Source organism: Acinetobacter sp. YH12205, from assembly GCF_013418125.1.
GTDB classification, from domain to species: Bacteria; Pseudomonadota; Gammaproteobacteria; order Pseudomonadales; family Moraxellaceae; genus Acinetobacter; species Acinetobacter towneri.
Map to the genome: position 1 here is coordinate 57,672 of NZ_VPCQ01000007.1, position 57,671 is coordinate 115,342.

The 57,671-nt window shown below is 41.0% G+C and carries 56 protein-coding genes and 1 pseudogene (2 of these 57 cut by a window edge); 12 read left to right on the forward strand and 45 right to left on the reverse strand.

Annotated elements, in window-relative coordinates:
* The 8 genes from bamA to rimO all read right to left on the reverse strand — a co-directional run.
* Positions 1–1,987 carry the 5' portion of an outer membrane protein assembly factor BamA gene (gene bamA, locus FTU92_RS10545; RefSeq protein ID WP_180096216.1) on the reverse strand. The gene continues 476 nt to the left of window position 1, outside the view, so 1,987 of the gene's 2,463 nt are visible here — the first part of the coding sequence; it begins with the start codon at positions 1,985–1,987; the stop codon falls past the left edge of the window.
* Between the two features lie 42 nt (positions 1,988–2,029).
* Positions 2,030–3,385: an RIP metalloprotease RseP gene (rseP, locus tag FTU92_RS10550; protein ID WP_180096218.1), complete on the reverse strand. Its 1,356-nt coding sequence runs from the start codon at positions 3,383–3,385 to the stop codon at positions 2,030–2,032.
* Positions 3,386–3,388: 3 nt separating this feature from the next.
* Positions 3,389–4,585 (reverse strand): 1-deoxy-D-xylulose-5-phosphate reductoisomerase, encoded by a 1,197-nt coding sequence (ispC, locus tag FTU92_RS10555; RefSeq protein WP_180096220.1) that lies wholly within the window; start codon positions 4,583–4,585, stop codon positions 3,389–3,391.
* Complete coding sequence (locus FTU92_RS10560; RefSeq protein ID WP_136143951.1) at positions 4,586–5,410, reverse strand: CDP-archaeol synthase; 825 nt, start codon at positions 5,408–5,410, stop codon at positions 4,586–4,588.
* 3 nt (positions 5,411–5,413) lie between these two features.
* Positions 5,414–6,166 (reverse strand): polyprenyl diphosphate synthase, encoded by a 753-nt coding sequence (uppS, locus tag FTU92_RS10565; protein ID WP_004976709.1) that lies wholly within the window; start codon positions 6,164–6,166, stop codon positions 5,414–5,416.
* Between the two features lie 3 nt (positions 6,167–6,169).
* Positions 6,170–6,724 (reverse strand): ribosome recycling factor, encoded by a 555-nt coding sequence (frr, locus tag FTU92_RS10570; RefSeq protein ID WP_004976711.1) that lies wholly within the window; start codon positions 6,722–6,724, stop codon positions 6,170–6,172.
* Positions 6,725–6,812: 88 nt separating this feature from the next.
* A complete protein-coding gene (gene pyrH, locus FTU92_RS10575) occupies positions 6,813–7,541 on the reverse strand; it encodes a UMP kinase (RefSeq protein ID WP_004976712.1) in 729 nt (242 codons plus the stop codon).
* Between the two features lie 84 nt (positions 7,542–7,625).
* Positions 7,626–8,969 carry a 30S ribosomal protein S12 methylthiotransferase RimO gene (gene rimO / locus FTU92_RS10580; protein ID WP_180096222.1) on the reverse strand — a complete coding sequence of 448 codons (1,344 nt, stop codon included), beginning with the start codon at positions 8,967–8,969 and terminating at the stop codon, positions 7,626–7,628.
* A 350-nt stretch (positions 8,970–9,319) separates the two neighbouring features.
* Here rimO and glnL point away from each other — a divergent pair, with 350 nt between their 5' ends.
* Positions 9,320–10,429, forward strand: a complete 1,110-nt coding sequence (gene glnL / locus FTU92_RS10585; protein WP_004976718.1) for a nitrogen regulation protein NR(II) — start codon at positions 9,320–9,322, stop codon at positions 10,427–10,429.
* Positions 10,416–11,894 (forward strand): nitrogen regulation protein NR(I), encoded by a 1,479-nt coding sequence (gene glnG, locus FTU92_RS10590; protein ID WP_096901419.1) that lies wholly within the window; start codon positions 10,416–10,418, stop codon positions 11,892–11,894. The genes glnL and glnG overlap by 14 nt, the downstream gene beginning before the upstream one ends.
* A 94-nt stretch (positions 11,895–11,988) precedes the next feature.
* On the opposite strand, the gene FTU92_RS10595 is transcribed toward glnG, so the two are convergent.
* A complete protein-coding gene (locus FTU92_RS10595; protein WP_180096224.1) occupies positions 11,989–12,318 on the reverse strand; it encodes a hypothetical protein in 330 nt (109 codons plus the stop codon).
* 120 nt (positions 12,319–12,438) lie between these two features.
* On the opposite strand from FTU92_RS10595, the gene FTU92_RS10600 reads away from it, so the two are divergent.
* Together FTU92_RS10600 and FTU92_RS10605 are read left to right on the forward strand one after the other, a co-directional pair.
* The gene (locus tag FTU92_RS10600) at positions 12,439–12,867 is read left to right on the forward strand and encodes an HD domain-containing protein (RefSeq protein WP_004976725.1); all 429 of its coding nucleotides are present in this window, start codon (positions 12,439–12,441) and stop codon (positions 12,865–12,867) included.
* Positions 12,868–12,941: 74 nt separating this feature from the next.
* Positions 12,942–13,841, forward strand: coding sequence for a LysR substrate-binding domain-containing protein (locus tag FTU92_RS10605; RefSeq protein ID WP_180096226.1), 900 nt, complete (start codon positions 12,942–12,944; stop codon positions 13,839–13,841).
* A 223-nt stretch (positions 13,842–14,064) separates the two neighbouring features.
* On the opposite strand, the gene map is transcribed toward FTU92_RS10605, so the two are convergent.
* Positions 14,065–14,859, reverse strand: a complete 795-nt coding sequence (gene map, locus FTU92_RS10610; RefSeq protein ID WP_004976729.1) for a type I methionyl aminopeptidase — start codon at positions 14,857–14,859, stop codon at positions 14,065–14,067.
* Between the two features lie 352 nt (positions 14,860–15,211).
* On the opposite strand from map, the gene brnQ reads away from it, so the two are divergent.
* Together brnQ and FTU92_RS10620 are read left to right on the forward strand one after the other, a co-directional pair.
* Complete coding sequence (gene brnQ / locus FTU92_RS10615; protein ID WP_154320787.1) at positions 15,212–16,504, forward strand: branched-chain amino acid transport system II carrier protein; 1,293 nt, start codon at positions 15,212–15,214, stop codon at positions 16,502–16,504.
* 572 nt (positions 16,505–17,076) lie between these two features.
* Positions 17,077–17,313, forward strand: a complete 237-nt coding sequence (locus FTU92_RS10620) for a hypothetical protein (protein WP_004976747.1) — start codon at positions 17,077–17,079, stop codon at positions 17,311–17,313.
* Positions 17,314–17,486: 173 nt separating this feature from the next.
* Here FTU92_RS10620 and FTU92_RS10625 read toward each other — a convergent pair whose 3' ends face one another.
* On the reverse strand, positions 17,487–17,939 hold the full coding sequence (locus tag FTU92_RS10625; RefSeq protein ID WP_180096228.1) for a hypothetical protein: 453 nt from the start codon (positions 17,937–17,939) through the stop codon (positions 17,487–17,489).
* A 140-nt stretch (positions 17,940–18,079) separates the two neighbouring features.
* Here FTU92_RS10625 and FTU92_RS10630 point away from each other — a divergent pair, with 140 nt between their 5' ends.
* Complete coding sequence (locus FTU92_RS10630) at positions 18,080–18,940, forward strand: alpha/beta fold hydrolase (protein WP_104851904.1); 861 nt, start codon at positions 18,080–18,082, stop codon at positions 18,938–18,940.
* A 267-nt stretch (positions 18,941–19,207) separates the two neighbouring features.
* On the opposite strand, the gene FTU92_RS10635 is transcribed toward FTU92_RS10630, so the two are convergent.
* The gene (locus FTU92_RS10635; protein WP_004976753.1) at positions 19,208–20,731 is read right to left on the reverse strand and encodes a TerC family protein; all 1,524 of its coding nucleotides are present in this window, start codon (positions 20,729–20,731) and stop codon (positions 19,208–19,210) included.
* A 777-nt stretch (positions 20,732–21,508) separates the two neighbouring features.
* Here FTU92_RS10635 and FTU92_RS10640 point away from each other — a divergent pair.
* Positions 21,509–21,973 carry a MarR family winged helix-turn-helix transcriptional regulator gene (locus tag FTU92_RS10640; RefSeq protein ID WP_004976754.1) on the forward strand — a complete coding sequence of 155 codons (465 nt, stop codon included), beginning with the start codon at positions 21,509–21,511 and terminating at the stop codon, positions 21,971–21,973.
* A 54-nt stretch (positions 21,974–22,027) separates the two neighbouring features.
* Here the strand turns inward: FTU92_RS10640 and FTU92_RS10645 are convergent.
* From FTU92_RS10645 to FTU92_RS10665, 5 genes and pseudogenes are all read right to left on the reverse strand, one after another.
* Positions 22,028–22,705 (reverse strand): annotated as a pseudogene (locus FTU92_RS10645) (SOS response-associated peptidase family protein).
* 115 nt (positions 22,706–22,820) lie between these two features.
* Positions 22,821–24,263, reverse strand: a complete 1,443-nt coding sequence (locus tag FTU92_RS10650) for an aldehyde dehydrogenase family protein (RefSeq protein WP_131261472.1) — start codon at positions 24,261–24,263, stop codon at positions 22,821–22,823.
* Between the two features lie 199 nt (positions 24,264–24,462).
* The gene (locus FTU92_RS10655; protein ID WP_004976757.1) at positions 24,463–26,628 is read right to left on the reverse strand and encodes a malate synthase G; all 2,166 of its coding nucleotides are present in this window, start codon (positions 26,626–26,628) and stop codon (positions 24,463–24,465) included.
* Positions 26,629–26,986: 358 nt separating this feature from the next.
* Positions 26,987–28,141, reverse strand: coding sequence for a cell division protein ZapE (zapE, locus tag FTU92_RS10660; RefSeq protein ID WP_004976758.1), 1,155 nt, complete (start codon positions 28,139–28,141; stop codon positions 26,987–26,989).
* 89 nt (positions 28,142–28,230) lie between these two features.
* On the reverse strand, positions 28,231–29,238 hold the full coding sequence (locus tag FTU92_RS10665) for an AraC family transcriptional regulator (RefSeq protein ID WP_171501106.1): 1,008 nt from the start codon (positions 29,236–29,238) through the stop codon (positions 28,231–28,233).
* Between the two features lie 169 nt (positions 29,239–29,407).
* Here FTU92_RS10665 and FTU92_RS10670 point away from each other — a divergent pair, with 169 nt between their 5' ends.
* Together FTU92_RS10670 and FTU92_RS10675 are read left to right on the forward strand one after the other, a co-directional pair.
* Positions 29,408–30,886: an NAD(P)/FAD-dependent oxidoreductase gene (locus tag FTU92_RS10670; RefSeq protein ID WP_180096230.1), complete on the forward strand. Its 1,479-nt coding sequence runs from the start codon at positions 29,408–29,410 to the stop codon at positions 30,884–30,886.
* A gap of 67 nt (positions 30,887–30,953) precedes the next feature.
* Positions 30,954–31,859 (forward strand): lysine exporter LysO family protein, encoded by a 906-nt coding sequence (locus FTU92_RS10675; protein WP_004976767.1) that lies wholly within the window; start codon positions 30,954–30,956, stop codon positions 31,857–31,859.
* A gap of 121 nt (positions 31,860–31,980) precedes the next feature.
* Here FTU92_RS10675 and pyrF read toward each other — a convergent pair whose 3' ends face one another.
* From pyrF to FTU92_RS10815, 28 genes are all read right to left on the reverse strand, one after another.
* Complete coding sequence (pyrF, locus tag FTU92_RS10680; RefSeq protein ID WP_019836519.1) at positions 31,981–32,661, reverse strand: orotidine-5'-phosphate decarboxylase; 681 nt, start codon at positions 32,659–32,661, stop codon at positions 31,981–31,983.
* A 182-nt stretch (positions 32,662–32,843) separates the two neighbouring features.
* Positions 32,844–33,209, reverse strand: coding sequence for a lipopolysaccharide assembly protein LapA domain-containing protein (locus tag FTU92_RS10685; RefSeq protein ID WP_004976771.1), 366 nt, complete (start codon positions 33,207–33,209; stop codon positions 32,844–32,846).
* Between the two features lie 17 nt (positions 33,210–33,226).
* Complete coding sequence (locus FTU92_RS10690; protein WP_004976773.1) at positions 33,227–33,532, reverse strand: integration host factor subunit beta; 306 nt, start codon at positions 33,530–33,532, stop codon at positions 33,227–33,229.
* A 159-nt stretch (positions 33,533–33,691) separates the two neighbouring features.
* Positions 33,692–35,368: a 30S ribosomal protein S1 gene (gene rpsA / locus FTU92_RS10695; protein ID WP_004976774.1), complete on the reverse strand. Its 1,677-nt coding sequence runs from the start codon at positions 35,366–35,368 to the stop codon at positions 33,692–33,694.
* Positions 35,369–35,487: 119 nt separating this feature from the next.
* On the reverse strand, positions 35,488–36,180 hold the full coding sequence (cmk, locus tag FTU92_RS10700; protein WP_154320795.1) for a (d)CMP kinase: 693 nt from the start codon (positions 36,178–36,180) through the stop codon (positions 35,488–35,490).
* A 16-nt stretch (positions 36,181–36,196) separates the two neighbouring features.
* The gene (locus tag FTU92_RS10705) at positions 36,197–36,628 is read right to left on the reverse strand and encodes an SRPBCC family protein (protein WP_019836521.1); all 432 of its coding nucleotides are present in this window, start codon (positions 36,626–36,628) and stop codon (positions 36,197–36,199) included.
* A 101-nt stretch (positions 36,629–36,729) separates the two neighbouring features.
* On the reverse strand, positions 36,730–37,221 hold the full coding sequence (gene tadA / locus FTU92_RS10710; protein WP_004976782.1) for a tRNA adenosine(34) deaminase TadA: 492 nt from the start codon (positions 37,219–37,221) through the stop codon (positions 36,730–36,732).
* A gap of 27 nt (positions 37,222–37,248) precedes the next feature.
* Positions 37,249–38,370, reverse strand: coding sequence for an enoyl-CoA hydratase/isomerase family protein (locus tag FTU92_RS10715; RefSeq protein WP_004976784.1), 1,122 nt, complete (start codon positions 38,368–38,370; stop codon positions 37,249–37,251).
* Positions 38,367–39,080 (reverse strand): uracil-DNA glycosylase, encoded by a 714-nt coding sequence (gene ung / locus FTU92_RS10720; RefSeq protein WP_004976786.1) that lies wholly within the window; start codon positions 39,078–39,080, stop codon positions 38,367–38,369. The genes FTU92_RS10715 and ung overlap by 4 nt, the downstream gene beginning before the upstream one ends.
* 37 nt (positions 39,081–39,117) lie before the next feature.
* A complete protein-coding gene (locus tag FTU92_RS10725) occupies positions 39,118–39,714 on the reverse strand; it encodes a 6-carboxytetrahydropterin synthase (protein WP_104851897.1) in 597 nt (198 codons plus the stop codon).
* A 182-nt stretch (positions 39,715–39,896) separates the two neighbouring features.
* The gene (gspK, locus tag FTU92_RS10730; RefSeq protein WP_180096232.1) at positions 39,897–40,880 is read right to left on the reverse strand and encodes a type II secretion system minor pseudopilin GspK; all 984 of its coding nucleotides are present in this window, start codon (positions 40,878–40,880) and stop codon (positions 39,897–39,899) included.
* Positions 40,881–40,893: 13 nt separating this feature from the next.
* Positions 40,894–41,517, reverse strand: a complete 624-nt coding sequence (gene gspJ / locus FTU92_RS10735; RefSeq protein WP_178318415.1) for a type II secretion system minor pseudopilin GspJ — start codon at positions 41,515–41,517, stop codon at positions 40,894–40,896.
* On the reverse strand, positions 41,514–41,894 hold the full coding sequence (gene gspI / locus FTU92_RS10740) for a type II secretion system minor pseudopilin GspI (protein WP_004976793.1): 381 nt from the start codon (positions 41,892–41,894) through the stop codon (positions 41,514–41,516). The genes gspJ and gspI overlap by 4 nt, the downstream gene beginning before the upstream one ends.
* Positions 41,884–42,435, reverse strand: coding sequence for a prepilin-type N-terminal cleavage/methylation domain-containing protein (locus FTU92_RS10745; protein ID WP_131261481.1), 552 nt, complete (start codon positions 42,433–42,435; stop codon positions 41,884–41,886). The genes gspI and FTU92_RS10745 overlap by 11 nt, the downstream gene beginning before the upstream one ends.
* 6 nt (positions 42,436–42,441) lie before the next feature.
* Complete coding sequence (locus FTU92_RS10750) at positions 42,442–43,056, reverse strand: TetR/AcrR family transcriptional regulator (protein WP_004976797.1); 615 nt, start codon at positions 43,054–43,056, stop codon at positions 42,442–42,444.
* 93 nt (positions 43,057–43,149) lie between these two features.
* Entirely contained in the window at positions 43,150–43,923 is a 774-nt protein-coding gene (locus tag FTU92_RS10755; RefSeq protein WP_004976800.1) for a TatD family hydrolase, read from the reverse strand.
* Between the two features lie 24 nt (positions 43,924–43,947).
* On the reverse strand, positions 43,948–44,289 hold the full coding sequence (locus FTU92_RS10760; RefSeq protein WP_026438361.1) for a PilZ domain-containing protein: 342 nt from the start codon (positions 44,287–44,289) through the stop codon (positions 43,948–43,950).
* 10 nt (positions 44,290–44,299) lie between these two features.
* Complete coding sequence (locus FTU92_RS10765) at positions 44,300–45,289, reverse strand: DNA polymerase III subunit delta' C-terminal domain-containing protein (RefSeq protein ID WP_180096234.1); 990 nt, start codon at positions 45,287–45,289, stop codon at positions 44,300–44,302.
* 14 nt (positions 45,290–45,303) lie between these two features.
* Positions 45,304–46,065 carry a 3-deoxy-manno-octulosonate cytidylyltransferase gene (kdsB, locus tag FTU92_RS10770; protein WP_180096236.1) on the reverse strand — a complete coding sequence of 254 codons (762 nt, stop codon included), beginning with the start codon at positions 46,063–46,065 and terminating at the stop codon, positions 45,304–45,306.
* Positions 46,066–46,076: 11 nt separating this feature from the next.
* Positions 46,077–47,090, reverse strand: a complete 1,014-nt coding sequence (lpxK, locus tag FTU92_RS10775; protein ID WP_179990275.1) for a tetraacyldisaccharide 4'-kinase — start codon at positions 47,088–47,090, stop codon at positions 46,077–46,079.
* A 3-nt stretch (positions 47,091–47,093) separates the two neighbouring features.
* Positions 47,094–48,821 carry a lipid A export permease/ATP-binding protein MsbA gene (msbA, locus tag FTU92_RS10780; RefSeq protein WP_179990134.1) on the reverse strand — a complete coding sequence of 576 codons (1,728 nt, stop codon included), beginning with the start codon at positions 48,819–48,821 and terminating at the stop codon, positions 47,094–47,096.
* Complete coding sequence (locus FTU92_RS10785) at positions 48,821–49,243, reverse strand: biopolymer transporter ExbD (protein ID WP_004976812.1); 423 nt, start codon at positions 49,241–49,243, stop codon at positions 48,821–48,823. Before FTU92_RS10785 ends, msbA begins: the two co-directional genes overlap by 1 nt.
* Positions 49,244–49,252: 9 nt before the next feature.
* Entirely contained in the window at positions 49,253–49,900 is a 648-nt protein-coding gene (locus FTU92_RS10790; protein ID WP_004976814.1) for a MotA/TolQ/ExbB proton channel family protein, read from the reverse strand.
* 31 nt (positions 49,901–49,931) lie between these two features.
* Positions 49,932–50,819 carry a ParB/RepB/Spo0J family partition protein gene (locus FTU92_RS10795; protein ID WP_180096238.1) on the reverse strand — a complete coding sequence of 296 codons (888 nt, stop codon included), beginning with the start codon at positions 50,817–50,819 and terminating at the stop codon, positions 49,932–49,934.
* Positions 50,816–51,598, reverse strand: a complete 783-nt coding sequence (locus FTU92_RS10800) for a ParA family protein (RefSeq protein WP_004976821.1) — start codon at positions 51,596–51,598, stop codon at positions 50,816–50,818. Before FTU92_RS10800 ends, FTU92_RS10795 begins: the two co-directional genes overlap by 4 nt.
* Before the next feature lie 23 nt (positions 51,599–51,621).
* Complete coding sequence (rsmG, locus tag FTU92_RS10805) at positions 51,622–52,254, reverse strand: 16S rRNA (guanine(527)-N(7))-methyltransferase RsmG (protein WP_070154599.1); 633 nt, start codon at positions 52,252–52,254, stop codon at positions 51,622–51,624.
* An 84-nt stretch (positions 52,255–52,338) separates the two neighbouring features.
* Positions 52,339–53,028 (reverse strand): N-acetylmuramate alpha-1-phosphate uridylyltransferase MurU, encoded by a 690-nt coding sequence (gene murU, locus FTU92_RS10810; protein WP_180096240.1) that lies wholly within the window; start codon positions 53,026–53,028, stop codon positions 52,339–52,341.
* Entirely contained in the window at positions 53,029–54,042 is a 1,014-nt protein-coding gene (locus FTU92_RS10815) for an aminoglycoside phosphotransferase family protein (RefSeq protein ID WP_131261487.1), read from the reverse strand.
* A 120-nt stretch (positions 54,043–54,162) separates the two neighbouring features.
* Between FTU92_RS10815 and FTU92_RS10820 the strand changes: the two genes are divergently transcribed.
* Both FTU92_RS10820 and FTU92_RS10825 read left to right on the forward strand, forming a co-directional pair.
* Entirely contained in the window at positions 54,163–56,610 is a 2,448-nt protein-coding gene (locus tag FTU92_RS10820) for an LPS-assembly protein LptD (RefSeq protein ID WP_167845961.1), read from the forward strand.
* Positions 56,610–57,671 carry the 5' portion of a peptidylprolyl isomerase gene (locus tag FTU92_RS10825; RefSeq protein ID WP_179988723.1) on the forward strand. It continues 240 nt past the right edge of the window, so only the first 1,062 of its 1,302 coding nucleotides appear in the window; the start codon lies at positions 56,610–56,612; the stop codon falls past the right edge of the window. Before FTU92_RS10820 ends, FTU92_RS10825 begins: the two co-directional genes overlap by 1 nt.

Here is a 57,671-nt window from a genome sequence, read left to right on the forward strand (position 1 = left end):
AACCTAGCTTACCGTAGCCGCGCAAGACAAAATCATGACCTAAAGGGAAATAAGCCTGTGCATCATAAGTTACTTTTTGGAATTCTACATCGCTACCTGGTAAGGCAATTTCAGCATTCACACGATGCGACATACCATTGGTTGGGAAAATCGGACGGTTCAAGGTGTTATACGACCAACCTAAGTTCAAGTTATAGGTTAAAAAATCACCTTTAAACTCAATACCTTTAGGATCAGACCAATTTGAACAAGTCCCACCTACTGGTAAATTAGCATCTAGACAATACGGCTCACTTTTGGTTGTTTTACCGCCATTCGCCAATAAATAATCTCGAACATAAGTCGAAACATAAGGACCCGTGGTCACCTCTGTCTGATCAATGTTTAAACCTGCGCTAATGCTTTGGTTTTCATCAATTGGGTAACCGAAGTTAATGCCGCCACCTAAACTGTCTGTCACATAGTTGTTTACGTTATAGTCATCGTCCAGTTTGGTTTTACGATAGTACATGTTGTAACCACGACGCACACCATCAATCGTGAAGTACGGGTCGGTCACACTCAGGTTATAGTAATCCTGAGTTTCAGAACGTGATAAATCAATCGAAACTGCGTTACCTGTACCCAAGAAGTTGGTTTGGCTTAAACCAGCTTGGAACGTCACACCACCGCTTTGCGAGAAACCTACCGCTAAAGTACTTGTACCTGAGTGCTGTTCTTCTACATTTACATTTAAGTCAATTTGGTCTGGCACATTTGGAATACGCACAGGCTTGACATCAACGGTTTTAAAGAAACCTGTACGCTCTAAACGGACTTTAGACAAATCAATTTTTTCATTGCTTGCCAATGCGCCTTCCATTTGACGCATTTCACGACGCAGTACTTCATCGGCGGTTTTACTGTTACCAGCGAAGTTAATACGACGCACTGTAACTTGCTGACCTGGGTTGATGTAGTAGTTTAAATCTACCAGTTTAGTTTCTTTGTCAATTTGCGGAACAATATTGACTTCGGCATAGTAATAGCCTGCATTACCATATTTACGCAGCAACAATTGTTTCACCGCATTCACTTTTTCTTGTGAATAGGTTTCACCATCTTTATAAATTTTCAGTGCCGTAAGTTCTTCTGGTTTGTATAAAGCATCGCCCAAGAACTTGCTTTCGCCAAACTTGAATTGCTCGCCTTCATCTACAGACACTTCAACAAAGATATGTTTTTTATCTTCGCTCAAGTTCAAACTTGAATTGGTGATATTGAAGTTGATGTAACCTTTATTGAGATATAGAGCTCGCAATGCTTCAAGACTTGCCGCCATTTTTTCGCGTGCATAGCGGTCATTACGGGTAACAATTGAACTCCAGCTACTTTCTTTTACCGCAAAAGCCTGCTTAATTTCACTTTCTTTGAAAACCGTATTGCCAATGATGTTGATATCCACCACTTTGGCGGCTTTACCTTCGACAAACTCAACGGTTAAATCTACACGGTTATTTGGACGTGCCGTGGTGATGACGCGTACATCTGCATCATAACGACCTTGCTGCATATATTGCTGTTCAAGCTCAGACTCTAAAGTTTGCAGTGCAGATTTTTTCAACACTTCACCTTCAGCCACGCCCATTTTCTTTAAACCATCTTCCAATGCTTCTTTTGGAATCAGTTTATTGCCCTTAAATTCAACTTTAGAAATGATTGGACGTTCAACCACTTTAAAAACCAGCGTATCTGCTTCACGCGTAGCCTGAATATCATCAAACAAACCGGTGGCATATAGTGAGCGAATCGCATTGGCTAAAACGGCCTCATTGACCCGATCACCACTATTGACTGGAATCATTCCATAGACATTGGCTGGCGTTAAACGAACAAGACCATCTATTTTTATATCTCGTACAATGAATTCATCTGCTGCATATACTTGTTGTGTTGCCGCCATTGCACTGACGAGTGCCAAGGGCATAAATAAATGTGTGTGCTGCATGCCAGTCTTTTCCAATGTTAAATTTATTTCGTATCTACGTTGTTATAAACGCATAATGTCATTAAATAATGCCAGAAGCATCATACTTCCAAGCAGTACCATACCAATTTTCAAACCAACTAATTGTATTTGTTCAGAAACAGGTTTACCACGAATCAGCTCGATAAAATAATAAACTAAATGCCCGCCATCCAACATTGGAATTGGCAATAAATTTAGAATTCCTAAGCTTACGCTCATGAGTGCCATAAAGGAAATGAAGGTTTGCCACCCCATTTCTGCACTTTGTCCTGCTACTTTGGCAATGGTAATTGGGCCAGATAAGTTATCTAAACCAATTAGACCACGTACCATTTTGACAATAGAGTTCAGAATCATACTTGATAGCTGACCTGTTTTATCTACGGCCATCAATAATGCTTCGCTTGGGCTATATTGAATGGTTTGCTTATAGTCATCTGGAATTACAATTTTTCCAGGATCACTTTGCACACCCAATACACCTGAAACATTACCCATGTTATCGCGTTTACCTTGCGGCATGACTTCCAGTTGCTGTATTTGATTATTGCGGAGCACATCAACTTTTAGTAATTTTTCTGGCGATGCCTGAACCACTTGTACCACATCGTACCAGTCATTCATTTTTACACCATCAATTGCCACAATTTGATCGCCCTCTTTCATGCCTTGACGAATCGCTGCACCATCTTCGCTTAATTTGCTGACAATAGCAGGAATTTGTGGCCGATAAGGTGTAAAGCCCAGTACATCTAAAGGCGACTGAGATTGATCGTTAATAAAATTTTGAATCGGAAGATTAAAAGTTTTGATTTCACCTGCACGTTCAGCCTGTACCTGAATATTGCCTGTTTCACCCACACGATCAACCAGTGCAAAGTTAAGTTTTTCCCACGTACTTACAGATGTGCCATCAATAGCTGTGATTTTATCGCCTACTTGCATTTGTGCAGCTGCTGCAGGTGTATCTGCCAATACTTTACCCACACGCGTATTCAGTTGCTCTTGAGCAGGTAAAAATAAAACCCAAAACAATAAAATAGCAAAAATTAGGTTAATGAGCGGCCCTGCTGCCACAATCGCAATACGTTTCCACGGATGCTGACGGTTAAAAGCATAAGGTAAATCTTCTTCAGCAACGCTTTCTTCACGCTCATCTAGCATTTTGACATAACCACCTAAAGGCAATGCCGAAAGCTGATATTGAATACCCGACTTTTTAGAAGTCCATTTTAAAAGAGTTGGCCCAAAGCCAATGGAATATACTAAAACTTTGACACCAAGCTTACGTGCAACAAAATAGTGCCCAAATTCATGTATTGCAATTAAGGGGCCAAGCAAAAGAATCGCAGCAACCACAATAAATAAGGCACTCATGCTTTAGCTTCCTTTATTTAATACAAAATGCTGCGCAATCACACGCGCGTTTTGATCTGCCTGCAAAATCAGCTCAATACTTTCAGCGGCTGAGTTTTGTATCTGATTCAATGTATGCTCAACCACTGTCGCAATTTCGGTAAAACGAATCTGTTGCTTCAAAAAAGCATCGACAGCAATTTCATTGGCTGCATTTAAAATAGCAGGAGCCAAACCACCTTCCTGCATCGCTTGACGTGCCAAACTTAAGGCTGGGAAACGTGTAGTATCTGGAGCCTGAAAATCTAACTGATGATTCACAAACAAATCTAATGGTGGCACATGCGTTTGAATACGCTGCGGCCATGCCAAAGCATGCGCAATTGGCGTACACATATCAGGATTACCCATTTGCGCCAAAGTTGAACCATCCACATATTGAACCATGGAGTGAATAATACTCTGTGGATGCACAACGACTGTAACAAAATGTTCTGAAATTGCAAAAAGATGACACGCTTCGATTAATTCCAAACCTTTGTTCATTAAGGTTGCAGAATCTACCGAAATTTTTTGTCCCATAGACCAATTTGGATGTTTGCAGGCTTGTGCAGGGGTAACGTGTTGCAGTTCTTCTAGGCTATGATTTAAAAATGGGCCGCCCGAAGCAGTCAGTAAAATTTGTGATACACCTAGCTGAGGTTGTCCATTTCTTTCGGTTTGTAAATAATGTTCAGGCAAACATTGAAAAATCGCGTTATGTTCAGAATCTACAGGTAATAACAAAGCTCCATGTTCACTTGCCGCCTGCATCATGATGTCACCCGACATCACCAAAGCTTCTTTATTGGCCAATAATACGCGTTTACCCGCTTTAACCGCAGCCAGTGTAGGTAACAAACCTGCCGCACCAACAATGGCTGCCATTACCACATCCACTTCAGGATGTTCGGCAACTGCGATTAGACCCGCTTCATCGCTTAGAATTTCAATTTCAGAAATATGTTGCTGTGCAAGTGATTGCTGTAACTCATCAACTTTTGACGCAGGTACAACCACAATTTTAGGATGGTACTGTTTGCATATTTGAACCAGTTCTTGAATTCGGCTGTGCGCCGTCACGGCAAAAACTGAATACTGCTCTGGATGTTGTTGCAGTACTTTTAGGGTGCTTTGTCCAATTGAACCTGTCACACCCAAGATACAAACAGCTTGTGACATTTATAAATCTACGCCAATAAGTTTTAAAACATACATACCCGCAGCAAAAATTGGAGCTGCTGCAAGCAAAGAATCAATCCGATCTAGCACACCACCATGACCTGGCAAGACGCGCCCAGAGTCTTTAATACCTGCACGGCGTTTGATCATGGATTCAAATAAATCGCCCAATACCGAGCTAAATACCGTAATCACCGAAAGAATCAGGAATAAAATATGTTGTGCCAAAGTCAGGTCTAAATACACCACTTCAACAACAATCACGATTAGCATGGCAGTAAAAACACCGCCATATAAGCCTTCTACTGATTTGTTTGGACTGACATTCGGTGCAAGTTTTTTCTTGCCCAGTTTACGCCCAACAAAATAAGCACCTGAGTCTGCACCCCAAACCAACAAGAACAAGTACATTAACCACCACGGCGAACTATTCCATACGGAAAAAATTGCAGTGACCGCAGCAGAAATTAGAATAAAACCAATAAAACTTAAGCTTGGGTTATACCATGCATCGTATTCTGGATAAGACTTGACCCAATAAATACTGAGTAACCATGTCAAAATAGAAGCTGCCCAAAGTAACAAGGCAATATCACTAAAATAAAGTGCCATTGCTGCCAAAGCGGCAGTCAATACACCAAAGCCCCAAGCCACAGGTTTGAGGACATATTTAGTTTTTCTTGGCATGAGTTTGAACCACTCATAGCCCGCAACCCCTGCTGCAACAATCATCAGCATAAACATTGGATAGTGCGACTGAGTTGCAAACATACAACTCAACACCACAGCAACCAATACCAATGCGGTAATAATCCGCTCTAACATGTATTAATTCTCAATTTTCTCTTGTTGAATTTGCTCAGAAGTTTTACCAAAACGACGTTCGCGACCACCAAATACTGCCAGTGCATCGTCAAATTCTTCTATGCTAAATTCAGGCCACAAGGTTTGGGTAAAATACAATTCAGCATACGCAGCTTGCCAAAGTAAAAAGTTGGACAATCTAAAATCGCCACCTGTACGAATCAACAGATCGACAGGTGGTAGGTCTGCCAGACTGACATATTGACCAAAAAGTTGTGTATCTATTTGTTCAATATCAATTTTATGCGCCACAACATCTGCTGCAATTTGTTTTGCAGCTTGTGCCATATCCCACATACCACCATAACTAATGGCAATTGTGAGTGTCATGCTGTTGAAATTAGCAGTCCTTTGTTCGGCATGCAACATTAACTCACGCAAATGCGGCGACAAACGTGAACGGTCACCAATAAAACGTAAGGCAATATTGAATTTTTCCATGCGTGGTAATTGCTCATGAATTGTGGTTTCCAGCAATTGCATGAGTAAATCCACTTCAAACTGCGGACGATTCCAGTTTTCACTCGAAAAAGCAAAAACGGTTAAAGCTTGAATGTGTTTTTTTCTACAATGTTCAACAATCGGATCAAGTACATCTTTACCAGAGCGATGTCCTTCCCCTTTTTGCATTTGATTTTTTTTTGCAAAACGATTGTTGCCATCCATAATGATGGCAACATGTTTTGGCAAAGACGCGCTGTCTTCCGATGTGGTCATTGATTAGACCTTCATCAACTCAGCTTCTTTTGCAGCAAGACGCTTGTCTACTTCTGCAACGTATTTGTCTGTGATTTTTTGGATGTCATCTGCTGCACGGCGCTCATCATCTTCAGAAATTTCTTTTTCTTTCAATAATGCTTTGATGTCGCCCAATACATCACGGCGGATGTTACGAATAGCAACTTTGGCATTTTCTGCTTCAGAACGCGCAACTTTTTGCATGTCACGACGAGTTTCTTCAGTCAATGCTGCAAGCGGTACACGAATTGCATCGGCTGTGATTGGGTTTAGACCCAAATCTGACTCACGAATTGCTTTATCAATTGCAGACACCATTGAACGCTCAAATGGCTGAACCAATAAGGTACGTGAATCTTCTACACCAATGTTGGCTACTTGGTTAAGTGGCACATCGGAACCGTAGTAAGAAACCATCACACCATTTAAAATTGATGGATGTGCACGACCTGTACGTACTTTGGCAAAACCATGTTCTAAAGACTCTAAAGTCTTGCTCATACGTTCTTCGCTGTCTTTTTTAAGATCGTTAATCATAAGATCTTCCTTACTGTATTCTAAAATTTGAGTCAAAATATAGGGTTAAATTAGACCGTAGTATAAAGAGCTTTGTGGCTCACGTACATTAGTTCGTAACGTGAGTACCTTCTTTTTCGCCCATCACTACAGAAAGCAATGCACCTGCTTTATTCATATCAAAAACTTGCAACGGCACATTGTGATCGCGGCATAAGCAGATTGCAGTTAAATCCATAACACCTAATTTTTCATCCAACACCTGGTCAAATGTAAGTGTGTCATATTTCACCGCATCTTCGTATTTGCTTGGATCTTTGTTATATACGCCATCTACTTTGGTCGCTTTTAAGATCAAGTTAGCTTCGATTTCGATACCACGTAAACATGCTGCTGTATCTGTGGTAAAGAATGGATTGCCTGTACCCGCAACGAACACACACACTTCACCTTGAGTCAGGTGACGAATCGCATCACGGCTTGAGTAAGACTCAACCACTGTACCAATAGGCAATGCAGACATTAAACGGGTTTTGATGTTACGGCGCACCAAGGCATCACGCATGGCTAAACCGTTCATCACCGTTGCCAACATACCCATTTGGTCGCCTGTTACACGGCCAACTAAGCCATCTTTTTGTAATTGGCTGCCACGGTATAAGTTACCACCACCGACAACAATACCCACTTGCACACCTAAACCGACCAAGTGTGCAATTGCCAAAGACATTTGATCGAGCACTTGCGCATCAATCCCCATGTCTTTATTACCCGCAAGTGCCTCACCCGATAGTTTCAACAAGATACGTGCATAACGTGGCTTTTTTGAATCTAACATTGTCATTACTCCAATTCTAAATTCTAAACTTTAATTTTTTACAATTTGTATGGCTTACAGCTAGCAATCCAAATCTGCAAAGCATTATGCAGATTTGACCTGAATCAGCTTGGCAAATAAGTCGTATTCATCGGCATCGGTAATTTCAACTTCAAGTAAATCACCTGCTTTAATCACGCTCTTGTCAATATCTTCTACAAAGACGTTGCCATCAATTTCTGGCGCATCTGCATAAGAACGTGCCACTGCGACTGGAAATTCTTCTTCCAAATCATCTACCAACACAGTCATGATTTGACCAATACGTTTTTGCAGTTTAGCTGCCGAAATTTCTTGCTGAACCTGCATAAAACGCTCATAGCGTTCTTGCTTGATTTCTTCTGGCACATGATCAGGTAAATCGTTTGCTGCCGCACCTTCAACAGGTGAATAAGTAAAGCAACCAACGCGGTCTAATTGCGCTTCTTTTAGCCAGTCGAGCAAAATTTGGAAATCTTCTTCTGTTTCGCCTGGAAAACCCACCACAAAGGTTGAACGAATCACCAGCTCAGGGCATTTTTCACGCCAAAGTTTTAAACGCTCCAACGTGTTTTCGCTGTGCGCAGGTCGCTTCATCAACTTTAATACTTTCGGGCTGGCATGTTGGAATGGAATATCCAAATAAGGCAAAATTTTGCCTTGTGCCATTAAATCAATTACAGCATCCACATGCGGATATGGATAGACATAGTGCAAACGCACCCAAATACCCAATTGCCCTAAGGCTTCACACATATCATAGAATTTGGTTTTAACAGGCTGACCGTTCCAAAAGTCCAATTTGTATTTGGTATCTACGCCGTAGGCAGAAGTATCTTGAGAAATTACCAATACTTCTTTTACGCCTGCACGTTTCAGTGCCGCAGCTTCTTCTAATACCGAACCCACAGGACGCGAAACTAAATCGCCACGCATGCTTGGAATGATGCAGAAAGTACAGCGATGGTTACAGCCTTCTGAAATTTTAAGATAGGCATAATGTTTAGGCGTCAAACGAATGCCTTGTTCAGGTACCAAATCAATAAATGGATTATGTTTTGGTGGCTCAGGAACATATTGATGCACCGCTTCCATCACGTCCTGATAAGCAGCTGCGCCAGTCACTTTTAATACGTTGGGATGCATTTGACGAATTTTATCTTCATCTTTACCCAAGCAACCTGTCACAATGACACGACCATTGGCATTCATGGCTTCGCCAATCGCGTCTAAGGACTCTTGTACTGCAGATTCAATAAAACCACATGTATTGACAACAACTAAGTCAGCACCTTCATAATCAGATGCGACATCATAACCTTCAGTTTTTAACTGAGTTAAAATTCGTTCGGAATCTACCAATGCCTTAGGACAACCTAAAGAAACAAAACCGACTTTGGGGGATTTCATAGAATCTGCACTCCACTAGAATGCGCGTATTGTATGACTTTTCTTTGCATAAAAATAGAGAAATAGCCGACTCTTTGCATAATGCACCAAAATACAACCATTCAGGCTGAATGATTTAAATATTGCACCATTTTAATGCATTTTTTATTTACAGTGTTTCTGTTATCCGTTATATCTTGAAAATTCAGTCCAGTTCCTGCGCATTTTTCCGATTCTTCAGTGATAAATGCACTAAAAACGAAAAGTTGGCGTGCATTTTGCTTAATTCGCCTCAATTCGATCCAAATTTGGAACATGGCTGACACATGACAATGCCCTTGCACAATATTTCATACAGGAAGCATTCACGAATGGATCAGACCCAGAGCATTGACTATCGTCTTTTGGTGGATAACCTCAGCACCGCAATTTTACTGGTTGATCGTGACCTGAATATTTTTTATTTAAACTCGTCTTGTGAAGCATTGTTTGATATCAGTTTAATTCGCGCTTCGGGGCAACCCGTTTTAAATTTGCTGCACATGCCTGATGATGAGTTCAATACGCAAGAGGCTTTCCTGAATACCATCAAAACTGGTCAACCCTACACCCGCCGTGAAGCGACCATTAATGTCAATTTTAAAGATATTCATGTCGATTACACTGCATCACAGTTAAATGCAGGCAAGCCTTATCATCCTCTTTTGCTGATTGAATTGAATCCGATTGATCGGATGCTCAAAATTTCCAAAGAAGAAAACTTTATTCAACAGCATCAAGTCGCACGTCAGCTGATTCGTGGTGTGGCACATGAAATTAAAAACCCGCTTGCAGGAATTCGTGGTGCGACACAACTGTTAGCACGAAGTTTAAATGACCCGAAATATGATGAATTTACCGACATTATTATTAGCGAGGTAGATCGTTTAAGAAACTTGGCCGATACCATGCTCGGCTCACGCCAACTACCAAGCTATGAACTGGTCAATATTCACGAACCTTTAGAACGGGTGCGCAGCCTGATCGTCAATCAAACTAAAAACAAAATAAATATTATCCGTGATTATGACCTTTCTTTACCTGAAGTCATGGCAGACCGCGATCAATTGATTCAAGTCATGCTGAATATTTGCGCCAATGCAGTACAAGCCATGACCGAACATCCCGATTTCTTTACCGAGCATCGACCTGAATTGATTTTAAGAACTCGTATTCAACGCTTGGTTACCATTAATGGTGTGCTGAATCGTTCTACCGTACGTGTTGATATTGAAGATAACGGCCCAGGCGTACCTGAAGACATTTTAGAATCCGTGTTTTATCCATTGGTGACTGGACGCGCAAACGGTACAGGACTTGGTTTGAGCATCGCACAAAATATTATGCATCAACATAACGGAATGATTGAATGCCAATCCATTCCAGGAAAAACAATATTTAGCTTATATTTACCTTGGGAGGCGAGTCATGTCGCGAAATAAAATTTGGGTGATTGATGATGACCGTGCAATGCGCTGGGTACTGGAAAAAACTTTTAGAGAAGAAGGTTTTGAAGTCACCAGTTTTGAAGAAGCACAGTCTGCACTAGATGAGTTAAACCAAGATGCACCCGATGTAATTTTGACCGATATTCGCATGCCTGGAATTGATGGTTTAACTTTTCTTGGCAAAGTCAAAGTCAGTTATCCCGACTTGCCTGTGATTATTATGACTGCGCACTCCGATTTAGAATCGGCAGTATCTAGCTATCAAACAGGTGCATTTGAATACCTACCCAAGCCTTTTGATATTGATGAAGCACTTGCTTTAGTCAATCGTGCAATTTTGCATATCACCAAACTACAACAGCAAGAATCTGCAAAATCGACAGTGCAGCCAATTCAATCGACAGAAATTATTGGTGAATCGCCTGCCATGCAGGAAGTGTTTCGTGCGATTGGTCGTTTATCGCAATCACACATTACTGTGCTCATTAATGGTGAATCAGGTACAGGCAAAGAGTTGGTGGCGCATGCACTGCATCGCCACTCACCGCGTAGCAGCAAACCATTTATTGCGCTGAATATGGCAGCCATTCCGAAAGATTTGATTGAAACCGAACTTTTTGGACATGAAAAAGGTGCATTTACAGGTGCCAATACACAACGTCAGGGACGCTTTGAACAAGCCAACGGCGGCACCTTGTTTTTAGATGAAATTGGTGATATGCCTTTTGAAACCCAAACCCGCTTATTGCGCGTCTTGGCAGATGGTGAATTTTATCGGGTTGGTGGACATATTCCTGTCAAAGTGGATGTACGGATTGTCGCAGCAACACATCAGGATTTGGAAAAACTGGTACAAGATGGACGCTTCCGTGAAGACTTATATCATCGCCTGAACGTCATTCGGATTCATATTCCTAAACTGGCGCATCGCAGTGAAGATATTCCAATGTTGGCACAGCACTTTTTGGCACGTGCAGGCAAAGAATTAGGCGTGAGTCCAAAAATATTGCGTCCTGAAACAGTCGAATATATGCAGCAATTGCCGTGGCAAGGTAACGTGCGCCAATTGGAAAACACTTGTCGCTGGCTTACCGTGATGATTACAGGACGTGAGGTCTATCCTGAAGATTTACCAACCGAACTCAAGCAAATTCCAATTGAAAAATTAGCCGAACATTCTGCGCTTCATGTGGCAGATCGGGTATCTATGCAGCATTGGGATGAATTACTTGGGCAATGGGCAGTACAAAAGTTAAAAAATGGCGAGATGAAACTTCTGGATATCGCCATTCCAATGTTTGAACGCACCTTAATTAATGCTGCACTGCAACAAACCCGTGGACGTAAACGTCATGCCGCTGAATTATTGGGTTGGGGACGTAATACTTTGACGCGAAAACTCAAAGAATTAGGAATGGACAGTGCCGATGATGAAATAGAAGAAGATATGGAGAGCTAAACGCAGAAAAAATATCTAATCCATCAAAATATAGGGAAATTCAGCTTTTGAATTTCCCTATTTTTATATCTTAGACTCTCTAAGTTAAGTGCAATTAAGCCGCGGTAAATCCAACATAGCGAGATAAACCTTGCACGCCTAAATCCGTTTTATAAATCAAATATTGCGGATAACGACTTGAAGTCAGTTCTTGCCACATATCCAACTGATCATCATGTGCATGAATTTCATCGACACTGCGTGGCATGGTTTGTTCAAATACATCTGAGGCATATTCAAAACCCAAATCCATTGCGACAAACAAAGTATGCTCGCAAGGCTGAATATATTGTTCTTCTGTCCAATCAATAACAGCATGTTGGCAATGTGGGCAAAGCAAATTTTCAGTCGCAGGCGTATTCAGTTCAATGAGTTGATATGGCATAGAGCAGCATCACCAATAGTAAAATAGATAAACATAAAATCTGTTTGCATCATAACAAGCAATTTCTATATTTTGCGCTAAGCACGGCTTATAATTATAGAAATTTTTTTAATTATACTTATGGCAACTCTAGAAAATGCAATTACACTTGCAGTACAACAACATACAGGGCAGCTAGATAAAGGCGGTCAGCCTTATATTTTGCATCCCTTACGTGTAATGTTGCAATTACAACAGCCCGATCAGCAAATTGTCGCTGTACTGCACGACATTCTTGAAGATACCCACACCACAGCACAAGACCTGCAAAATTTAGGATTTCAAACGCATATTATTCAAGCAATTCAGGCGCTCACCAAACTGCCGCATGAAACTCGTGTTCAAGCGGCTATGCGTACTGCACAAAACCCGCTTGCCTGTGCTGTAAAAATTGCAGATGTGCAAGACAACATGAATTTAACGCGGATTCCCAATCCTACAGCACGTGATTTAGCCCGTTTAGAAGAATACCGACAAGTTTTAGAGATTCTGCAAAAAGCACAGCAATAAAGCACAATTAAAGATTGACAACATGCAACGATGCCACTTTAATTTAAGTATTGTTGCATAAATGGAATTTAGTCATGCTTACAGATTTGGATGATTTTTCTTGTTTTGCCCAAGTGGTCGAACATGGTGGATTTAGTGCAGCAGAACGCGCCACCGATATTCCAAAATCCAAACTTAGCCGACGCGTACACAACCTAGAAGAACGCTTAGGTGTGCGTTTAATTCAGCGCAGCTCACGTCATTTTGCGGTCACAGAAATTGGTATGAATGTGTATCGGCATGCGCAAGTAATGATGAATGCTGCCCAAGCCGCGCACGACTTGGTCGATCACCTAAGTATTCAACCGCGTGGTGTAATTAAAGTCAGCTTACCTGTTTCAATTGCACAAAATGAAATTGCCAAAATCTTGCCTGAGTTTTTGAAAGCCTACCCTGAAATTAAAGTACAGCTAATTGTCAGCAACCGTCGTGTCGATATCGTCAACGAAGGGATCGACATTGCCCTGCGTGTCCGCTCAAATTTAGATGATGATCCAAGTTTGGTGATTCGCAAATTCAGCAACATCGAACAACATCTATTTGCCAGTCAGGCTTATTTGAATGAATTTGGCGATTTGAAAAAACCTGAAGATTTAAGTCATCATAAAATTTTAAGCATGTCGGATGAGCATTTAGATCAATACATGGTTGTGCATGATCAACAACAGCAACCGAAAAAAATTAAGGTCAACCCTACAGTCATGGGTTCAGATTTAATGATGCTAGCGCAATTGGCACGACAAAATTGTGGCATTGTGTTGTTGCCTGACACGATTGTTGAAGATTATGTTGCATCGGGTGAATTGGTTCGTGTTTTACCCGACTGGCACGCACCGCATGGTATTTTCCATGCCGTCTATCCATCACGCCGTGGTTTATTACCTGCTGTACGTGTATTTATCGACTATTTGGTCGAAAAGCTAACCATTCGTTAGCACATAGGATCTTTTGATTTCAGATACGAAACAGCAAAAAAAAAGCTTATCTAAGACAGATAAGCTTTGAAAACTACAATCTAAAATAAGAAAGCTAAAACAAAGAAACTACAGCAAGTATCTTTGACTTCAATTATAGCGATTGTTCATTTTTTAACAAATAGTTTAAAACTAAAGTCTAAGATGTTTTATCTATCAGTCTTAACCTGAAAGCATTCGTGCATTAAATTTCAGGATAACTCCCCGTACCTTCTGGCCACGGCGATAACACTTCAAAGCCTGTATCAGTCACAGCAACCATGTGTTCCCATTGTGCAGAAAGTGATTTATCTGTCGTCACCACCGTCCAGCCATCTTTCAGTTCTTTCACACGCGCTTTGCCCGCATTCACCATTGGCTCAATGGTAAATACCATGCCTTTTTTAAGCACCAAGCCTTGTCCAGGCTGACCATAATGCAGCACACTTGGTTGTTCGTGATACACCTGCCCAATACCATGTCCGCAATATTCACGCACAATGCTAAACCCTTCACGATGCGCCACACTTTGAATGGCATAGCCAATATCGCCCAAAGTCGCGCCCGGTTTCACCGCATGAATCCCTGCGCGCATCGCCTCATAAGTGGTATCGACCAGTTTTTTCGCTTCTGGTTTCACCTGACCCACATAGTACATACGACTGGTATCACCATAAAAACCATCTTTAATCACTGCCACATCAATATTAATAATGTCGCCATCTTTTAAAATGGTTTTGGATGATGGAATACCATGACAGACCACTTCATTGGGTGAAATACAGGTGGTTTTGGTATAACCGTGATAGCCCACATTGGCAGGAATGACTTTTAAGGTATTTACAATATAATCGTGACACAAATCATCTAAGTATTCTGTCGTGACTCCAGGTTTGACATGCTCACCAATCATCTGCAACACCTGAGCAGCCAAACGCCCCGAAATGCGTAATTTCTCAATATCTTGCTCTGATTTAATGCTGACTTTAAGGGCGCGCATGATGAACTCCTAACCTGAAGCCTGAGATTATAGCCCTTTCAGCTTGTAAAATCAGCTCAAGCTGCCAAACAAGTATCCATCTTCAAACGACTAACAGTTTTGTTTAAGAACTGAGCATTTAAAATACCATCCCAAACCCACACGAGATAAGCCAACTCTATTATTTGGGATCAGCATTTTTCAAAAATACATCTGACAAACAGCAAGTTATCTAATTTTTATATTGAAGATTAAAATAGCCTACAAACACATATCATAAAAAATATTCATACGACCTATAAAATAAATTATAAAATCATAGCTCGATCTACTAAAATCGCTTTCTTTTGTTTATATCTTACTTTTCTCTCCCATGACGAATTTACGCACACGGGATATTATTGCCTTGGGTTTTATGACCTTTGCGCTATTTATTGGTGCAGGTAATATTATTTTCCCACCTATCGTGGCACAACAAGCGGGCGAACACGTCTGGCTTGCTGCGCTCGGTTTTCTCATTACCGCAGTTGGCTTACCCGTGATTACCATTATGGCGTTGTCACGTGTCGAAGGTTCTATACAAATTTTAAGTTCGCCTTTAGGCAAAATCGCGAGCTTAATTTTAACAGTCGTCTGTTATTTAGCGGTTGGCCCGCTTTTCGCCACACCACGTACCGCTACCGTATCTTATGAAATTGGTTTCTCTGCCTATTTTGGCGATTCCGCGAGCACCTTATTCATTTATAGCGCCATCTATTTTGCCTTGGTGATGTTAGTTTCACTGTATCCACACAAAATTTTAGATACAGTGGGCTATGTACTTTCCCCGCTTAAAATTCTGTCATTACTAATTTTAGGCATCACTGCATTTATTATTCCGACAGGTACAATTTCACCTGCCATTCACAATTATGTGAACAGTCCTGTATCTGAAGGCTTTATTAACGGTTATCTCACTATGGATACCTTAGGTGCATTGGTATTCGGGATTGTGATTATTAATGCGATTCGTTCACGTGGCGTAACTGATAAAAAACTCATCACCCGCTATGCGGTATGGGCAAGTTTAATTTCAGGGATCGGTTTAACTTTAGTTTATCTAAGCCTATTTAAACTGGGGATGGGCAGTCACGATGTTGCCGCCAATGCCAGTAATGGTGCAGTCATTTTACATGCCTATGTGCAACATGCTTTTGGCGGATTTGGCTCGGTATTTTTAGCTGCAATGATTTTTATTGCCTGCATGGTTACGGCAATTGGACTGACATGCGCATGTGCTGGATATTTTGAGCAAATTACTAAAATTCATTATCGCCGTTGGGTATTTATTTTAGTGGGCTTTGCCTTTGTTATTTCCAATCTTGGACTCACCAAACTCATTGCAGTTTCAGTGCCTATTTTAAGCGCGATTTATCCACCTGCAATTGTGGTCATTCTACTCAGCTTTTTCTGGGGATTATTCCGTATTCCAACCCGCGTGATTGCACCTACTGCCGCAGTTGCATTGCTCTTTGGCATCATTGATGCAATGAAGGCCGCAGACTTAGCTAGATTCTTGCCAACCACACTGACCAATTTTCCCCTGAGTGAACAAAACCTCGCTTGGTTGATTCCTGCATTACTGATTTTTGTATTCGCTACAATTCATGATCGAATGAAAAAATAGCCAGTACGGACTTCGAGCTCGGCTATTTTTTCAAGTCATGCTCTATTTTCGAGCTGTATTGTATTAAAGTCGTGTTTTATCCAAATACGAATTTAAGTTAGACAATAATTGTCAGGTTTTACCCAAACCCGCACTTATTGTTTCTTGTGCTAAAACTGCCTCTTTTTAAGGCAATTTATCAGTCATGATAATAGCAACCCAAATAATTATTTGGTATAAATAAACAAATGAAATTAAAATATTTTCAATAAAAAACTAAAACAAAATAAATCATTCACCCATTTTAAGCAGAGCTCAAATTAACGCTAAAGTCGTATAGTCGCCCTCAAAATTAGCTGGCATAAAATATGCAAGTACGATTGAAATCGTATTTAAATGGCTTAAAAAACACACTACTTTTTATTATTTTGTAAATAAATGATAACAAATAGTAGTATTTCATATGAAAATGATGTTTTTTATCAAAATATGACTATAAGGGCTTGAAATAGTTTGCTAAACAAGGTAGAACAATAAAACCAATCTGACTAAAATGCTCTGATTTTAGTGATTTATAACAAGGAGGGATGGAGATGTTTTCACATTTCAATACGCAAGTCTTCATTAACGCTCTGAAGGCTAACCAAAATCTAGTTACTTTTTTAAGCACCACTTTTGCACTGATGCTGACCCTATTGCTCCAAGGCTCAATTCAAGGCAACTTGAAACCAACCTATTTTTTATATGCCTTATTGGTATGTATAGCCTTTGCGATTTGGACATCCATTGACCAAAAGTTTCGTGAACATAAAAACGTAGAAGTTCATTAATCTTACCCTAGCACCCACTCATTTTAGCTTTTTCGCTTTCACTTTGCGGCAGATGGATCACTCCTCTGCCGCCAAACTCAAAAAGTAGATTCTAATCATCATTCCTGATCTACAGCAAAAATCTCAAAATCTTCTACGGGCTACCAAGAAAAAATTAAACTGAGCAATTAGAATTACAACAATCCATAGATTGCGCCAAGCAATAACACACTAGTCCCACCCAATTCAGCCACAATCAATAACAGCATCGCCAAACTCATGCACCAACTTGGCAATGTCCATGCTGCAATTTGATGCGGTTGTTTAAATTGATTAGTGGTATCTTTAAGCAATCCATGCAAGATATAACTCAGAATAGAAAAGCTAAAAAATACTAAATTTAGAATCACACAAATTAAAATTACAGTGGCATCCCAAATACAAAAATAAGCCAAGACCGCTAAAATTAAACTTGCAGGTGCATATAACAAACTACTGCGATGTGCGATATCCACATAATAATGAGCACGCGCTTGGGCAGAAGCACGAATTTGCCAATATTTCCACACGCCTGTAATCATCCCCACCCACAAAAATATTCCACTGAAAATAATCGCAAGGCGCACTGCCAAAGATAAACTTTCCATGTTTAACACTCTTTTATTTTTCGTGTGGCTATTTAACTACACTCGCAGACTACTAAGCTTGACTTTAGAGTCAGAATAAATACAAGTTTCTTTTTGGAACTCGTGTAAAGTAACTTTATTCTCATCATCCTTAAAACATTATGAGCACATTTGAAAGCTTAAATATTATATGTGCAGATGGTTATGCCCTCGCTGCCCGTTATTATCCAAATCAATATACACAAGCACAGCGTCTACCCGTCTTGATTTGTCCCGCGACAGGCATTACCAAGAATTTTTATCACGCTTTTGCCACATGGCTAAATGAACAAGGCTATGCTGTGCTGTGTTTTGATTTTCGTGGTATTGGTGATTCGTTACACGAACCATTGAAACAATGTGAAGCCAGTATTGTTGATTGGGGGCAGTTAGATATTCCTGCAGCAGTAAATACTTTGCTGCAAAAAACGCAAGCTGAACAAGTGGTTTTATTGGGACACAGCGCAGGCGGACAATTACTGGGGATTAATCCTGAATATCATAAAGTGGCAAAAGTCGTAGCTGTTTCAGGCTCTACAGGCCACACAAAAGGTTTAAAAGGTCGTACTCGCCTACTTGCCCCTGTGATGTTTAAAGTTATTTTTCCACTTGCCAGAATCACACATGGTTATGGCCCAACCAATGCAATTGGCATGGGCGAAAACCTACCTAAAAATGTGGCCCAACAATGGGCACAATTTTGCAGCAAACCCGGCTATGTCATCAATGCTATAGGCAAAACAGTTTCACAGCATTATCACGATAAAATTCGTTGCCCGATTACTGCTATTTGGAGTTCGGATGATGAGATTGCCACCGAAGCCAATGTGAAAGATTTACTCCGTCTCTATCCCCATGCATCGACTAATATGATTGAACTTAAACCAAAGCGTTATCAGCATAAAGCCATTGGGCATATGGCGATGTTTAAAAAGTCACATCGAAATTTATGGAATGTGATTGAAAATCAATTGGCAGTTTAATTTTTAGTGGCGAAGTCACATACAAATTAAACATTTGTTTTAGTTTCTCGCTTTTTCTTTTCCCTGTTTAAGCAACCAAATTTGTAATCCTGTTTGGTTGTTTCTTTTTTTCTATTCCATGCCACATTTCATGTTCAGCTTTTAAAATCCAGACTTATCGCTGATACACATTTTCAGGATGAAACATCACAATCTTTTTATTACACCATAAAAAAGCTCCACCATTTCGGTAGAGCTTTTTGAGTGATTTAATTCAAAGCTTAGTAATTAGCGTAAGCGAATCATCACAGTTTTAATACGGTTACCATCAAGTTCTGTCACTTCAAAGTGCACACCTTGATAATCCAACTGCGTGCCGACCTGAACTTCACCTTGGGTTTTATCTAAAATCAAACCTGCAACGCTAATGTAGCCTGCATCTTCTTCAATCAGATCCATCATACCCAGTTCAAGTTCAAGCTGGTATAAATCCAGCATACCTGTTGCTTTCCATTCGTTTTCATTGGTTTTAACCAAATCTAACTGTTCGTCTGCATCAGGGAATTCACCTGCAATCGCTTCAAACACATCAAGCGGTGAAATCAAACCTTGAACATTACCAAACTCATCGCTGACTAAAACCAAAGAACCTTTAGAGGTACGTAACGTATTGATCGCATCAATCACTTTCATTTTTTCAAAAATGTAAATTGGACGCTGACGTTTAATTAAAGCTTTAAGCTCTTCTTCTTCGTCCAATACATCTAACAACTCTTTGGCACGTACAATACTAATGACTTTATCTAAACTACCACGACACACTGGGAATAAGCTGTGTGGTACAGATAGAATCTGTTCGCGGATTTGTTCAGGTGAATCTTCAATATCGACCCATGAAATTTGGCTACGTGGCGTCATAATTGATGCGACTGAACGCTCTGCCAAGGTCAAGACACCACCAATCATGTAGCGTTCTTCATCTGCAAACGCTTCTTGCGCTTCGTTATGCAAATCAGGGCTACTGGTTTCAACTCGCCCCCCCATCAATTTTAAAATTGAATCTGCAGTACGGTGACGTAACGGAATTTTTGCTTCATGTTTTGCAACATTGCGCTGACCAAATTGGTTAAACGCTTCAATAGCAATCGCAACACCAATACCCGAATAGATATAACCTTTAGGGATATGGAAGCCAAAACCTTCTGCAATCAAGCTGATACCAATTAATAGTAAGAAGCTTAAACACAAAATCACCACTGTTGGATGACGGTTCACAAAAGCAGTTAATGGCTTAGATGCAAGTAACATCACCAACATTGCAACCACCATGGCAACCATCATCACATAGATGTTGTCGACCATGCCAATTGCGGTAATGACTGAGTCTAAAGAGAAAACTGCATCTAGAACAACAATTTGTGCTACAACTGCGGCAAAACTTGCATAAACCACATTGGTCGTGACTTTGACTTCGGGTTTGCCTTCCATCTTCTCATGCAACTCTCCTACCGCCTTATAGACGAGGAACAAACCGCCACCCAAGAGAATGAGGTCACGCCCTGAAAAGGTTTTTTCAAATAAGGTAATTAACGGTTCGGTTAAAGTAACCAACCAAGAGATTGCAAATAACAATCCTAAACGCATAAACAACGCTAAAGATAAGCCAATCACACGGGCTTTATCACGCTGTTCTGGGGGTAATTTTTCTGCAAGAATTGCAATAAAGACTAGGTTATCAATACCTAATACGATTTCTAGAATAATAAGTGTAATTAAACCAACCCATATTCCCGGATCTAATAAAAACTCCATTAGTTCATAGCTCCGAGATAGTTAGCAGAAATCGAAATATAAAGTAGACCTGCGCACGGCGACGGATCCATAAAAGTAACCTTTTTAGCAATAGATAGCTTAATTATGCACAATCTTGAACATTTGTAATTAAATTTTTAATTTTTTTGAATAAAACTAAACAGTACGATCTATAAGATGGTTTTTACTTTATTTTTCACATTCTTAATTTTTTTAGAGCGATGACAGCCAAACAAAAGCCGTGAGAATGGATTAAAAATGTCAAATGAATTGTAATGTATTTTTAGACGCATTAGTCATAGATTACAACTGTAAGCCAACCCACACTTTAATCTAAACTTAAAATATTGATAAAAAACAACTATTGTTAAAAGATTAGACCAAAGCTTATAATTTTTTTGCAAAATTCAACGCAATAACCCGCACTTTTACCTAAAAGCCAAGTGTACAAATGTATTTTTTTAACTAAAATGCAGCCTAAGTTGATGGTTAAATTGATAATTCAACTTATAAAACCAGATAACTCACTACTAATCCAAACTAAAACAATTCTATAGGATTAATTGATATGACACATGAATATGGATTGAACTTAAACAAATGCCTACGCGCTTGGAAAAATAGCCATTTCAAAGCCAGCTTCTAAATCGAGATTCATCATATTTCGTCAGATTTCAACCAAATTTTAGCCACTGAAAGCATCTTGCTAAGCACATGAGTTTTCACATAAAATGTGAAATATCAAAAATACAATTAAAACAATGCAGGGAATATGCAATGTCCAAGAAATATTCAAAATTTCTACCATCCGCCGACCAATATGATATTGAACAATTTCCGTATTATTGGGTCACACAAGTACATGCTCAATATGTACAGAATGTCGATCAGGCACTTAAAAAGTATGGTTTAGATAATTCTCGCCGTCGTATTTTATTGGCATTAAGGTCAAAAGCACATGCGAGTGTGTCTGATTTGTCAGACATGGTGGTGTCAAAAATGTCAACTACAACTAAAATTGTTTATCGTTTAAAAGATGAAGGTTTGGTTGAAACTTATTCTTGTGATGATGATGCGCGTATCACTCGTGTCGTGCTTACTGAAAAAGGTAATGAGATGACCAACAAAATTAATGATCTGACTAGCGTTGTTTTAGAGCAGTCATTTGATGGTTTAACTCCACTACAAATTGAAAAAATGATGGAAAGTTTACGTCATATTTTTAATAATTTAGCACGCTAAACATCACGTTATTGTTCCACATCTGTTCTTATCCTATATAAGCACAAGATGTACTTAAAGATCGAAAAAATTGAGCTGGGGGCTTACTTTTTCGATCTTTGCTTTTGGTACATGTGAACACTCAAACTCGTCTACAGGAAAGCCCTGCACAAAGCTGTGTATGTTCGGTGTTTTCAAACTTAGCCATTCATCTAAACGTGCATGTGGAATAACAATAACAGAACGTTTGACTGGCCCAGGCTCATGAAATTCCTTCATCATCGCGTGATCAATTGCGTCCATGGTAATCATACTCGCAGAACGGACAATTTCTTCCGTGCCTTGCCCATCCTTTAAACGGCAAATTTCATACAGTGCTGCAATAAAAAAGGCCTGTCCATCTTTACGACGTACACCCCAACGCTGCGGTTTACTGTCTATATATTTGGATTCATAAAATTCTGACACAACAATCGCGCCAAATTTACACTAATAAGCAGCTTCACTAAAACTTGGTTTTTCTAATAAAGTTTCGTTACGGCAATTATAGGTTTTTTGCGCAATACTTCTGTCTTCCGCCCATTTGGGAATCAAGCCAAAATTCACCGAGCGCCACTCTAAACCTTGTTCAGACTTAAACAATAGTGGCACACTCGAATTTGGATACGCTTCTTCAGCATATTCAAACGGAATTTCAGGCAGACCTAATGCAGATAATTGCGCTATGCTTATTGGTTTAAAATTGGCACACATATACAAATTGGATGATTAGACACACGCACTATATTATGCGTTTTGATCATGAACAGTAAGTGCGCACCCACGCATTCCTTCTTACTCAAACAAAACGCAGGACAAATAATTACCGTTAAGCTGGCAATGTCAGCCAATGCGTGCGGGTAAATTCTTCAAATATCCAGCGCCCATTAAAACGACCTAAGCCTGAGTTTTTCTCACCACCAAACGGTGCATTGGCATGATCGGCCACGGTAATACCATTAATATGTGTCATTCCAACATCAAACTGTGCTGCAAATTCTGCACCGCGTTCTACATTTGTAGTGCATACAGCAGCAGATAAACCATAGCGTGTATCGTTCGCTAACTGTAAGGCATGTGCGGTATCTGCTGCTTTGAGAATCGGTAAAATAGGTCCAAAACTTTCATTTTGTACAATTTCTGAATCGGCAGCGACATTCACAAAAACATGTGGTGCAACTAAGTTCCCCGTAACCCCGCCCGCATAAACCAATTCTGCACCCTGCGCCTGTGCTTTTTGAATAATATGCTGATGCTTTTTCACCTGTTCTGCATTAATAATTGGCCCAATCAAGGTGTCATTTTTATTCGGATCACCTACTACTAATTGCGACACACTTGCTAACAATTTTTCAAGATAGGCTGCATAAATAGACTGATCGACAATGACCCGATTGGTACTCATGCAAATTTGACCTTGATGCAAAAAGCGCCCCATCACAGTTAGTTCTACGGCCAAATCTATATCTGCATCATCCAAAATGACTAAAGGTGCATTGCCACCGAGTTCTAAGGCGACACGTTTTAAATGCTCACCCGCAACGGCCAGTTGCCCTACATGCTGTCCAACTTCTGTAGAGCCTGTAAATGAAATCATTTTAGGAGTTACATGCTCAACAAAGTAATCACCAATTTCACGACTCGCACCCGCCACCACATTGAGTACGCCTGCAGGCAAGTCTGCTTCTTCGAACAGTTTACCGAGTATAGTTCCACCTGTGACTGGCGTATCACTGGCAGGTTTGAGCACTACACTATTACCACAAGCAATCGCTGTAACCACTGAACGCATAGACAAATGGAAAGGGAAATTCCACGGACTGATCACAGCAATAACACCCAAAGGTTTACGCAAAACAACACTACGGACTTTCGGATCTTTGCTTTCCAGTTGCGTCGTGGTCATTTGCTCGGGAAATTGTGCAGCTTCTTGAATAATCCCTAAAGCAGCATCGACTTCGATATTGGCTTTTAAACGGGTACTGCCCGACTCATCAATCAGCCACTGGATAATTTCTTCGCGTCGTTGCTGAATGACTTGCTCTAAGTTCTTAATGATGTATTGACGCAGACTTGTGGATTGAATCAATTGTTCATCAAAAGCTTTTTGCGCTGTACTATAGGCACTATCAACATCTACCACGCTGGCGCCCTGCATCTCAAAAATTGTAGTTTGATGATATGGATTCAAGTTTGGAATGGTTTTAGTAGATGTCCCAACCGACCACTTGCCGCCAATAAATTGTTGATTCAAATCTTGATATGCTGGCATGTATTTGTCCTTGCGCTACTTTTTATATATGACTTTCACTCTACTCCGCAGCTTGATGTTTTTCTAGCAGCAAGTACATCCTGTAACTATTCAGCTGCAAAATTTTCAAAAAACCATAAGCAAAATACAGGCAACAAAAAAGCCTCCGAAGAGGCTCATTTGTTTGTATTACACAATCAGTAAATCAAATCCTAAAGGATTAATCACCTGTATAACCTTTTAACTTTAAACGCGCTGCGTGTAAAAGTGGCTCTGTGTAACCAGAAGGTTGCTCGCCACCTTTGAAGATCAAGTCAGATGCAGCTTGGAATGCAATGTTATTAGCAAAGTCGTTAGACATAGGCGTGTATAGTGGATCATCAGCATTTTGTTGATCTACAATTTTCGCCATGCGCTGCATTACTTCTTCAACCTGTTCACGCGTTACAATTCCGTGACGTAACCAGTTGGCAACGTGCTGAGAAGAAATACGTAAAGTTGCACGGTCTTCCATCAGGCCCACATCATTGATGTCTGGAACTTTAGAACAACCTACACCCAGATCAACCCAACGAACGACATAACCCAAGATACCTTGGCAGTTATTTTCCAGTTCTTTTAGTTTCTCTTCTTCAGACCAGTTGGTATCAGTTGCAAGAGGTGGAGTTAACAAATCATCTAAAGGCAATGCTTCAGTTGCAAGCAATTCTTGCTGACGGTTTGCTACATTAATTTGATGGTAGTGAATCGCGTGAATCACTGCACCTGTTGGAGACGGAACCCATGCACAGCTTGCGCCTGCTTCAGGATGTTCAGTCTTGGTTTTGTACATGTCTAACAGCATGTCTGGTTTTGGCCACATGCCTTTACCAATCTGTGCTTTACCACGTAGACCTGTTTGTAGACCTACCATGACGTTACGGTTTTCGTAAGCTGGGAACCATTTTTGGCCTTTGATTTCGCCTTTACGAACAAATGGACCTGCTTCCATGAAGGTATGGATTTCATCACCTGTACGATCCATGAAACCGGTGTTAATAAAGATGGTACGGTCTTTCGCCTGAGCAATACAGTTTTTCAGGTTAACAGAGGTACGACGCTCTTCATCCATGATACCGATTTTCAGGGTTTTAGCAGGTAAGCCAAGCGCTTGTTCAGCACGTTCAAACAGCTCAACCGCAAATGCTACTTCTTCTGGACCGTGCATTTTTGGCTTAACGATATACATAGAACCAGTACGTGAGTTCTTGATCGTGTTCTCACCACGGATATCAGCCACAGAAAGCAATGGAGTGACCAATGCATCCATGATGCCTTCATAAATTTCTTCGCCATCTACAAGGATCGCCGGGTTTGTCATCAAGTGACCCACGTTACGAAGCAGCATCAATGAACGGCCATGAACCTTGGTCTCACCGCCTTCAACATTTTTGAAGGTGCGGTCAGCATTTAGTTTACGGGTAATGGTCTTGCCATTTTTCTCGATAGACTCTTCAAGCGTACCTTTCATCAAGCCTAACCAGTTACGGTAGCCTTCAACTTTTTCTTCAGCATCAACTGCTGCAACAGAGTCTTCCAAGTCTTGAATCGTCGTTACAGCCGCTTCAAGCACAACATCTTTCACGCCAGCTGCATCTGTCTGTCCAATTGGGCTGTTTGCATCAATCTGGATGACTGCGTGCAGGCCGTTATTTTTCAGTACGATTTCAGTTGGTGCAGAAGCTTCGCCATTGTAACCAACGAATTTAGAGCTATCCGCAACAGTTGTTGTAGAACCATCTTTTAGGCGAACAACAAGTTTGTTTGCTTCTACAGCATATTGAGTCGCGTCGGCATGTGAACCTTGCGCCAATGGGAAAGTTTCATTTAAGAAGTTTTTCGCGAATGCAATTACTTTTTCACCACGAACTGGGTTGTAGCCTTTACCTTTTTCTGCGCCATTTTCTTCAGAAATAACGTCAAAACCGTAAAGTGCGTCATATAACGAACCCCAACGTGCGTTTGCTGCGTTCAAGCAATAACGTGCGTTACGTACAGGTACTACGAGCTGTGGACCAGCCAATAATGCGATTTCTTCATCAACATTTTCGGTGGTAATTTGAAAATCTTCTACTTCTGGTAATAAGTAGCCAATTTCAGTCAAGAAAGCTTTGTAAGCTTCTAATTCAAATGTATTATTGCGGTGCCATTCATCAATTTTAGCCTGAAGCTCATCACGCTTTGCGAGTAATGTTTTGTTCTTAGGGCTAAGATCGACAACGACTTGCTCAAAGTTTTTCCAGTATGTATCACTGTCCAAACCAGAACCTGGTAATGCTTCATTTTCGATGAAATCGTAAAGTTCTTTAGCAATCGCTAACTTGCCTTTTTGAATACGTGCAGTCATTGTCTTTCCTGATATTGCTACTTTTTATACAAGAGATTCTAGTATACTGATTTATATTTAGCTGAATAGTATTATCACATTTCAAAATAACGATCATTTATTACAAGATGAATGACAACAATCATCATAAATCCTGATCAGAAACACGACACTATTACTCATCTAAATACACTTTTACAGTGTATAAAGTTTTTGAAATGTCGAAATTAGACTTAAGTTCAGATTTTGTTGTAAAAATCGACGTCAGTCTTATTGCAACCCTTCAAGATTAAGCCATGTTTATGACAAAATGTCGATAAAACCAACAGTCACATCTTTTCTATCATAAAAAAGCGCCTAGTTCTAGGCGCTTAAAAGATCAACTGATTTGATGTTTGGCTTCGGTGGCCTGTATCTGTCGATGTTCTTCATTTAAGTAATCATCAGACTGCATTTCCAATAAACGTGAACGTGTGCGTTCAATTTCAAATGCCAGTTTTTCGCCCTGATAAATTTCAATAATCGAATCTTCAGAAGTCAGTAATAACTTGACACCACGATCATAAAATTCATCGACCAAATAAATAAAACGACGTGTTCCTTCAGACAAGAAGTCTGTTAAATGCGGTACATTGCTCACCAAAACCGTGTTGTAGATGTTGGCAATTTCAATAAAGTCTGCAGGACTACGCGGTTTAAAGCACAGTTCTGAAAATTCACACCACAACACATCTTCAGTATGCGCAATTGTTTCAACAATACGTTGGTTGATAATAATTGGCTCAGAAGAATAATGTTGTGTATTACTCAAAGCACTGAAACGCTGTGCCATCCAGTTTTGATTATCATGCGTTAAAGGCGATTTAAATAATTGCGCCTGTTTCAAAACACGTAAGCGATAATCTACACCAGCATCGACATTTAGCACTTGGCAATGTTTTTTGACCATTTCAATGGTTGGAATAAAACGATCTCGATGGATACCATTTTTATATAAACCGTCTGGGGCGATGTTAGATGTTGCCACCAAAGTAATGCCACGATGGAATAATTTTTGGAACAAGTCACTCAGAATCATCGCATCAGTCACGTTAGATACGAAAAATTCATCGAAACAAATCACCACTGCATCTTTATAAATTTGGTCTGCAACAGAATCGAGCGGGTTACGCTGCCCTGAAAGTTTGTTCAGTTCACGATGCACATGCTGCATAAAGTGGTGAAAGTGCATACGTGTTTTACGTCTAAATGGAATCGAGTCGTAAAACTGATCCATGAGCCATGTTTTACCACGACCTACACCACCCCACATATAAACACCCTGTGGTGCTGTTTGGCGGCGGAAACGGCGGAACGCTTTTTTTGATGCTTTATAGCGTTGAATTAATTCCTGCCACACACGCTCAAGTTCGTGTACAGCCTGCGCCTGCGCATCATCTGGCATAAATTGTCCAGAGGCTAACGCTTGTGCATAACGCTCCGCAGGCGATAATGGAGTAAAGGCTGTGGTTTGTGGCGAATTAAAATCAGACATATTCATCAGTACTTATTTGGGCAAATAGATTATAACGAAGATCGAATCACGAGATATAGCACTTTGGCATAGTTTGCAAAAAACTTAGGCTATTTTGTATATTGGCGTGGACTTTGTCCAAACCACCGCTTAAAGGCATGATTAAATGCTGCGGGTTCTGAATAACCAAGTAACTCTGCAATCATTTCAATTGAATATTCCTGATATTCAATTAATCGCAATGCTTTATCTTTGATGAGATCTTCACGAATTTGTTTATAACTGGTGTTCAGTTGTTGCAGTTGATGGCGCAATGTCCGTTCAGGAATTTGCAAAGCATGTGCTGTTTCTGCCATGCTCGGCATACTGCCCTGTTGTAACTCCAAATAATCTTTTACGCGCTGCACTACCGAAGGCGCATCATCTTCAAGTTTAAGTCGCTCTAACTCAATCACACACTTGGCTTCATAACTGCTAAAAGTGACTGCATCGGCAGAGGGAATACGTGCTGTGAGAACTGCATCATCAAACCAAAATGCTGCTTGTGATTGATTAAAAACAATATCTTGACCGTAATAATCATAAAAAGTTTGCAAAACTTCACTTTGCTGCGGCTGTACAAATGGCAATTCTATGCGAATACGTGGCGCACTCATCCCCATCATTTTATATAGGTCTTGAATAAATTTGAATGTGCCTGAAATTTCACACTGCGCACGTAATACACCTAAACTACTATGTAAATCATTGGGTTGATAACACAATGCAATATGTCGCGTGCTATGTTGTAAACTTAGTTTCCCGCTTAAATGCGTCAATCCCTGATATTGAATCCCTTTTTCTAATGCAGTGGCAATATCTGGACTGGTCACCAATAACATCAATAAAGGACCATAACCTGCCAAAGCATAATGCTGTCCAATAAACAGCCCCATTTCAGGTTCTACATCTTCACCAATGACTTTTAGAATATCCCATTCCAAACTCGGATGAATGATTGAACTGGTATCTAGCGCATCTGCACGCAAGCCGATACTTTGCAATTTTGCATCGACATCAACGCCTGCTTTACGCATGCCTTGTATTAAATACATTAAGCCAAGTATGGATCTTTTCATAAAATGAACAGTGCGAAACGGAATATCCTTTTTACCCGATTCGTCCACAGATAGAAATTGCCGAAAATATCAATTTTTATGTCAGCACGATCATGTTACCGCATGCTGGCTTATTCTATCCTGACTCAAACAAACTCAAATCAAACAAAATAAATATAAGGATATCTTCATGCAGGATGCAGCAGCGTATTATCAAGTCGCAATTATTGGTGCAGGCTTTGGCGGATTAACCATGGCGATTCGTTTACTACAACGCAATATTCATAACTTTGTGATTTTAGAAAAGTCTGATGAAGTGGGTGGTACTTGGCGTGAAAATCAATACCCTGGTGCGGCTTGTGATGTGCAGTCGCATCTGTATTCATTGTCATTTGCACCCAAAACTGACTGGTCAAAACGCTATGCCGAAGCACCAGAAATTTTTCAATATATTCAAGATGTGGTGCAACAATTTAATCTGCGTGAATATTGCCAATTTAACAGCGAAGTGGTGCATACCGAATACCATGAAAAAGACTGTGTATGGCATGTTGCGTTAAAAGATGGCAGACAATTGAGTTGCCAATATTTAGTCTTTGCTTCTGGCCCACTGCATGTGCCACAAATCCCGCACATTAAAGGCATTGAAAAGTTTCAGGGCAAGGTTTTTCACTCGTCTCAATGGGATCATCAATACAACTTAAATAGCAAAGTTGTGGCATCTATTGGCACAGGCGGCAGCGCGATTCAATACATTCCTGAAATTGCACCTCAAGTTAAACAGTTATATGTCATGCAACGTACAGCTGCATGGGTCATTCCACGAGATGAACGCAAATATCTGAATATTGAGAAAAAACTGTTTAAACAAGCAGACTGGTTTAGAAAATTGCATCGTGCGCGTTTGTATTGGTCGAATGAATCACGTGCAATTCCAATCATGCAACCTAGCGTGATGAAATATACCCAAAAACTGGCAGAAGCCTTTATTCGTTTTCAGGTCAAAGACAAACAATTGGCACAAAAACTCACGCCTGACTACATTATGGGATGTAAACGTATTTTAGTGTCCAATAAATACTTCCCAACTTTTAACCGTGACAACGTCGAATTAGTGACTGATGCAATACAGGAATTGACTGCAGACAGCATCATCACCAAAGATGGTAAAATGCGAAAAATTGATTGTCTGATTTATGGCACAGGCTTTATTACCGATCCGCGTATCTATCTACAGCCATTTAGCTGCATTGGTGAACATGGCGTTGAATTAAAACAGGCATGGAAAGATGGCGCAGAAAGCTATTACGGCATTAGCCACAAAGGTTTTCCGAACCTGTTTCAGTTGCTTGGGCCAAATACAGTTTTGGCGCATAACTCGGTTATTTTTATGATCGAATCGCAAGTCGATTACATTCTGCAAATGATGGATTTGGTGGCACAATCACAGAGCAATGCAATTGTAGTAAAAGATCAAGTACAAGATCAATTTAACCACGATGTGCAAGACATGCTAAATAACACGGTTTGGCAATCTGGCTGTGTAAGTTGGTATCAACAAGATGGTGGAAAAAACTTTGCACTTTGGCCAACCTATACTTGGAAATATTGGCTAAAAACCAAGTCGCTGCATCCGAGTGATTTCAGATTAATCAGTAAAGCGGCATAAATTTCCGCTTTTAAAAGCAAACTGGCATAATCAACAGGTTTTTATCTATCTCCCACCTGTTGATCTCATGCAATCTCTTTGGCTGATTTTCCAATTACTCTGCTGTTTATGTCTAGGCTTTGTACTGGCAAAACGCCTCCCTCGAATAATCGAAAAAATTGCGTTTCAACTGCTTCCATATTTTAGCTATATCCTGCTAATTGCAATTGCGATGGAATTTTCACAAACGCTCGGTTCACTACAGCAGCCATCGCATATTCTATCTACAGCTTTACAGATTGCATTTGCTACATCAATTGGTGCTTTTCTGTGTTGTTATTTGCTTTACAAAGGTTTGGGGCTGCAAGCAACGCAAGGCAAAGTTTCATTACAGTTGTTGATTCAATCCTGCATCAACATCAGTTATGCCTTTTTTGCACTTTTGGCAGGCTACGTGCTGCATCTACTTTTTAGTGCTATGGATTTCCAAGTTCAGATCAACACTTGGTATTTACTGTTGCTGTTTATGTGGATGATTGGACTCGATCTCGCTTATTCGCCTTTAGATCGTTCTTGGCTGAATTGGAAAATTTTAATGGTGCCCGTAGGCTGTATTTTCGGTTCAGTTGCAGGGGTACTACTTTGCGCACTTTGGCTCCCCATCGCTCTACAAGATTTGCTTATGCTCTCACAAGGTTATGGATTTTATTCCATGAGCGGGATTGTGGTGTCGGAACTTCGCAATGCCGAATTGGGTAGTATTGCGTTAATGAATGATTTATTCAGAGAGATTTTTGCGATATTGCTGATGTATATTTTGGGATGGCGTTATCCACGTGCTGCAATTTCTGCCGCAGGCGCAACTGCCATGGACGTCACTTTGCCCATGGTAAAACAAGCCTGTGGCAACGATTTTATTCCACATGCCATGGTCAGTGGATTTGTATTGTCAATCCTTGCACCCATTGCTGTAAGTGTATTGGCTGCTATTTAAAAAGAATCAACAATTGTCCTCTCTCCCTCTGGGAGAGAGTTGGAGAGAGGGTTTGCGCTCTATTTAGGCGAGAGTTAGAGAGAGGGCTTATCTCCCTTTTAGAGAGTCAGCGATAGTAAAATTAAAGCGTCGCTAAAATATCTTTCAAAGTCTGACGTGGATTTTCAGATTTTGTAATTGGACGACCAATCACCAAATGCGTAGAACCATCCAGCATAGCTTGTTTGGGAGTCACAATACGTTTTTGATCATCGGCATTTGAGCCTTCAGGACGAATCCCTGGAGTTACTAAGGCAAAATCCTGCCCTAAGATTTCACGCAACATTTTGGCTTCTTGCGCAGAACACACCACACCATCTAAACCACTTTCTTGAGTGAGTTTAGCTAAACGCTGAACTTGCTCAAAAGGCTCAATATCTAAACCTAAATCTTTTAAATCTTCACGCCCCATAGAGGTTAGTACAGTCACTGCAATCAGTTGAGTCTGATAATTCCCTGCTTTTAAACGCTCCACACAGGTTTCCATCATTTTACGACCACCTGAGGCATGCACGTTGACCATCCATACGCCTAAATCTGCTGCAGCACATACAGCCTGAGCCGTTGTATTTGGAATATCGTGAAATTTCAAATCTAGAAAAACCTCAAAACCTTTGTCATGCAAGGCTTTCACGACTGCAGGACCTTCATGGGTAAATAACTCTTTACCAACTTTTACTCGACATAATGCAGGGTCTAATTGTTCTGCAATGGTTAAGGCGTCATATTGGCTTTTAGCATCGAGGGCAACAATGATACTCAAGAGAATTACCTATGGATTTGACAAAGAGTCGTTATTATAAAGTGATTCGTGCCAAGCAGATAGTCAAAAAGACAGCTTATCCCCCATCGCAGCGATAATCAGCCATTCGTCAAAGGCACACATAAAAAAACACCCCAAGATAACCTTGAGGTGTTGATGATCAATTCGCTCAACAGAGCAAATTAAAGTGCATTAGAAGAACGATCTTCAGTATGCACATCTAATACCGTTTTTTCATGACGAGTATGCGCAGCAGCTTCAGCAGCAGCCAGTTGAGCTGCATGAATTTGCTCTTTGCGTAGGTATTCAATATCTTTACGTAGTCGCTTAATTTCCCAACTATTTTGGAATACACGGAAAACCTGCACGCCCAACAATAACCCTAGCACCAAACCAAGTGCCAATGTAATCAGTAGCAATAGACCCAAACGCATTGCAGGCACTTGAGTAAATAACAGGTCAACTGAAAGTTCAGTGCCGTTTTGCAAAACCAATGCCAGAGAATATCCAAATAGAATAACTAAAATAGCGACTAGAACGTAACGCATAAACACCCCTAGGAATTTTATTTATTTACAGACTCGTTTACTGCATCACGTAGTGCTTTACCCGGTTTAAAGTGCGGTACAGCTTTAGCCGCAACTTCTACAGACTTACCTGTTTTTGGGTTACGACCTACACGTGGTTCACGGTGATGCAATGCAAAACTACCGAATCCACGAATTTCAATTCGGTTATCTGCCGATAGTGATGCAATCATTTGATCAATCATGATCTTCACAGCTTCTTCCACCAATGGCTCAGCCAAATGTGGATTTTTCAAAGCAATTCGTTCTATCAAATCAGACTTATTAAGTGCTTCAGTAGTCATCTGCGACCTCTTTAATTATCAAGCTACTTTTACCTAAACTGATAATAACCTGTTTAAATACAAAACGGTAGCGTAATAATTGAATACTACGCTACCGTTTACAGTATTTGTGTAAAAAGTATGTGCTAATTTACATTAACCATACAGTTTACCCGCAACTTAGTTGCCCATTTGAGCTTTGATCAAGTCACCAATTGTCTTAGGACCATTGTCTTGACCGCTAGTTGCAGTTTTCAAGTTAGCAACAGCTTCTTTCTCTTCAGCTTCGTCTTTCGCTTTGATAGACAAGTTGATAGAGCGAGATTTACGGTCTACGTTGATGATTTTCGCTTCAACTTCTTGACCAACTTCCAAGAACTTAGTTGCATCTTCAACGCGATCACGGTTGATTTCAGATGCTTTAAGTGTTGCTTCAACTTCGTCAGCTAACTTAACAGTTGCGCCACGAGCATCAACAGCAGTTACAGTACCTTTAACCAAAGCACCACGTTCGTTAGCAGCTAAGAAATCGTTGAATGGATCGCTGTTCAATTGCTTGATACCAAGGCTGATACGGTTGCCTTCAGCGTCTACAGAAAGGATAACCGCTTCAACAGTGTCACCTTTCTTGTAACGACGAATAGCTTCTTCGCCTTGCTCGTTCCAAGAAATGTCAGACAAGTGAACTAGGCCATCGATACCGCCTGGTAAACCGATGAAGATACCGAAGTCAGTGATTGACTTGATTGTACCTGAAACTTTTTCACCTTTGTCGTGGTTCTTAGCAAACTCTTCCCATGGGTTAGCACGAGTTTGTTTGATACCAAGAGAAATACGACGACGCTCTTCGTCCACTTCAAGAACCATAACGTCAACTTCGTCACCAATCTGAACAACTTTAGATGGGTGGATGTTTTTGTTAGTGTGGTCCATTTCTGAAACGTGTACTAAACCTTCAACGCCTTCAGCGATTTCTGCGAAACAGCCGTAGTCAGTTAAGTTTGTTACGCGAGCTTTAACGATAGAACCTTTAGGATAACGGCTCATGATCGCTAACCATGGATCTTCGCCTAATTGCTTAAGACCTAAAGATACGCGGTTACGCTCTTTGTCAAATTTAAGTACTTTAACAGTAACTTCTTGACCCACTTCAACCACTTCTGATGGATGCTTGATACGTTTCCAAGCCATGTCAGTGATGTGAAGAAGACCGTCAATACCGCCAAGGTCAACGAATGCACCGTAGTCAGTAAGGTTCTTAATCGTACCAGTAACAGTTTGACCTTCTTCAAGCTGAGCAAGAAGCGCTTCACGGTCAGCTGAAGATTCAGCTTCCATAACTGCACGACGAGATACAACAACGTTGTTACGTTTAGCATCAAGTTTGATAACTTTGAACTCTAACTCTTTACCTTCAAGGTGAGTTGTGTCACGGATAGGACGAGTGTCTACCAAAGAACCTGGTAAGAACGCACGAACTGGACCGATGTCTACAGTGAAACCGCCTTTAACTTTACCAGAGATAACACCAGTAACGATTTCGCCGTCTTCAAAGATTTTTTCAAGTTTAGTCCAAGTTTCAGCACGTTTCGCTTTTTCACGTGATAAAACAGTTTGGCCCATACCGTTGTCAAGTGCTTCAACAACAACATCAACGGTGTCACCAACTTGAACTTCAAGTTCGCGTTGTTCGTTTAAGAATTCAGCGCGGTCAACAACGCCTTCTGATTTAAGGCCAGTATCAACTGTTACCCAGTCAGAGTCGATGCTTACTACAACGCCTTGGATGACAGCACCCTTTTCAACGTTGAGGTTTAATTCGCTTTCTTCAAAGAGGGCTGCAAAAGATTCGGTCATGATATACCTGATAAAGTCAGCGGTCTTGGATCAGACAAGGCCGGTTTAGTTAAGCGTCTACATAGTCCGTATAGAACTGATCAAGCTATGCGTTCGCTGAATAGGTTTATTTCACGCGGTTAAGCGCGGCAAATAGCAAGCTTCTGATCGACATAAGCCGTCATTAATGCAAACACTTCATCAATGTTCAACTCAGAACTATCAATGATGTAAGCATCTTCTGCGGGCTTGAGCGGAGCAACTGTGCGCTCCATGTCTCGTTTGTCGCGAGCCTGTATATTCGCTAAAATGTCGCTTATTTTAGCATCCAGCCCCATACCCTGCAACTGTTTTACTCGTCTTTGTGCACGTGACTCTGCCGAAGCAGTTAAATAAATTTTAGCCTGCGCATTTGGGAAAATACTGGTCGCCATATCGCGTCCATCTGCAACCAAGCCTGGTGCTTGGGCAAAGGCATGCTGACGTGCAAGTAATGCTGTGCGCAATTCAGGTACTGCCGCAACTTTTGAGGCATATTCCCCCACACGTTCGGTACGTATGGTTTGCGTGACATCTTCACCATCAAGCAACACTTGTGTGCCATCTGGCTGGGTCACAAATTGAATATTGAGCTGTGTTGCAATGGCAACGCATTGACTCAGTTCAGTATCAAGTTGATCTAGCAAATTCTGCTTATGTAACGCCAAACCCAACAAACGATACAACGCACCAGAGTCGAGTAAATGAAACTGATAATATGCTGCCAATTTTGCCGCGAGTGTGCCTTTACCTGAACCGCTAGGGCCATCAATGGTAATAATTTGAACCGTCATGCTGTTTCCGAAATGATTAGAGAGATTTTGCGAGTTTGGATAAACCAATTTTAATTGCAGTTTTCAACTGCGCAAGAATAGCTTTGCTCACAAACGGAACTCGCGCTTGTAGCTCAATGCTATACGTGACCAAGGTTTTGTGATCTGCCACTTGCTGAAATTCAATGGTACCCAAATGATGTTTGATCAATGGATTTTTAATGATTTTATATTCAATCCGCTGATTCGGTTCAAGCACGGTAATTTGCTCTTGCAAAGGTTTAATTGGCCCAATCCCCATACGACGCACCGAACCTACACCATCTGGACGTTCAGGGTCAGCAGAGTCTTTAATGCGCACCACTTGCATTGGTGCAAACGCAATATTATAAGTTGCATGTTTAGAAAGTAATTCAAATACTTGCGCAACTGGCGCATTAAATTCTTTTTTAATTTGAATAGCGTGCATGGTTTGCCCTGATGATGAATGCTATGTTGTGTTTGATTTAGTTTAACGCAAATCAAGCCTAAAACTCAGAACTGGTTTTGATCATGGAGGTCATTTATCAACTATTGCTGCTTTTGTTGTTTCTTTTGCGCACGGCGCATCTTAAAAAAATCACTCAACTGGGCTGAACATTGCTGCTCTAAACAACCTGATTGATACTCAAAAATATGATTGTAATAGCCTGACTCTAAAAGCTTTCTAGCACTGATCAATGAGCCGGCTTTGGGTTCAGTTGCTCCAAATACCACACGTTTGATTCGCGCATGAATGAGCGCACCCACACACATGGTACAAGGCTCCAGTGTGACATAAAGCGTGGCATCTTCAGGCAAACGATAATTTTGAATATGATCACATGCTGCACGGATTGCCACAATTTCGGCATGTGCGGTTGCGTCGTGTAAGGAAATAGGCGCGTTATAACCCGCGCCAATCACTTGATTTTGACTAACGATGACAGCCCCCACAGGAATTTCCCCCTGTGCTGCAGCCAAAGCAGCCTGCGCATAGGCAAGCTGCATCCAGTCTTCATCACTATAGTTCTGTTCTGACATTTAAATATGAGTAAAAATCAATACGAATTAAATAATCTCGTATTGTTTCAATAACTCATTCCAGCTTTCAATGCTCGTCACAGGTGGATTGTCTGCAAAAATGGTTTTGAGCTGCACTGGCCCATTTTGCTGCCAAGCTGGTGCAAGGTCTTTATCGACCAAACGTGCGCGCACACCTTCGACAAAATCTGCGTGGCGAATTTTCCAGTCTGAAATTTGCGTTTCCAGTTCAAACACTTCATTCCAAGCGTGAACCTTCTTACCCCATTGCCATAGTAACCACGTTAAAGCTGCTGTGGTTGGTGAACCTTTTTGCAAGTTTTCACTGGCTTGACGTAACCAATCGCTACGTGCATCGCTTAGACCAATGATGGATTCATAATCACTTTCAAAACTCACACCACGGCACACGCTTTGAATCACATCCAAAGAATTCTGTAGCGGCCCAGGCCCTACAGGACGGTGCATGCTGTTCAAGGTATCATCAATGGCACGGAAGTCACCTGCAGGGTAATGATTCCAGTCAATATTAATGACTTTTTCTAATACAGAAGCGCGTTGTGCATCACAAATATGGGTTGCCCAACCAATACCATACGCACCTGCAGCAGTCATAATTGAACCCGTTAAACCTGTGAACAAGCCAATCGCACCACGGTCAGCCAAGAAACGAGTTGCCCCTACATCTGGGTATAAACCAATGTTAATTTCTGGCATAGCTAAACGTGAATACGGTGTCACCAAACGGAATGGTGCAGCCATAAATAGACCTAAGCCACCACCCATGACATAACCTTCACCCCACACTAAAACAGGCTTGGCATAGTTATGTAGCAACAAGTCCAACGCATATTCTTGCTCAAAGAATTTATTGGCAGTTGCAACCTCATCATTAATGACAAGCTGACGTAATTTACGCACATCACCGCCTGCACAAAATGCTTTTGGTGTGGTCGAATCTAGCCAAATTGCTTTTACGCTATCATCGGTATGAAAGTCTTCAAATACTGCCAATAATGCAGAAACAATAGATTCATCTAAAGCATGCAAAGATTTTGGGCGATTCAAACGTACAATGCGCCAACCGTTATTTGCTTCTTCGACAATTAAATCCGGATGATATTCTTTAGAAATGGGAGAATGTGTCATGCGTCCAGCTGCCAGTCTATAGGCTCAATGCCATTTTGTTTAAGATAATTATTTGATTTTGAAAATACTTTACATCCAAAAAAACCACCGCGGTTTGCTGCCAATGGGGATGGATGCGCTGCCTTCAAAATCAGATGTTTATTTGGATCTATACGTTGTCCTTTACGTTGTGCATACGCGCCCCACAAAATAAACACAATATGCTCACGTTGTTGATTTAACACATCAATCACATGATCTGTAAAATCTTCCCAACCCTGCTTTTGGTGCGAGGTTGGTTGTCCTGCTTCTACCGTTAACACGCTGTTGAGCAGCAATACCCCTTGCTCTGCCCAATGGGTTAAATCACCGTGTCTTGGAATAGGCACACCTAAATCTGTATGTAACTCATGGAAAATATTACGCAAAGATGGTGGCAATGCAACCCCTCTTTGTACAGAAAAACTAAGTCCATGTGCCTGATTAGGTCCATGATAAGGGTCTTGCCCAATAATCACGACTTTCACCTGATTTAAAGGCGTGGTATTTAGAGCATTAAATATCAGTGAACTTGGTGGATAAATCACCTTATTCTGTTGTTTTTCCTGCAACAAAAAATCGCGTAGCGCATCCATTTGTGGACTCAATAAAAATTCAGCTAGATTGTATTTCCAACTCTCATCTAACTGAACTTTATTTAAGCTCGCATATTGCTGCTCAGTAAAAGACATACCGCTATCAATCCTTGTTGATGTCTAATGATGTGATTTAAAGTTTAACTTGTAACTCGACATTCGGGTTTTGGAATGTCATCCCCTGTTTTAATTTTTCATACATTTGTGGGTCTGACCATTCTGTCTGTACTTGCTCAGAGAAATGAATTTGATCCAGACTTAGCAATCCCATCTGCGCATTTTCAATATCTTCCAAAAAGCTTTGTGCATAGCCTGTATCAGTTTCATGTACAATCACAGAATAGACTTCTACATCACCTTCCCCATTTTGTGTGATGGTTGATGCCAAAACTTGTTGTGCCAAATAAAAGAAAATACGTGAAAACTGCTCTGCTGATGGCGATACTGGTAAAGATACCCAACGTGCGCTGAACGTTTTGCAGGCTTGAATATATGCAGGGTCATCCTGCTCCCAAAAACAAATGGCATGATCGAAGGCATCAAATAATTCTTTGATTACACCTTTAAGCAAACCAAAGTCATACACCATTTGTCCATGATCAAGTTTTGAAGCTTTCAGTAATAATTCTACTTTATAGCTATGACCATGAATCGAGCGCTTACAGCGGTCTGAAGTGCAATTACGCACAATATGCGCATTTTCAAACTTAAATAACTTTCGAATTAACATGGGTCTTAACGTCATCAAAATATTTGGGGGATATTCTTTTTAATTATAATGCAAAACGTGAACAATAAGCCAATTTTAGCCCGCAGATTGCCAGACAAAAATCGTAATGATCAGTTTCAGTACAGATATGCAATGCATTTGCATCCGAATAACAGCAACTAAGTCAAGGTTAATGCTAATACTTAAAATGGCGCCAGACTTCGCCCACTGACATTGATAGATTTTTCGCTACGCACCAAATCACTGCTAAATTGACGTTTGCGCTCGCCCAATACCACTTCAATTTTGGCTTTAAAATAATGGGATTGCACACCCAATAAACTTGTAAATTCATTGCGTATCGCGCTATCGACAGCTTGAAAGCCATCTAACTCCCACAAAGCATTTACATTGCTAAAGTGCTCTAAATTGGCATTACGACGATCAAGTAGATTTTGCACAGCAACCACATCCAATTTTTCATCAAAGCTCGCCAAAACTAAAGCAGGTGCGGTATTAATATTGATAGTGGTATCTCGTTTTGGCAAGGCACTCACATAAGGTGCAATTTGCTGATACTTCGCACCTTCAAAACCACGGACTTGTTTTAATTCTTCCGCACTATGAAACAAGCTATTGGGCGGTAAATAAGGAATTGGCAAACCTTGGTAATAACTCGACTCTGCACCCATAGCACCACTCGGTTCATCATCTGCATCTTGCCAATCAATCACAGCTTCACTTAATTGCGCAGGTAGCCCAACACGCTGCAATAATTTTTCAAAATATTTTTTTGCTTTTTCGTTTACTTGATCTTCGGTTGTCAGCAAACTATTTAAATTAAATTTCCCTGACTCATCTTGCAGCACGCCCGATACATAACCATCTTCGACTGGAAATGGCGGCATCGGTTTTGCCCAGTTCTCTTGTAAGTGATCAACTTGGCCTGCATTTTCAGCATCATCTTGCAGTAATTCTGCAAAAAATACTTCAGCACTTTTGGCATATAACAATGCCTGATTTTGACGCATCAAATAGGCGGTATTTTCACTGGTGTACATTTGCCGCTTGGCAATGGTCGCTGCCAAAATCGTAGCTAAGGCAACCAACATCAAAATCGTAATCAAGGCGATGCCTTGTTGTGATTTGATGATGCTACCTAAGCGCTGAGTCGATTTTGAATACATTGCCACTGTGCCTTTAATTGTCTTTCTTCTTTAAAAAATCAGTCTGCAATAAGCTAAATATCCATTCGTATTGCACGTCACGCACGGTTAAATTTATTTTTATTCCTTTCGGGAGTAGCCTTAATTGTTCAGTTTGCTGAGGATCAATATTGCTTTCAGGCCAACTACTTAATTCATTTGGATTCAATACCATAATCTCAAAGGCTTCAACTTCATCCAACATCACGCTCGACTCAGGCTGATCATTGCCCGTTTGATGCAAATTACGATATTTTAAACGATACAATTTTTTTTCATCGGCACGATATTGATATTCAACACGCTCATGGGGTGAAATACCCTGCTGCAAAGGATCGGTCACCCCTGTTTTACTGAAATTAAAGCGTCCATTTTGTAAAACTAAAGCAGGTTGTTGCTGCCCTTTAACATTGGCCGTTAATGGAACAGCCTGCATCGTGTCACGTAAAATTTGTTGATAGCTTTCTTGCAACTGCTCTAAATTGGCTTCATGCATCGCATTGCGATCTTTGACTTTGGCGAGATAATCAAATACTTTCCAACCCAAAGCAGACAGCACTGCAAAAATTGCAATAGCGACTAGCAACTCAACTAAAGTGAAGCCTTTCTTTGTACTCATGATTGCTGCTCACGGGCATTAAAAAACACCAAAGAAGTCACTCCTGCTTCAACTTGTCCTGTGTCTTGATTATACAAACTGATTTGAAGATCGACACGTTGCACATTCGGACTAATGGTTGGCTGTGTGGACTTGTCAATTTGCCATGTTTCGCCCTGTTGTGTCACTTGCTTTGACTCTGTTCCACTTAACCATTGCCGATTCATTTCCATCAATGCCACTTCATTCAAAGCCACAAATTGTGCTTTGGTTCTTAAAATTGCATTGGCGGTGGATTGGGTATATTGCATCGCCACTTTGGTCATTGCCATAGCTGCTGTTGCAAAAATTGCCAAAGCCACCATAACTTCAAGTAGTGTAAATCCTTTAGCTTTCATGGATTTTTCCTAAATGATCGACCTCTATTTCCGCACCTACAGGACGCTGTTCTAAATAGAACTGAATACGCACAGGTTTGGCTTCACCATTGCCCAGCCAAATCAGTGCGGGTGCATTACCTTGCAGCAACTCACTATTGTTAGCATTCGGATAGCTTTGTTCTAAAGATAAAATTTGGATAGAAACTTGTTCAGGCAACGTTCTGCTTTTAAATTCGCCATAGTTTTGCCATTTTTGATTATTTTGCAGGGTTAATTGTTGTTCTGAAGCATAAGGCTGATATTCCAGTACATCATATCGCGCAGGTGAAACATCGGTTGCTTGATGCAAATTGAGTGCAAAAATACGCGCTTGATCATTGGCTTCACGATTCAGTTTACGCAAATCCAATAAAAACACTTCCCGCGCCTGCATGGCTTTACGCTGATCAACACCACCGATATTCATTAAAACCAGCGATGCCATAATCGCCATAATGACTATCACCACCATCAATTCAATGAGCGTAAAACCGCGAACCGAAGATAGTGGTGTGTTCATAGCGTATTAATTCAATTGCTCGAAAGATTGTGCTTGTTTGGGCATCGCCAACGCTTGATCGATATAGGCCACACGTAAAGTATCCCGGGAACCTAAATAACGCTGATAGAAACTTGAGTTTAAAATGGCTGCCGCACCATGCGTAAGTGCCCAAATTGAAGCCAGATAATCACGCACTTCCATGTGACTATTAATAGATTCCAAATATTGTTCAGTCATACGGATAATGATGCGTAATCGGCTTTTACGAACCTGATATAGTTCACTAAACAACAAGCCAATGCCAACACCCGTTGTAGAAAGGCGTTCTTCAATTTGATGAAAAAGCACAGTACGTTCAGGATGATGTAAGTGATGCAGCATAAAAAATGCTAGATGTTCAGGAAACTGTTTTTCCGCATCTTTAATCATTTCTAGCAACATGCGCTCATTACGAATAATAAGCAACATATATAGTTCATCTTTACTTTGAAAGTGTTTATATAGAGTACCTTTGGCCAAATCCAGTTCTGCTGCCAAAGCATCAAGGGTCATTCCTGCTTCACCATTTTCCAAAAGCAACTGCTCTGCCACTTGGAAAATTAACGTTTCTCTTGCTCGAAACTGAGCCTGACGATCCATCTTCACCCGATAAACTCTCTTTTCACTATTCAATCAATGGAAATTTTTAATATCACCAGAACATTAAATTTTTGCATCATTCCACTATGCAAATTAATGTCCTTTGAGCAGGTTTTCAAAGTTTTGTGTTGTTATGAAAGCCATTTCCTCTAAGGACTTATCATATACATCACTTAGGGCTTTGGCTACATACGGAACGTATTTTGGCTCATTTGTCTTACCGCGATATGGCACAGGTGCCAAATATGGACTATCAGTTTCAATTAAGACACGGTCTAAAGGTACTTGCTTAGCCACATCACGTAAATCTTGCGCATTTTTAAAGGAAACAATGCCTGAAAACGACACATAATAACCACAATCTAACACCGCTTTGGCGGTTGCCCAGTCTTCAGTAAAGCAATGTAATACACCATGCGTCGATTTTTCCGCACGGATAATATCTACTGTATCTTGCTTGGCAGCACGGGTATGTACCACCACAGGTTTTTTTACAGCTTGTGACGCATGAATATGCCGTGCAAAACAGGCTTTTTGCTCTGCGACAAAATCGGTACTGTGAAAATAGTCCAAACCTGTTTCGCCCAAAGCCCAGACTTTGTCTGCTTGTGCTAAAGCAATCAGTTGCTCGGTGGTGGCACGCGCCATATTTTCAGCATTTTCACAAGGATGCACACCCACGCTATAACCAACATCGGCATGGCGTGCTGCAATTTTTGACAATGCAATATGATCGTCTAAATCGACAGAGATACCCATAATTTTAGACACACCCGCTAGGCGTGCCTGTGCAATTGCTGCATCTAAGTCACCATCATAAGGGCTTAAATCCAACATCGTTAAATGACAATGTGTATCTACAAACACGATTTTTTCCTAAAAGCAAACAACCTACATAGTGTAACTGTTACGGTTGTCAGACTTAAGCCCCGCAAGGATTCTTTCGGCTTCAGATTTGTAATAAACGCCTTTTTCACCGCTCAGTTGAATGCCAAAGCCCTGCAATTTGATGCCGTTTTGCTTTTGCGAAATCCAGATGACTTTTCCTGTAAGTGGAATTTTTTGTGATTGTTCAGGCAAAGTTGCAAGCACGAAGATTTCTTCACCCATTTTTACAGGTTGTTTTGAGGGTACAAATAAGCCACCGCCCACAACGTATGGCATATAACTTAAATATAGCGTTTCGACATCAGGAATATTGGCCTGAATAATACCGCCCATACGTGGTTGCATCATGTTCCCCTTAAATATTCATCAACTTAATACATAATTGATCAAGCACTAGATTACTTTGCACGTTTTGCTCAAGCATTGGCTTGGCTTGCTGTAATTCTGCATATAAACCAAACAGACTTTCTAAGTCATATTGTTCAGCCAAATGCTGCAAAGCGGTGCTTAAATCCAAATTTTTAATGCTTTGATTTAGCTTGACACAAATTAAATCACACAACAAGTATTCAAACATCTGACTAAAATCAGTAAAGCTCAGCGCCTTGTTCCACTTGGTTGCGATTGCCATCGGCATATTTTTTTGCGTTACCAGTTTAGACCAGTCTTTGAGAAAATCTGTACGCTGTTCTAGCCATTCTGTCTGTGCCAACTGCAAAGCCTGCAACGGCATTTGATTAGACAAATTCATCAACAATTGCTGTTTGTTCGCATCTAAATCGGGCAAATGCTGCTGCAAATATGCCGTAGCCTGTGCAGCATCAATACGGTCTAAAGCAAAATGCTGCAAACGGCTACGAATGGTTGCAGGTAATTTAAGATAATGATCTGCCAGCAAAATAATCACGATGCGATCACCCGGTTCTTCGAGGGTTTTCAGCAACGCATTGGAAGATGCAATATTTAAGGCTTCAGCAGGTTCAATCACAATCACCCGCCAGCCATCTACCGTTTGCTGGACAAAAGGTAATAAATCACGGATCTTCTCGATCTTAATTTTCGCGTTTTGCTTTTTATTCTCTTCATCGGTGCTGATATAGACATAATTCGGATGTGTATCTGATTTTAACCACTGACAACTGCTACATTCACCACAAGGCTGTGACTGCACATCACGCTGTTGGCATAAAATCCAAGCCACAAATTGCTGTGCAAAGGCTTCTTTACCACAACCCTGTTTGCCAAAAAACAATAAACCATGCCCCATTTTGGGAAATCGCCCTGTCAGGTTTTCCCAAACTTGTTGCTGCCAAGGATATACTTGTCCAATTACATCACGTTGCATGGTCGGTGATTCACTTACTCAAAATGGGCAATATCCATTGCATTTAAACGGTCTAAGTCTGCTTGGGTATCTACACCCGGTGGTAAATTGGCTTCTGCAACTGCAATGGCAATACGATGTCCATTTTCCAAGACACGCAATTGCTCTAGGCTTTCCAGCTTTTCCAATGTTCCCATTTCCCAAGTCACATATTCTTGCAGCAATTCCACACGGTACGCATACAAACCTAAATGGCGATACGCATGTGCATGCAATTGTGGTGTCGCTGCTTTCGCACCATCGCGGTCATAAGGAATCGTGGCACGGCTAAAATACAAAGCCTGATTGTATTTAGACATGACCACTTTAACAATGCTGTCGCGAGTAAATTCATCTAGTTGCTGAATCGGCTCACATAGCGTAGACATCGAGCATTCAGGTTGAGCTTCTAACAACTGCGCCACTTGTTGCACCAATTGCGCAGGCAAAAGTGGCTCATCGCCCTGCACATTGACGATAATATCGTTTTTATCCCAACCTTTAATGCGCGCCACTTCACTTAAACGATCTGTACCTGATGGATGGTCTGCCGAAGTCAGCACTACATCTACACCTTCGGCACGGCATAATTCTGCAATACGAGCATCATCGGTCGCCACACACAAGTCATCAAAACCTGCCACTTTTTTTGCCTGATCAACCACACGTAAAATCATGGCACGACCATGAATTTCCAGTAAAGGTTTGCCTGGCAGGCGTGAACTAGCATAACGTGCAGGGATAACAATGTGCTTCATAATTTTCCTTATCATGGTCTTTCAGGCAGGTTTAAACCCAATTGTTTCAATTGTTGATGTAAGGTGACATAGCAGGCCGATGACAATACTGCATCTACAGGTACAACCCAAATTTCACGCTGAAAATCTGGATATTGTTTTAACAGAGGCAATAACTTTACTGCATCTTTTTCTGTGGTAATAATCGGTTGCGAATCTTCAAACTGCAAATCGGTAATTTCATAGTCATGGTGGTCTGGAAACTCATGGCATTGAAATTGGGTCACACCCATCGACTCTAAAGTTTTATAAAACCGCTCAGGAAAGCCAATGCCCACGACAGCATAAAAATTTTGGGTCGGATCAAAAATTAATTCTTGTGCGGGATGCAATAAGTATGGCGCTGCAACGGCCAAATGCATATTTAATTCAGAACTCGGTTGCGCTGCATGTTCAATCACCGTGGCATGCTCTAATCGAGATTTTGGTTCACGCAAATAACCTTCGGGCAATATTTTCTCGTTACCCAAACCACGATTATTATCTAAAACAATCCATTCCAATTGACGGTTTAAAGCCAAATGCTGCAAACCATCATCACTAATAATTAAATCCAATTCATGCTGTGCAAGTAACAATTCAATACTTTTTTGACGATTTGGCCCCACAGCCATCGGTACGCCTGTAGATTGCACAATCAAAGTCGGTTCATCGCCCACTACGTCAACATTAGCGTCAATGCTGACATAGGCTGGAAATGGGCCTTTTCCGCCATAACCACGGCTAATCACGCCAACACGAACATCTAAACTTTGTAGATATTTGACCAAGTGAATCAGCAAAGGGGTTTTGCCGCTGCCACCCACAGTAATATTGCCAATCACCATCACAGGTACGGGCGCGGTATAAGCGGTTTTAATACCTGAACGATATAAATTTTGATTGAGCAAACTCACACCACGGTACAATAAAGACAAGGGTCTAAGCACAACCAGCCATTTGGCCTGTTGCTGCCAAGCGTCCTGAATAAATTGTGCCAAAGCCATGAGTTAATGTTCCTCGAAGTTACGTTGATGCAACTGGAAGTACGCGCCTTTTTGCGCTATGAGTTCCTGATGAGTTCCTTGTTCTAAAATACGCCCCTGATCCATCACCACAATACGGTCAGCATTTTCAATGGTAGATAAACGGTGTGCAATGACAATGGTGGTACGGTCTTGCATGGCCGCATCAAATGCACGTTGAATAAAGTATTCAGATTCATTGTCTAAAGCACTGGTGGCTTCATCTAAAATTAAAATCGGTGCATTTTTCAAGATTGCACGTGCAATGGCAATACGCTGTCGCTGACCACCCGACAAATTCAAACCTTGCGCACCTAATGCTGTGTCGTAGCCTTGCGGTAAAGCCATAATAAAGTCATGTGCATAAGCCGCTTTGGCTGCAGCAATCACTGCTTCATCACTCGCACCTTCAAGCTGACCATAGGCAATATTTTCACGCACTGTACGGTTAAACAATACCACTTGCTGATTGACCATAGCAATTTGTGAACGCAGGCTATTCAGCTCAATGTCACGAATATCATGCTGATCAAACAAAATTTGCCCTGAAGATACTTCCTGAAAACGTACCAACAGATTGACCAATGAGGTTTTACCCGCACCTGAACGACCGACCAAAGCCACTGTCTCGCCTGCTTTGACATCTAGATTGAAATCATGAATGGCATGGTGTCCATCGGAATACACCAAATTCACATTTTTAAATTGCAAATTGCCTTTTAGGTCTGGTGTAAGCGTCCCGTGATTGTCTTCTTCAGGCATATCGAGCAATTCAAAAACCGAATGCGCTGCTGCCAAACCGCGTTGTAATTTTTCATTAATATCGGTAAGGGCTTTAATTGGTTTGCTCAACATACCTGCGGCAGTAATGTAGGCTACAAACTCGCCTGCTGAAATATCACGTAGAATTTCTGGGCGTAAGGCAATCCAGATAATAATTGCCAAAGCAATGGACATAATGAACTGCACCACAGGGCTGTTCAATTGCTGCACTGCCACCATCTTTAAACCACGACGCAGGTTTTCTAAAGAGTTTTCTTTAAATCGGCTTTGTTCATAGGTCTGACCACCAAAACCTTTGACGACCAAATTACCATTCACCGTTTCTTGCACCACGTGGTTTACATCCCCCATGGTGTCTTGTACTTGAATAGATAAACGACGCATGCGTTTTGCAGCTTTACGAATCAGCAAGCCAATTAATGGGCCAAATACCAAAATACAGAGGGTCAAACGCCAGTTGGTATACAGCAAATAGCCGAGCAAGCCGAGTGTAATCAAACCCTGTTGTACCAATGTACGCAGCGATTCTGTAGATGCAGCGGTCAACTGCTCTACGTTATACATAATTTTGGCAGTAATGTGCCCACTGGTATTATCTAAGTAATACTGTGCAGGTAAACGCAGCAATTTAGCAAAGACTTCCTGACGGATATTGAATACCAAATTACGTGAAATCACTGCGGTATAGTAACCGCCAATAAAAGTTCCCAAACCACGGAAAAACATCAGTGCAATGACTAATAGCGGAAATAGTGTGGTGAAAGATTGGTCACGCTCCTGAATGGCATTAATAATTTTTTCCAAGAGTTTTGCCACAGATACTTCTGTGGCTGCATTAATGGCGAAACCGATAATCACCAAGATTGCCAAGCCCCAAAATGGGAGCAAATATCTCAGAAGACGGCGATAGACCTGTAAATCCTTCTTCACTAATAACCTCGAGTTGGGACTTTCGTACTGATATTGATGTTGACGAAACCAAGTTGTCCTGCGACATCCATCACTCGAATCACATCTTGATGAGTGGCTTTGGCATCTGCAGCAATGATAAACATTAAATCACGTCGATCTTGAGAAATTTGTTTAATTGCTGTGCTTAAATCTGCCACTTCCTTAGTCGAAAGTGCCTGACCATTGACAGAATAATGCCCTGAAGAATCTACCACGACTTCAATTTTATGTTCATAAGATTTTGGTGGTACGCCTTGCGCATCTGGCAAAGTTAAATTCATACGGCTAAATTGGTTAAATGTGGTCGAAAGCAACAAAAACACCAAGATGAACAGTAAACAGTCAATCATTGGGGTCAGGTTAATATGAATATCTTCAACTTGCGAGCGTTTGAATTTCATAAACTCACCTTAGCTTACTTTTTTCACATCTTGCACATCCGCATCAAGCTGATGAGGTTGACTCTGATGAAATAATCCTGCGTGAAACAAAGTCGCTTGCTGCTCTAACTCAGCAGTATATTCTTGCACCAAACGCTGAAAATAACGATAGGCAAATAAGGCTGGAATTGCAATTAACATACCTGCAGCAGTGGTAATTAAGGCTTTAGAAATCCCTGGAATCATTAAGGTTGGATTACTTGCACCCACATCAATCACTAAAAATGATTCAATAATCCCAAGCACTGTACCCAATAAACCCAATAATGGCGCAACTGCACTGAGCGTCCCCAAGAAGTTGATATTTTTTTCTAAATAACCAATTTCTTGTGAAGCTGTCGCTTCCATTTGTGCACGCGCATAGTGTTCTGATTGTTGTTTGTTACGCGCACCCGCCTCAAAAATACGGCCTAATGTACTGTTTTTTAAGTTGGCACTTTGATTCAGTTGTTGCAACACAGTCGCTAAACTTTGCCCGCGGTTGAGCAACAACGCATTGGGCAAAATACCTGCTCTCTTTAAACGCATAAAACGCTCAATGGTAATTGCAACGGTAAATACCGAGCACAATACCAACGGCAGCATCAGCCAGCCACCTGCTTTTACCAATTCCCACATTCGCTTTTCCCCAATAAAATACGAATTAAAATTAATCGGACAGGCAAATATTTAAAATACCATCCAGCTCTTCCAGAGAGTGATAACTGATGGTCAATTTGCCCTTACCTTGCTTGTTATAATCAATTTTAACATCTGCACTAAAACGCTCAGAAAGACGTTGCGTGAGTTGTTGAATATCAGGCGCAATAGCCGTTTTCGGCTTTTCTTGTTTTGGCGCATTAAAGTCACGTACCAACTGTTCGGTTTGACGTACCGATAAATTCTTTTCAATTACATGCTGCGCGACTTTGAGCTGATCTTTAGCTTTCAAAGTTAAAATAGCACGTGCATGACCCATATCTAGCAAGCCTTGCTGCATCAACTCTTTAACAGGCTCAGCCAAAGTGAGTAAACGCAATAAATTACTGACCGTAGTACGCGCTTTACCTACTGTTTCCGCAATTTCTTGATGACTCAAGCCAAACTCATCGTGAAAGCGTTGCAGCGCCATTGCCTGATCAATCGGATTAAGATCTTGGCGCTGAATGTTTTCAATTAATGCCAAAGCAATCGCGACCTGATCGGTCAAATCACGCACAATTGCTGGAATTTCAGTTAAACCAGCCAACTGTGCAGCACGCCAGCGACGTTCACCTGCAATAATTTCATAAGGGTGCTGTTCATCGTCAATTGGACGAATCACAATCGGTTGCATCACACCATGTTTTTCAATAGATGCGGCCAGCTCCTGCAAATCTTGCTCATGAATAAAACGACGTGGTTGGTATTCACCCCGCTTTAATAAATTAACATCTACCTGTTTCAGCTGACCGTGATCTAAGGCTTGTACTTCGAGTTGTAATTTTTCTTTTTGGATCGATCCTAACAAGGCATCCAAACCACGACCTTTGGCTAATCCGCGTTTTTTTGTGGTCATGCTTTACTTCCTTTTTTCACTTTGCTTTTTTTCAACATTTCAGCTGCTAAATTTAGGTAGGCAACAGCCCCCTTAGAGCTTTTTTCAAAATAAATGACGGGTAAACCGTGTGCAGGCGCTTCTGCTAAGCGCACATTGCGCGGAATCACGGTATCGTATAATTTTTTACCAAAATAGTGTGATAATTCTTCAGACACGTCACGGGTTAAGGCATTACGCGCATCATACATGGTACGCAATACGCCAATAATTTCTAAATCAGGATTGAGTGCTTGTTGAATACGATCAATGGTTTGTGTCAGGTCTGCCAAACCTTCAAGTGCATAATATTCGCACTGCATTGGAATGATTACACTTTGCACTGCTGCTAAAGCGTTTACTGTAATTAAGCTTAAACTTGGTGCACAGTCGACAATAATATAATCAAAGTCTTTGGCAACTTCTTGCAAGGCATTGCGCAAAATAAACTCGCGCCCTTCTTGCTCAGCAATCACCAATTCAACCCCTGCCAAATCACGATTGGCGCCCAAGACTTTATAACCAACTTCTGCCTTGCTAATTGCGGTTTCAATCGGCACTTCGCCCAACAATACATCGGTCACTGAATACAGCAAATCATTTTTTTGAATGCCTGAACCCATGGTGGCATTGCCTTGTGAGTCCATATCGACCAATAAAACGCGCTTTTTCAAAACAGCTAAAGATGCTGCCAAATTTACTGCGGTTGTGGTTTTTCCGACACCACCTTTTTGGTTCGCAATCGCAATAATTTGTGCCATGATCACCCCAGTCCTTTGAAAAATTAAATACGTTTTAATAAAAGTAAATGACGTTGTTCGTCTAAACGCGGAACTTTGAGCTCAATAATTTCACAGCTAAACTGATCTTTCAATGCCGCGACTTCATCGGTAGGAACCAAACCTTTCATAGAAGCAATGATACTTTGCGCATGCATAAAAGGTGTTGATGCAGTAACAAAGTCGGTTAACGAAGCAAAAGCACGACTGGTGATGACATCAAACTGCCCAAGTTCACGAATACTGTCTTCATTTTCAACCCGAGTCTGTACCGCCACCACATTTTTCAGTTTTAAATCCGCAATAAACTGCTTTAAAAAACGAATCTTTTTACCATTCGAGTCCAGTAACACGCAATCGCGCTCAGGCTGACACAAGGCAATAATCATGCCCGGCATACCGCCACCTGTCCCAATATCCAGTAAACGACCTGCAGGCAAATCTTTGAGGATGCTCAGACTGTCTAGCAAATGCTTCACCAGCATTTCTTTCGGGTCACGAATTGCAGTGAGGTTGTACGCTTTGTTCCATAGCACCAAAGCATCTTGGTATTTGAGTAATAAATTTAAAGCCTCATCACTGAGCTCTAAACCTAAAGCCTGACTACCTTGCTTGAGTTCCTGAAAAAACGAATGCATCACAATTCACATCTCGAAAAAGTTAATGGAAGTATACCGATTTATAGTTGCAGTCATAGGGGCGAATGCTTAGTGAATATGCACTTAAGCGTACACACCCTGCTGAATTTGTTGATCTAGCGCATTTAATCGTTCAGGAGTGCCAACATCCACCCAAACACCCTGCAATTTCTGTGCAGAAATTTTTTCTTGCAGCATGGCTTGTTTAAGCAATGGTGCAAGTGGACGTTTACCCGATTCCAAACCATTAAACATTTGCGGATGCATCACCGCCACGCCACTATAAGTCAGATTTTCACCTGAACGTGCTTGCTCAAAAGTATAGGCTTTGTTTGCAGCCAAAATGAAATCACCTTGTGGATGCTGTATTGGATTTTCCACCAAAACCAAATGTGCCAAGTCATCTTGAAGCTGCACATTTAATAATGGCGCAAAATCCATGGTGGTCCAAACATCGCCATTCACCAATATAAAAGGTTCATTGCCCAATAATGGCAACGCATTGATGATGCCACCTGCAGTTTCTAAGCCTTCGCCTTCATGCGACCACAAAATTTTCACACCAAATTGCGAACCATCACCCAAAGCATCTGCAAGTTTTTCACCCAACCATGCCGTATTGATGACAATTTCCTGCACACCCATCTTTTGTAATTTTTCGATGTGCCACACAATTAAAGGCTTACCACCGACTTCCAATAATGGCTTAGGTGTATGCAACGTTAAAGGACGCATACGATTACCCATGCCTGCAGCAAGAATCATGGCTTTCATTTAGGCAACCACCTCATACTGACCATATTTGGCTGTAAATTTTGGCATTACTGTCGTGTGAATAAAGTGCATAAATGGTTGTAATTCTGGATAAGGTTTACTTTCTTCAAGTAAATACCACATTACGCGCGGTAAATCCTTGAGATAACCCGATTTACCATCACGCTCAAATAAACGCACAAAAATACCTAAAATTTTGATATGACGCTGAATCGCCATCATATCGGCATCTTTTTTAAATTGTTCAAAATCACGATCTTGCTTAGATGCTGCTGGCAACAAGTCATAAAACATTTTAAACCAGCGATACACACGCTCAGCATTCCACTGTACATAAGCATCACGCGTAATTGAAATCAGGTCATAGGTGTCTGCACCAATCACTGCATCCTGAAAATCGATTACACCTAGCTCGGTATCATCATTAATTTTCATTAAGTTACGACTATGAAAATCGCGATGCACAATCACTTGTGGCTGAGCCAAAGCGGCATTGGCCAAAATTGCAAATGTACGTTTAATTAATGCACTTTCTTCAGCCGTTGGCTGAATCTGTAAGGCAGGCAATAACCAATCGGTGAGTAACTCCATTTCACTGATGAGTTTGTCATAGGAATATTCAGGGAAATGTGCCGTACCATCAATATCTTGTAATTGAATTAACTGCTTAAAACACTGCGCATAGTAGTCATCTACAGTCTGATCATTCAGCAAGGTAGATAATAAGACATCACCAAAATCTTCAAGCAACAAAAAGCCTTGTGTCAGGTCTTTGGCTACAATTTTTGGCACGCGCACGCCATGGGCAGCAAAAAATTCATCAATCGTCACAAAAGGACCACAATCTTCTTTTTCTGGTGGTGCATCCATGAGCATAAATGTTTTATTATTCAACTTGATTCGTGCGTAACGACGAAAACTTGCATCGCCTGCTAAAAAATGAGTTTCAAATTGATCTGAACCAAGTACAGATGTTATCCATGTTTGTATCAATTGTTCGCGTTGTGTATTCATTTGCAATAAATTCTAATACAGGCTGAGTTTTTAAAGTGCTAAGTGTAGCTACTTCTGCGCTTTTTCTCTATGATGCGACAATAATTAATTGCGATTAAGCATTCTTGGTTGATGAGATAAATGAAGCATCAGTTTAAATTTAATCCTTTAGCGACTGCGGTCTTAACTCTGTTATGTGGTCACTCTGTTTCCAGCTATGCGCAGACCACAGATCAGACTTCATCTGTCACAAATCTCAATAACCAGCAGCTTAAACACACCATTCAGGAAGCTTATCCTGGGCAGCAGTTCTTTGAGCAATATTATGTTGATAAAGCTGCACCTGAAGCACAACAACAATTTGGGCACACTCAAAGTTCTGCCTATTGTGAAGGTGCATGGCTAACGCCAATCAGCTCAAGCACCGTTGCCGTAGATGCTGCAGAAGCGACCTCTACCGTTACTGCCGATTATGGTCACTATGACCCAAATGGCGATTCCGTCTTGGAAGGCAATGTCCTGATTGACCAGCAAGGCCGTCAAATTCGCGCCGATAAAATTACCATTGATCAAACCCAAACCTTTGCCAAAGCCGAAGGTCGTGTACAAATGGCACAAGCTGGTTTACTTGCGCAAAGTGATGAAATTAACTACAACCTTAAAACTCAGCAAGGCGATTTAAATAACAGTTTTTATATTGCTGAAAAACAGCATGCGCATGGCATGGCAGAAAAAATTGCACGTACCTCAACCAATACCATGGTACTCAATAACGCCACCTACAGCACCTGCCCACCCGAGCAAGCGCCAACCTGGAAAATTCAAGCCAATGAAATTAAGCTGAATCAGGAAACGGGACGCGGTGAAACACGCGGCACCAAATTGTATGTGAAAAATGTACCAGTTTTAGCTGTACCCTACTTCAATTTCCCAATTGATGACCGCCGTACCACAGGTATTTTGACGCCTAGTTTTGGCTTTACCAATGATGGTGGTGTCGAGCTGTCTGTGCCTGTGTATTTAAACCTTGCACCGAATTTTGATGCAACAGTTAGCCCGCGTTATATTGCCGATCGTGGCGCGATGCTAGAAGGTGAATTCCGTTATTTAACTGAAAATTTTGGTTCAGGTAAAATTTGGGGCGGTTATTTAGCATCGGATGCCAAATATGTTGATCAAGACCGTAAAGATCTACATTTTTTACACGGCTGGCAAATTAACGAGCAATTTTCAACCAACCTAGAATATAACTATGCATCGGACAAAGACTACTTTGCCGATTTAAATAACAACCCGAACTCTAAAACCGACCTGAATTTACGTCGTGCTTGGGAGTTGAATTATCGTAACGGTATACCGGGTTTAAAAGCACAGCTCAAAGTTGAGGATTTCCAAACCCTGGATAAGACGATTCCATCTGTAGATCGCCCTTATGCACGCCTACCACAATTTTTATTGAACTATAAAACAGGTAATCCTCAAGGCTTCCAAGTCGAATTTAATAACGACACGGCTTACTTCCAAAAAGATCTAGCTGCGCAAGATGGGGAACCAAGTGGTACGCGTATTTATAATGACTTTGCAGTGCGTTACAACTACCGTAACCCGTGGTCATTTGTGATTCCAGAAGTATCGTTACGCAACATCAACACCTTCTATGATAAAGAAACTCTAAGTACAGACACGTATAAATCTTCAAGTAAAAGTGAGTCGGTTACTGTTCCGCAATTCACTTTAGACACAGGGATTACCTTTGAAAAAGATGGTCGCTTCTTGCAAACCATTACCCCGCGCGCGTTCTATGCCTATGCACCGTACCGCAATCAAAACGACCACCCAAACTTTGACTCTGCAACAGCTTCGATTAATTATGACCAGTTGTTCAGTCCAAACCGTTTCTATGGTCATGACCGTTTAGAAGACAACAACTTTTTGTCTTTGGGTTTAAACTATAGCCTATTTGATGAAATTGGTTTGGAACGCCTTAGAGCAGGAATTGGTCAAAGTTTTTACTTTGAAGATCGTCGTGTCACGCTGGATAATACCGAAGACGAATTTAATACGGAAAACCGTACTGGGCCAATTGTGAGCTTAACCAGTCAGCTAAGTCAAAACCTCAGTGTGGGTGCCAATGCTGCATGGATGTCAAATGGCGACAATGCACAGCGCAGTGTCAATATGCTTTACACGGGTGATCAAGGCAACTTATATAGCTTTGGTTATATTAACCGTCGTGTTATTCCAAACCGTCAAGATCATTATGATCAAGTTGTGGCATCGTTTATTCAGCCGATTCACAACAACTGGCGTATTTTAGGTCATGCGCAATACGACCTAGACCATAGCGTCGCCCGTGAATATTTGCTAGGGGTGAATTATGAATCTTGCTGTTGGGGCATTTCAGTCTATGGACGCTCTTACTATAACGACTTGGATGATGTGACGGATGCGGGCGTTAAACCCAAACGTGCCATTATGGCAGAGTTAAATTTAAAAGGTTTAGGCAGTTTCAATAATAAACTTGCATCTTTACTTGAAAACCGTATTTTAGGTTTTAATAAAATTAATCAATCTTGGACACAACGTTAATGAAAACAGAACAGTTAAAACGATTTTTAAAAGCATCAACCTTAGCACTTTGCATGACAGCAGCGCTGCCTGCATTTGCTGCGAATGATCAAATTGTGGCTGTAGTTGACAATAGTGTCATTTTAAAAAGTGATTTAGCGCAAAGCGTGGTTGAACTCAAACAACAACTTGAGATGCAAAAGCGCCCTGTTCCACCACAACACATTTTAGAACAACAAGCTTTAGAACAACTGATTGTACGCCAAGCGCAATTAGAGCAAGTCAAACGCTACAACATTAAAGCTGATGAAAAATCTTTAAATGAAGCAGTTTTAAAAGTTGCACAGCAAAATGGCGCAAACAGCCTAGAAACTTTTCAGCAAAAATTAGATAAATCTGCACCAGGCAGTTATGCGTTTTTACGTAACCGTATTGCCGAAGATTTAGCTATGAATCGTTTGCGTCAGCAAGTGGTGATGTCACGTATTCAAATTAGCGATCAAGACGTTGATAACTTTCTGAAAACCCCACAAGGTCAGGCTGCCTTAGGCAACCAAGTCCATATTTTGCATGTGCGTGTTTCTGGAGCAGAAAATGCCGCACAAGTTGCGCAACAAGTCAAAGCTGAATTGGCGCAGAACAATGACATTCAAGCCATTAGTAAAAAATATACAGGCAATGGTGTAACCGTTCAGTCTGCAGACATGGGTTTACGTAACTTGACCGATATTCCCGCGGAACTTGCTGCACGTATTACGCCATTAGATGTGGGGCAAACCAGTGAACTGATTGAAGTCCGTGATGGTATTCATGTCGTAAAATTACTGGAGCGCAAAAGTACTGAGCAACGTGCACTAGTTCCACAATATCAAACTCGACATATCTTGATTCAGCCAAGTGAAGTCGTAAGCCCTGAAAATGCGAAACACATGATTGACAGTATTCACAACCGTTTAAAAGCGGGTGAAGACTTTGCAACCTTAGCAGCGACGTTCTCTAATGACGCTGGCTCTGCACGTGATGGCGGCAGTCTAGGCTGGGTGAATCCTGGCGTGATGGTGCCAGAATTTGAAAATCAAATG

What these genes read in the sequence shown, in the direction of transcription:
- rseP (WP_180096218.1), bottom strand. Translation starts at nt 3,385, where the DNA reads ATGAGTGCCTTATTTATTGTGGTTGCTGCGATTCTTTTGCTTGGCCCC.
- ispC (WP_180096220.1), bottom strand. Translation starts at nt 4,585, where the DNA reads ATGTCACAAGCTGTTTGTATCTTGGGTGTGACAGGTTCAATTGGACAA.
- FTU92_RS10560 (WP_136143951.1), bottom strand. Translation starts at nt 5,410, where the DNA reads ATGTTAGAGCGGATTATTACCGCATTGGTATTGGTTGCTGTGGTGTTG.
- uppS (WP_004976709.1), bottom strand. Translation starts at nt 6,166, where the DNA reads ATGACCACATCGGAAGACAGCGCGTCTTTGCCAAAACATGTTGCCATC.
- frr (WP_004976711.1), bottom strand. Translation starts at nt 6,724, where the DNA reads ATGATTAACGATCTTAAAAAAGACAGCGAAGAACGTATGAGCAAGACT.
- pyrH (WP_004976712.1), bottom strand. Translation starts at nt 7,541, where the DNA reads ATGTTAGATTCAAAAAAGCCACGTTATGCACGTATCTTGTTGAAACTA.
- rimO (WP_180096222.1), bottom strand. Translation starts at nt 8,969, where the DNA reads ATGAAATCCCCCAAAGTCGGTTTTGTTTCTTTAGGTTGTCCTAAGGCA.
- glnL (WP_004976718.1), top strand. Translation starts at nt 9,320, where the DNA reads ATGGATCAGACCCAGAGCATTGACTATCGTCTTTTGGTGGATAACCTC.
- glnG (WP_096901419.1), top strand. Translation starts at nt 10,416, where the DNA reads ATGTCGCGAAATAAAATTTGGGTGATTGATGATGACCGTGCAATGCGC.
- FTU92_RS10595 (WP_180096224.1), bottom strand. Translation starts at nt 12,318, where the DNA reads ATGCCATATCAACTCATTGAACTGAATACGCCTGCGACTGAAAATTTG.
- FTU92_RS10600 (WP_004976725.1), top strand. Translation starts at nt 12,439, where the DNA reads ATGGCAACTCTAGAAAATGCAATTACACTTGCAGTACAACAACATACA.
- FTU92_RS10605 (WP_180096226.1), top strand. Translation starts at nt 12,942, where the DNA reads ATGCTTACAGATTTGGATGATTTTTCTTGTTTTGCCCAAGTGGTCGAA.
- map (WP_004976729.1), bottom strand. Translation starts at nt 14,859, where the DNA reads ATGCGCGCCCTTAAAGTCAGCATTAAATCAGAGCAAGATATTGAGAAA.
- brnQ (WP_154320787.1), top strand. Translation starts at nt 15,212, where the DNA reads ATGACGAATTTACGCACACGGGATATTATTGCCTTGGGTTTTATGACC.
- FTU92_RS10620 (WP_004976747.1), top strand. Translation starts at nt 17,077, where the DNA reads ATGTTTTCACATTTCAATACGCAAGTCTTCATTAACGCTCTGAAGGCT.
- FTU92_RS10625 (WP_180096228.1), bottom strand. Translation starts at nt 17,939, where the DNA reads ATGGAAAGTTTATCTTTGGCAGTGCGCCTTGCGATTATTTTCAGTGGA.
- FTU92_RS10630 (WP_104851904.1), top strand. Translation starts at nt 18,080, where the DNA reads ATGAGCACATTTGAAAGCTTAAATATTATATGTGCAGATGGTTATGCC.
- FTU92_RS10635 (WP_004976753.1), bottom strand. Translation starts at nt 20,731, where the DNA reads ATGGAGTTTTTATTAGATCCGGGAATATGGGTTGGTTTAATTACACTT.
- FTU92_RS10640 (WP_004976754.1), top strand. Translation starts at nt 21,509, where the DNA reads ATGTCCAAGAAATATTCAAAATTTCTACCATCCGCCGACCAATATGAT.
- FTU92_RS10650 (WP_131261472.1), bottom strand. Translation starts at nt 24,263, where the DNA reads ATGCCAGCATATCAAGATTTGAATCAACAATTTATTGGCGGCAAGTGG.
- FTU92_RS10655 (WP_004976757.1), bottom strand. Translation starts at nt 26,628, where the DNA reads ATGACTGCACGTATTCAAAAAGGCAAGTTAGCGATTGCTAAAGAACTT.
- zapE (WP_004976758.1), bottom strand. Translation starts at nt 28,141, where the DNA reads ATGTCTGATTTTAATTCGCCACAAACCACAGCCTTTACTCCATTATCG.
- FTU92_RS10665 (WP_171501106.1), bottom strand. Translation starts at nt 29,238, where the DNA reads ATGAAAAGATCCATACTTGGCTTAATGTATTTAATACAAGGCATGCGT.
- FTU92_RS10670 (WP_180096230.1), top strand. Translation starts at nt 29,408, where the DNA reads ATGCAGGATGCAGCAGCGTATTATCAAGTCGCAATTATTGGTGCAGGC.
- FTU92_RS10675 (WP_004976767.1), top strand. Translation starts at nt 30,954, where the DNA reads ATGCAATCTCTTTGGCTGATTTTCCAATTACTCTGCTGTTTATGTCTA.
- FTU92_RS10685 (WP_004976771.1), bottom strand. Translation starts at nt 33,209, where the DNA reads ATGCGTTACGTTCTAGTCGCTATTTTAGTTATTCTATTTGGATATTCT.
- FTU92_RS10690 (WP_004976773.1), bottom strand. Translation starts at nt 33,532, where the DNA reads ATGACTACTGAAGCACTTAATAAGTCTGATTTGATAGAACGAATTGCT.
- rpsA (WP_004976774.1), bottom strand. Translation starts at nt 35,368, where the DNA reads ATGACCGAATCTTTTGCAGCCCTCTTTGAAGAAAGCGAATTAAACCTC.
- cmk (WP_154320795.1), bottom strand. Translation starts at nt 36,180, where the DNA reads ATGACGGTTCAAATTATTACCATTGATGGCCCTAGCGGTTCAGGTAAA.
- FTU92_RS10705 (WP_019836521.1), bottom strand. Translation starts at nt 36,628, where the DNA reads ATGCACGCTATTCAAATTAAAAAAGAATTTAATGCGCCAGTTGCGCAA.
- tadA (WP_004976782.1), bottom strand. Translation starts at nt 37,221, where the DNA reads ATGTCAGAACAGAACTATAGTGATGAAGACTGGATGCAGCTTGCCTAT.
- FTU92_RS10715 (WP_004976784.1), bottom strand. Translation starts at nt 38,370, where the DNA reads ATGACACATTCTCCCATTTCTAAAGAATATCATCCGGATTTAATTGTC.
- ung (WP_004976786.1), bottom strand. Translation starts at nt 39,080, where the DNA reads ATGTCTTTTACTGAGCAGCAATATGCGAGCTTAAATAAAGTTCAGTTA.
- FTU92_RS10725 (WP_104851897.1), bottom strand. Translation starts at nt 39,714, where the DNA reads ATGTTAATTCGAAAGTTATTTAAGTTTGAAAATGCGCATATTGTGCGT.
- gspK (WP_180096232.1), bottom strand. Translation starts at nt 40,880, where the DNA reads ATGTATTCAAAATCGACTCAGCGCTTAGGTAGCATCATCAAATCACAA.
- gspJ (WP_178318415.1), bottom strand. Translation starts at nt 41,517, where the DNA reads ATGAGTACAAAGAAAGGCTTCACTTTAGTTGAGTTGCTAGTCGCTATT.
- gspI (WP_004976793.1), bottom strand. Translation starts at nt 41,894, where the DNA reads ATGAAAGCTAAAGGATTTACACTACTTGAAGTTATGGTGGCTTTGGCA.
- FTU92_RS10745 (WP_131261481.1), bottom strand. Translation starts at nt 42,435, where the DNA reads ATGAACACACCACTATCTTCGGTTCGCGGTTTTACGCTCATTGAATTG.
- FTU92_RS10750 (WP_004976797.1), bottom strand. Translation starts at nt 43,056, where the DNA reads ATGGATCGTCAGGCTCAGTTTCGAGCAAGAGAAACGTTAATTTTCCAA.
- FTU92_RS10760 (WP_026438361.1), bottom strand. Translation starts at nt 44,289, where the DNA reads ATGCAACCACGTATGGGCGGTATTATTCAGGCCAATATTCCTGATGTC.
- FTU92_RS10765 (WP_180096234.1), bottom strand. Translation starts at nt 45,289, where the DNA reads ATGCAACGTGATGTAATTGGACAAGTATATCCTTGGCAGCAACAAGTT.
- kdsB (WP_180096236.1), bottom strand. Translation starts at nt 46,065, where the DNA reads ATGAAGCACATTGTTATCCCTGCACGTTATGCTAGTTCACGCCTGCCA.
- lpxK (WP_179990275.1), bottom strand. Translation starts at nt 47,090, where the DNA reads ATGGCTTTGGCACAATTTATTCAGGACGCTTGGCAGCAACAGGCCAAA.
- FTU92_RS10785 (WP_004976812.1), bottom strand. Translation starts at nt 49,243, where the DNA reads ATGAAATTCAAACGCTCGCAAGTTGAAGATATTCATATTAACCTGACC.
- FTU92_RS10790 (WP_004976814.1), bottom strand. Translation starts at nt 49,900, where the DNA reads ATGTGGGAATTGGTAAAAGCAGGTGGCTGGCTGATGCTGCCGTTGGTA.
- FTU92_RS10795 (WP_180096238.1), bottom strand. Translation starts at nt 50,819, where the DNA reads ATGACCACAAAAAAACGCGGATTAGCCAAAGGTCGTGGTTTGGATGCC.
- FTU92_RS10800 (WP_004976821.1), bottom strand. Translation starts at nt 51,598, where the DNA reads ATGGCACAAATTATTGCGATTGCGAACCAAAAAGGTGGTGTCGGAAAA.
- rsmG (WP_070154599.1), bottom strand. Translation starts at nt 52,254, where the DNA reads ATGCATTCGTTTTTTCAGGAACTCAAGCAAGGTAGTCAGGCTTTAGGT.
- murU (WP_180096240.1), bottom strand. Translation starts at nt 53,028, where the DNA reads ATGAAAGCCATGATTCTTGCTGCAGGCATGGGTAATCGTATGCGTCCT.
- FTU92_RS10815 (WP_131261487.1), bottom strand. Translation starts at nt 54,042, where the DNA reads ATGAATACACAACGCGAACAATTGATACAAACATGGATAACATCTGTA.
- FTU92_RS10820 (WP_167845961.1), top strand. Translation starts at nt 54,163, where the DNA reads ATGAAGCATCAGTTTAAATTTAATCCTTTAGCGACTGCGGTCTTAACT.